At 61.1% G+C, this 57,134-nt stretch carries 47 protein-coding genes and 1 riboswitch (2 of these 48 cut by a window edge); of the genes, 26 read left to right on the forward strand and 21 right to left on the reverse strand.

Going from position 1 to position 57,134, the window contains the following annotated elements:
• The 3 genes in view from AB7M23_RS08265 to trhA are tightly spaced (at most 54 nt apart) and all read left to right on the forward strand, a layout consistent with a single transcriptional unit that may run on beyond the window.
• Window positions 1-1,885 carry the final stretch of an Hpt domain-containing protein gene (locus AB7M23_RS08265; RefSeq protein WP_454240580.1) on the forward strand. 3,428 nt of this gene lie to the left of the window's left edge, so 1,885 of the gene's 5,313 nt are visible here — the last part of the coding sequence; the start codon falls outside the window, past its left edge; its stop codon occupies window positions 1,883-1,885.
• Complete coding sequence (locus AB7M23_RS08270) at window positions 1,878-2,345, forward strand: chemotaxis protein CheW (protein ID WP_065761326.1); 468 nt, start codon at window positions 1,878-1,880, stop codon at window positions 2,343-2,345. Before AB7M23_RS08265 ends, AB7M23_RS08270 begins: the two co-directional genes overlap by 8 nt.
• A 54-nt stretch (window positions 2,346-2,399) precedes the next feature.
• The gene (trhA, locus tag AB7M23_RS08275; protein WP_065761334.1) at window positions 2,400-3,017 is read left to right on the forward strand and encodes a PAQR family membrane homeostasis protein TrhA; all 618 of its coding nucleotides are present in this window, start codon (window positions 2,400-2,402) and stop codon (window positions 3,015-3,017) included.
• Here trhA and AB7M23_RS08280 read toward each other — a convergent pair.
• Both AB7M23_RS08280 and AB7M23_RS08285 read right to left on the reverse strand, forming a co-directional pair.
• Complete coding sequence (locus AB7M23_RS08280) at window positions 3,014-3,733, reverse strand: 16S rRNA (uracil(1498)-N(3))-methyltransferase (protein WP_454240581.1); 720 nt, start codon at window positions 3,731-3,733, stop codon at window positions 3,014-3,016. The genes trhA and AB7M23_RS08280 overlap by 4 nt on opposite strands.
• Before the next feature lie 79 nt (window positions 3,734-3,812).
• A complete protein-coding gene (locus AB7M23_RS08285; RefSeq protein ID WP_065761324.1) occupies window positions 3,813-5,219 on the reverse strand; it encodes an adenosylmethionine--8-amino-7-oxononanoate transaminase in 1,407 nt (468 codons plus the stop codon).
• Between the two features lie 191 nt (window positions 5,220-5,410).
• Between AB7M23_RS08285 and AB7M23_RS08290 the strand changes: the two genes are divergently transcribed.
• The 3 genes from AB7M23_RS08290 to AB7M23_RS08300 all read left to right on the forward strand — a co-directional run bounded on the left by AB7M23_RS08290 (window position 5,411) and on the right by AB7M23_RS08300 (window position 8,588).
• A complete protein-coding gene (locus AB7M23_RS08290; protein ID WP_454240582.1) occupies window positions 5,411-7,177 on the forward strand; it encodes an FAD-dependent oxidoreductase in 1,767 nt (588 codons plus the stop codon).
• A gap of 246 nt (window positions 7,178-7,423) precedes the next feature.
• The gene (locus AB7M23_RS08295; protein WP_102052698.1) at window positions 7,424-7,975 is read left to right on the forward strand and encodes a cytochrome b; all 552 of its coding nucleotides are present in this window, start codon (window positions 7,424-7,426) and stop codon (window positions 7,973-7,975) included.
• Window positions 7,976-8,009: 34 nt separating this feature from the next.
• On the forward strand, window positions 8,010-8,588 hold the full coding sequence (locus tag AB7M23_RS08300; protein ID WP_454240583.1) for a YceI family protein: 579 nt from the start codon (window positions 8,010-8,012) through the stop codon (window positions 8,586-8,588).
• A gap of 61 nt (window positions 8,589-8,649) precedes the next feature.
• Here the strand turns inward: AB7M23_RS08300 and AB7M23_RS08305 are convergent, their stop codons facing one another.
• The 5 genes from AB7M23_RS08305 to ahcY all read right to left on the reverse strand — a co-directional run bounded on the left by AB7M23_RS08305 (window position 8,650) and on the right by ahcY (window position 15,171).
• On the reverse strand, window positions 8,650-10,551 hold the full coding sequence (locus AB7M23_RS08305) for a DEAD/DEAH box helicase (RefSeq protein ID WP_454240584.1): 1,902 nt from the start codon (window positions 10,549-10,551) through the stop codon (window positions 8,650-8,652).
• 222 nt (window positions 10,552-10,773) lie between these two features.
• The gene (locus AB7M23_RS08310; protein WP_454240585.1) at window positions 10,774-11,559 is read right to left on the reverse strand and encodes a substrate-binding periplasmic protein; all 786 of its coding nucleotides are present in this window, start codon (window positions 11,557-11,559) and stop codon (window positions 10,774-10,776) included.
• Between the two features lie 54 nt (window positions 11,560-11,613).
• Window positions 11,614-12,690, reverse strand: a complete 1,077-nt coding sequence (locus tag AB7M23_RS08315) for a hypothetical protein (protein WP_454240586.1) — start codon at window positions 12,688-12,690, stop codon at window positions 11,614-11,616.
• A gap of 130 nt (window positions 12,691-12,820) precedes the next feature.
• Window positions 12,821-13,666 carry a methylenetetrahydrofolate reductase [NAD(P)H] gene (gene metF, locus AB7M23_RS08320; RefSeq protein ID WP_099773379.1) on the reverse strand — a complete coding sequence of 282 codons (846 nt, stop codon included), beginning with the start codon at window positions 13,664-13,666 and terminating at the stop codon, window positions 12,821-12,823.
• 95 nt (window positions 13,667-13,761) lie between these two features.
• Window positions 13,762-15,171 (reverse strand): adenosylhomocysteinase, encoded by a 1,410-nt coding sequence (gene ahcY, locus AB7M23_RS08325; RefSeq protein ID WP_102052702.1) that lies wholly within the window; start codon window positions 15,169-15,171, stop codon window positions 13,762-13,764.
• Window positions 15,172-15,192: 21 nt separating this feature from the next.
• Window positions 15,193-15,298, reverse strand: a riboswitch (S-adenosyl-L-homocysteine riboswitch).
• 183 nt (window positions 15,299-15,481) lie between these two features.
• Here ahcY and AB7M23_RS08330 point away from each other — a divergent pair.
• Window positions 15,482-15,880, forward strand: coding sequence for an acyl-CoA thioesterase (locus AB7M23_RS08330; RefSeq protein WP_065761755.1), 399 nt, complete (start codon window positions 15,482-15,484; stop codon window positions 15,878-15,880).
• Window positions 15,881-15,912: 32 nt separating this feature from the next.
• On the opposite strand, the gene AB7M23_RS08335 is transcribed toward AB7M23_RS08330, so the two are convergent.
• Window positions 15,913-16,221 (reverse strand): DUF3077 domain-containing protein, encoded by a 309-nt coding sequence (locus tag AB7M23_RS08335; protein ID WP_454240587.1) that lies wholly within the window; start codon window positions 16,219-16,221, stop codon window positions 15,913-15,915.
• A 1,588-nt stretch (window positions 16,222-17,809) separates the two neighbouring features.
• Here AB7M23_RS08335 and AB7M23_RS08340 point away from each other — a divergent pair.
• Together AB7M23_RS08340 and AB7M23_RS08345 are read left to right on the forward strand one after the other, a co-directional pair.
• Window positions 17,810-18,643: an EamA family transporter gene (locus AB7M23_RS08340; RefSeq protein WP_065760273.1), complete on the forward strand. Its 834-nt coding sequence runs from the start codon at window positions 17,810-17,812 to the stop codon at window positions 18,641-18,643.
• Between the two features lie 26 nt (window positions 18,644-18,669).
• On the forward strand, window positions 18,670-19,056 hold the full coding sequence (locus tag AB7M23_RS08345; protein ID WP_065760274.1) for an MAPEG family protein: 387 nt from the start codon (window positions 18,670-18,672) through the stop codon (window positions 19,054-19,056).
• Between the two features lie 7 nt (window positions 19,057-19,063).
• On the opposite strand, the gene mltA is transcribed toward AB7M23_RS08345, so the two are convergent.
• Window positions 19,064-20,212, reverse strand: a complete 1,149-nt coding sequence (gene mltA / locus AB7M23_RS08350) for a murein transglycosylase A (RefSeq protein ID WP_102052703.1) — start codon at window positions 20,210-20,212, stop codon at window positions 19,064-19,066.
• Window positions 20,213-20,337: 125 nt separating this feature from the next.
• On the opposite strand from mltA, the gene AB7M23_RS08355 reads away from it, so the two are divergent.
• On the forward strand, window positions 20,338-20,787 hold the full coding sequence (locus AB7M23_RS08355; RefSeq protein WP_102052704.1) for a c-type cytochrome: 450 nt from the start codon (window positions 20,338-20,340) through the stop codon (window positions 20,785-20,787).
• Window positions 20,788-20,854: 67 nt separating this feature from the next.
• On the opposite strand, the gene AB7M23_RS08360 is transcribed toward AB7M23_RS08355, so the two are convergent.
• The 4 genes from AB7M23_RS08360 to AB7M23_RS08375 form a co-directional block, all read right to left on the reverse strand.
• On the reverse strand, window positions 20,855-21,250 hold the full coding sequence (locus AB7M23_RS08360) for a DUF1090 domain-containing protein (RefSeq protein WP_099773382.1): 396 nt from the start codon (window positions 21,248-21,250) through the stop codon (window positions 20,855-20,857).
• A gap of 58 nt (window positions 21,251-21,308) precedes the next feature.
• Entirely contained in the window at window positions 21,309-22,994 is a 1,686-nt protein-coding gene (ligB, locus tag AB7M23_RS08365; RefSeq protein ID WP_454240588.1) for an NAD-dependent DNA ligase LigB, read from the reverse strand.
• A gap of 141 nt (window positions 22,995-23,135) precedes the next feature.
• The gene (gene metK / locus AB7M23_RS08370) at window positions 23,136-24,326 is read right to left on the reverse strand and encodes a methionine adenosyltransferase (RefSeq protein WP_065760279.1); all 1,191 of its coding nucleotides are present in this window, start codon (window positions 24,324-24,326) and stop codon (window positions 23,136-23,138) included.
• A 20-nt stretch (window positions 24,327-24,346) separates the two neighbouring features.
• Window positions 24,347-25,342, reverse strand: coding sequence for an ArsR/SmtB family transcription factor (locus AB7M23_RS08375; protein ID WP_454240589.1), 996 nt, complete (start codon window positions 25,340-25,342; stop codon window positions 24,347-24,349).
• Between the two features lie 259 nt (window positions 25,343-25,601).
• Here AB7M23_RS08375 and tkt point away from each other — a divergent pair, with 259 nt between their 5' ends.
• The 9 genes from tkt (at window position 25,602) to AB7M23_RS08420 (ending at window position 34,978) form a co-directional block, all read left to right on the forward strand.
• Window positions 25,602-27,599, forward strand: a complete 1,998-nt coding sequence (gene tkt, locus AB7M23_RS08380; RefSeq protein WP_099773384.1) for a transketolase — start codon at window positions 25,602-25,604, stop codon at window positions 27,597-27,599.
• Between the two features lie 154 nt (window positions 27,600-27,753).
• Complete coding sequence (gene epd, locus AB7M23_RS08385) at window positions 27,754-28,821, forward strand: erythrose-4-phosphate dehydrogenase (protein ID WP_454240590.1); 1,068 nt, start codon at window positions 27,754-27,756, stop codon at window positions 28,819-28,821.
• Between the two features lie 12 nt (window positions 28,822-28,833).
• The gene (locus AB7M23_RS08390; protein WP_065760283.1) at window positions 28,834-29,997 is read left to right on the forward strand and encodes a phosphoglycerate kinase; all 1,164 of its coding nucleotides are present in this window, start codon (window positions 28,834-28,836) and stop codon (window positions 29,995-29,997) included.
• A gap of 32 nt (window positions 29,998-30,029) precedes the next feature.
• Entirely contained in the window at window positions 30,030-30,248 is a 219-nt protein-coding gene (locus AB7M23_RS08395; RefSeq protein ID WP_065760284.1) for a hypothetical protein, read from the forward strand.
• Between the two features lie 57 nt (window positions 30,249-30,305).
• Window positions 30,306-30,626 (forward strand): MliC family protein, encoded by a 321-nt coding sequence (locus AB7M23_RS08400; RefSeq protein ID WP_065760285.1) that lies wholly within the window; start codon window positions 30,306-30,308, stop codon window positions 30,624-30,626.
• Window positions 30,627-30,726: 100 nt separating this feature from the next.
• Window positions 30,727-31,791, forward strand: a complete 1,065-nt coding sequence (gene fba / locus AB7M23_RS08405) for a class II fructose-bisphosphate aldolase (RefSeq protein ID WP_065760286.1) — start codon at window positions 30,727-30,729, stop codon at window positions 31,789-31,791.
• A gap of 214 nt (window positions 31,792-32,005) precedes the next feature.
• On the forward strand, window positions 32,006-34,126 hold the full coding sequence (locus AB7M23_RS08410) for a putative bifunctional diguanylate cyclase/phosphodiesterase (protein WP_454240591.1): 2,121 nt from the start codon (window positions 32,006-32,008) through the stop codon (window positions 34,124-34,126).
• 37 nt (window positions 34,127-34,163) lie between these two features.
• Window positions 34,164-34,664 (forward strand): YgjP-like metallopeptidase domain-containing protein, encoded by a 501-nt coding sequence (locus AB7M23_RS08415; protein ID WP_330522274.1) that lies wholly within the window; start codon window positions 34,164-34,166, stop codon window positions 34,662-34,664.
• Window positions 34,665-34,681: 17 nt separating this feature from the next.
• Complete coding sequence (locus AB7M23_RS08420) at window positions 34,682-34,978, forward strand: winged helix-turn-helix domain-containing protein (RefSeq protein ID WP_065760289.1); 297 nt, start codon at window positions 34,682-34,684, stop codon at window positions 34,976-34,978.
• A gap of 45 nt (window positions 34,979-35,023) precedes the next feature.
• Here AB7M23_RS08420 and AB7M23_RS08425 read toward each other — a convergent pair whose 3' ends face one another.
• Window positions 35,024-35,473, reverse strand: a complete 450-nt coding sequence (locus tag AB7M23_RS08425; protein WP_330522276.1) for a GNAT family N-acetyltransferase — start codon at window positions 35,471-35,473, stop codon at window positions 35,024-35,026.
• A 247-nt stretch (window positions 35,474-35,720) separates the two neighbouring features.
• On the opposite strand from AB7M23_RS08425, the gene AB7M23_RS08430 reads away from it, so the two are divergent.
• Window positions 35,721-36,461, forward strand: a complete 741-nt coding sequence (locus AB7M23_RS08430) for a substrate-binding periplasmic protein (protein WP_454240592.1) — start codon at window positions 35,721-35,723, stop codon at window positions 36,459-36,461.
• Here the strand turns inward: AB7M23_RS08430 and yccS are convergent, their stop codons facing one another.
• The 6 genes from yccS to AB7M23_RS08460 all read right to left on the reverse strand — a co-directional run bounded on the left by yccS (window position 36,462) and on the right by AB7M23_RS08460 (window position 45,731).
• Entirely contained in the window at window positions 36,462-38,642 is a 2,181-nt protein-coding gene (gene yccS / locus AB7M23_RS08435; RefSeq protein ID WP_454240593.1) for a YccS family putative transporter, read from the reverse strand.
• Between the two features lie 118 nt (window positions 38,643-38,760).
• Window positions 38,761-39,939, reverse strand: coding sequence for an NAD(P)/FAD-dependent oxidoreductase (locus AB7M23_RS08440; RefSeq protein ID WP_454240594.1), 1,179 nt, complete (start codon window positions 39,937-39,939; stop codon window positions 38,761-38,763).
• A gap of 97 nt (window positions 39,940-40,036) precedes the next feature.
• Window positions 40,037-41,374 carry an ATP-dependent RNA helicase DbpA gene (gene dbpA / locus AB7M23_RS08445; protein WP_256587614.1) on the reverse strand — a complete coding sequence of 446 codons (1,338 nt, stop codon included), beginning with the start codon at window positions 41,372-41,374 and terminating at the stop codon, window positions 40,037-40,039.
• 105 nt (window positions 41,375-41,479) lie between these two features.
• Window positions 41,480-42,907, reverse strand: a complete 1,428-nt coding sequence (gene mdtD, locus AB7M23_RS08450; protein ID WP_454240595.1) for a multidrug transporter subunit MdtD — start codon at window positions 42,905-42,907, stop codon at window positions 41,480-41,482.
• A gap of 56 nt (window positions 42,908-42,963) precedes the next feature.
• Complete coding sequence (locus tag AB7M23_RS08455; protein ID WP_442963002.1) at window positions 42,964-44,289, reverse strand: metallopeptidase TldD-related protein; 1,326 nt, start codon at window positions 44,287-44,289, stop codon at window positions 42,964-42,966.
• Window positions 44,289-45,731: a TldD/PmbA family protein gene (locus AB7M23_RS08460; protein WP_102052346.1), complete on the reverse strand. Its 1,443-nt coding sequence runs from the start codon at window positions 45,729-45,731 to the stop codon at window positions 44,289-44,291. Before AB7M23_RS08460 ends, AB7M23_RS08455 begins: the two co-directional genes overlap by 1 nt.
• A 312-nt stretch (window positions 45,732-46,043) precedes the next feature.
• Here AB7M23_RS08460 and AB7M23_RS08465 point away from each other — a divergent pair, with 312 nt between their 5' ends.
• Window positions 46,044-46,487, forward strand: a complete 444-nt coding sequence (locus tag AB7M23_RS08465; protein ID WP_065760297.1) for a hypothetical protein — start codon at window positions 46,044-46,046, stop codon at window positions 46,485-46,487.
• A 149-nt stretch (window positions 46,488-46,636) separates the two neighbouring features.
• Here the strand turns inward: AB7M23_RS08465 and putA are convergent, their stop codons facing one another.
• A complete protein-coding gene (gene putA, locus AB7M23_RS08470; RefSeq protein WP_454240596.1) occupies window positions 46,637-50,590 on the reverse strand; it encodes a trifunctional transcriptional regulator/proline dehydrogenase/L-glutamate gamma-semialdehyde dehydrogenase in 3,954 nt (1,317 codons plus the stop codon).
• A 479-nt stretch (window positions 50,591-51,069) separates the two neighbouring features.
• Here putA and putP point away from each other — a divergent pair, with 479 nt between their 5' ends.
• The 5 genes from putP to AB7M23_RS08495 all read left to right on the forward strand — a co-directional run.
• On the forward strand, window positions 51,070-52,554 hold the full coding sequence (gene putP, locus AB7M23_RS08475) for a sodium/proline symporter PutP (protein WP_454240597.1): 1,485 nt from the start codon (window positions 51,070-51,072) through the stop codon (window positions 52,552-52,554).
• 115 nt (window positions 52,555-52,669) lie between these two features.
• On the forward strand, window positions 52,670-53,506 hold the full coding sequence (locus AB7M23_RS08480; RefSeq protein ID WP_065758711.1) for a 23S rRNA (adenine(2030)-N(6))-methyltransferase RlmJ: 837 nt from the start codon (window positions 52,670-52,672) through the stop codon (window positions 53,504-53,506).
• A gap of 111 nt (window positions 53,507-53,617) precedes the next feature.
• The gene (locus AB7M23_RS08485) at window positions 53,618-55,375 is read left to right on the forward strand and encodes a carbamoyltransferase family protein (protein ID WP_065758712.1); all 1,758 of its coding nucleotides are present in this window, start codon (window positions 53,618-53,620) and stop codon (window positions 55,373-55,375) included.
• Window positions 55,359-56,489: a glycosyltransferase gene (locus AB7M23_RS08490; RefSeq protein WP_454240598.1), complete on the forward strand. Its 1,131-nt coding sequence runs from the start codon at window positions 55,359-55,361 to the stop codon at window positions 56,487-56,489. The genes AB7M23_RS08485 and AB7M23_RS08490 overlap by 17 nt, the downstream gene beginning before the upstream one ends.
• Window positions 56,489-57,134, forward strand: partial view of an antimicrobial resistance protein Mig-14 gene (locus tag AB7M23_RS08495; RefSeq protein WP_454240599.1) — the 5' portion only. 251 nt of this gene lie beyond the right edge of the window; only the first 646 of its 897 coding nucleotides appear in the window; the start codon lies at window positions 56,489-56,491; its stop codon lies beyond the right edge, outside the window. The genes AB7M23_RS08490 and AB7M23_RS08495 overlap by 1 nt, the downstream gene beginning before the upstream one ends.

Consider the following 57,134-nt stretch of genomic DNA (forward strand, 5'->3'; position numbering starts at 1 on the left):
CGTGGTAGCCGAGGCGCCTGCCCCGACGCCTGAACGACCGGCGGCCGACCAGGTGAAAGTGGCTGCTGAGTTGCTCGACGACCTGGGCAACCTCGCCGGTGAGAATTCCATCATTCGCGGGCGTATCGAGCAGCAGGTGAATGACGCGCAAACGGCCCTGGGTGAAATGGAAACCACGCTGGAGCGGATGCGTGACCTGTTGCGTCGGCTCGACAGCGAAACCCAGGGCCGCATGCTCGGTGCGCAGCCGAGCGAAGGCGAACCGCTGGGTTACGAAGAGTTCGACCCGCTGGAAATGGACCGCCACTCGCAATTGCAGCAGTTGTCCCGTGCGTTGTTTGAGTCGGCTTCGGACCTGCTCGACCTGAAAGAGACCTTGAGCGTACGCGCCCACGAGGCGCAGGCCCTGTTGCAGCAGCAGGCACGGGTGAATACCGACCTGCAGGAAGGCCTGATGAGTACGCGCATGGTGCCGTTCGAGCGCATGGTACCGCGCCTGCAGCGGGTGGTTCGCCAGGTCGCCAGCGAGTTGGGCAAACAGGTCGAGCTAGTGGTTGGCAATGCCGAAGGCGAGTTGGATCGCAGCGTGCTTGAGCGCATGGTCGCACCGTTGGAACACATGTTGCGCAACGCAGTCGACCATGGCCTGGAGCCCCGGGAGGTGCGCCTTGCCGCAGGCAAGCCGGAGCAGGGGCTGATTGCCTTGAACCTGCTGCATGAAGGCGCCGATATCGTCATCGAGATGTCGGACGACGGTGCCGGTGTGTCGTTGGAGGCCGTGCGCCGCAAGGCCATCAAGCGCGGGCTGCTGGACCCGGGCGCCGAGATCAGTGATCACGAGGTCATGCAGTTCATTTTGCAGCCAGGGTTCTCCACCGCTGAAAAAATCACCCAGATCTCCGGGCGAGGGCTGGGGATGGACGTGGTGCATGAGGAGGTCAAGCAACTGGGCGGGTCGATGATCATCGACTCGATCCCGGGCAAAGGTGCGCGCTTTCTGATTCGCTTGCCGTTTACCGTGTCGGTCAACCGGGCGTTGATGGTGCACAGTAGCGATGAGCAGTATGCGATCCCGCTGAACACCATCGAGGGTATCGTCCGGGTGCCTCCGGCCGAGCTCGAAGCCTGTTATCAGCTGGATCCTCCGCGTTATGAGTACGCCGGGCACCGTTATGAACTGCACTACCTGGGGGGGCTTCTGGAGGATCTGCCGCCACCTCGCTTGCTCGGCCAGACCCTGCCCCTGCCTGTGCTGTTGGTGCATTCTCAAGAACAGCAGTTTGCGGTTCAGGTCGATGCCCTGTCCGCCAGCCGCGAGATCGTGGTCAAGAGCCTGGGGCCGCAGTTCGCTTCGGTTCAAGGGCTGTCCGGGGCGACCATCCTGGGGGATGGGCGAGTGGTGCTGATTCTCGACTTGCTCGCCCAATTGCGCGCGCAGCAGTTGCGACCCGCCCAACTGCCAAGTGCCGAGCGTGGCTCACTGCATACGTTGGCCGAGCGTACCGTCATGCGCCCACCGCTGGTGTTGGTCGTGGATGACTCGGTGACCGTGCGCAAGGTCACTGGGCGCCTGCTTGAGCGCCACGGCATGAACGTCCTGACCGCCAAGGACGGCGTCGATGCCATGGCATTGTTGCAGGAGCACCGTCCGGACGTGGTCCTGCTCGACATTGAGATGCCGCGCATGGATGGCTTCGAGGTCGCGACCCGGGTTCGCCAGGACCCGCGGCTCAAGGACCTGCCGATCATCATGATCACGTCGCGTACCGGGCAGAAGCACCGTGACCGCGCGATGGCCATTGGCGTGAATGAATACATGGGCAAGCCGTATCAAGAGTCGGTGCTGCTGCAGAGTATTGCCCAGTGGAGTGCGCACAATGCTTGAACAACCCGTCCGCAACGGGGGGCGTAGTAGCCTGACCGGTCTGCTATTGCCGCTGAGTGATCGCAGCCTGGTGTTGCCGAACGTCGCGGTGGCCGAGCTGATTGGCTATCGTCCTGGCATGCAGGTGTTGGAGGGTTTCGACTGGCACCTGGGGTGGATCGACTGGCGCAATCAGCGCTTGCCTCTGATCAGTTTCGAGGCCGCGTGTGGCGGCTCTACACAGGTGGGCGAGCGGGCACGGATCGTCGTGCTCAACTCGCTGGGCGACAGCCGCCTGCGCTTCATGGCGTTGCTGGTGCAGGGTATCCCGCGCTCCTGCAAGCTGGACAGCCAGCTCAACTACGTTGATGTGCCGTTGGCCCCGCTGGAGTTGGCGGCCGTGCAGGTCGGTGAGTTGGTGGCGCGGGTGCCGGATCTGGTCGCCTTGGAGCGTCTACTACTAGAGGCGGGGGTGGTTTGAGGCGAATGCCTGTGTAGCATGAGCCTACAAGAGGACCTTGGAGGACAGCGCCACATGTACCATGGTGAACGCTTCAATGCATGGACCCACCTCGTCGGCGCGCTACTGGCCGCTGTCGGCGCGACATGGCTGATAGGGATTGCCGTACTGCAAGGCGACCCCTGGAAAATTGTCAGCCTGACGATCTACGGCTTCACCTTGCTGTTGCTATACAGCATCTCCACGCTTTATCACAGCGTACGCGGCAAGGCCAAAACGGTCATGCGCAAGCTTGATCATCTGTCGATCTACCTGCTGATTGCGGGCAGTTACACGCCATTCTGCCTGGTCAGTTTGCGTGGCCCCTGGGGCTGGAGCCTGTTTGGCACCGTCTGGGGGCTGGCAGTGATCGGTATGCTGCAGGAAATCAAACCGCGCTCCGAGGCGCGGGTGATGTCGATCGTCATCTACGCGGTGATGGGATGGATCGTGCTGGTCGCGGTCAAGCCGCTACTGGCCAGCCTGGGCACTGCGGGGTTTGCCTGGCTGGCCGGTGGTGGGGCGTTCTACACCATCGGGATCATCTTTTTTGCCTATGACAGCCGCTTTCGCCATTGGCACGGCATTTGGCATCTGTTCGTCATCGCCGGCAGCCTGATGCATTTTGTCGCGGTGTTTTTCTACGTGCTTTAGAAATCACCCCACAGTTGCTGGGCAACGGCCAGTGCTACCACGGGTGCGGTTTCCGTGCGCAGGACCCGTGGGCCCAGGCGGGCGGCGTGGAACCCGGTGCTCTTGGCCTGTTCGACTTCCGCCTCCGAGAGGCCGCCTTCGGGGCCGATCAAGAAGGCCAGGTGCTCGGGCTTGGCGTGGCTGATCATTGGCTCGGCGACCGGATGCAGGACCAGCTTCAGCGCTTCGTCGCGTTGTTTTAGCCAGTCGGCCAGCAGCATAGGGGCATGAATGACCGGCAGGCGTGAGCGACCGCACTGTTCGCAGGCGCTGATCGCTACCTGGCGCCAATGGGCCAGGCGCTTGTCGGCGCGCTCGTCCTTGAGGCGGACTTCACAGCGCTCGCTGATAATCGGGGTGATTTCGTTGGCACCCAACTCGGTGGCCTTCTGGATTGCCCAGTCCATTCGCTCGCCGCGTGACAGGCCTTGGCCCAGATGGACGTGCAGCATCGACTCGGCTTGGCCCGGCAGGGTTTCGCTGAGCACCACGCGCACGTTTTTCTTGCCGACTTCCAGCAACTCGCCGAGGTATTCCTGGCCGCTGCCGTCAAACAGCTGTACAGCGTCGCCAGTGGCCATGCGCAGTACGCGGCCGATGTAATGGGCCTGGGCTTCAGGCAGGTCATGCTCGCCAAGGCTCAGCGGGGCATCAATGAAAAAACGGGACAGTCTCATGTCGGTCTCTGAATCAAAACGGGCGATTGGCGCATTGCTCACCCCCGAAGGCCGGTAGGGCCGGCCCCCAGGGTGTGCGCTAGCCCGGATCGCGGAAGTCAGGGTGGAAGTTACTGGGCACGGCAACGCTCAGGCTGTCACGCGTGGCGAGGTCGATGCCTTCACTGGCGACTTCGGCAAGGAAATCGATTTGTTCCGGGGTGATGACATACGGCGGCAGGAAGTACACCACGCTGCCCAGTGGGCGCAGCAGTGCGCCGCGGCTCAGCGCGTGCTCGAAGACTTTCAGGCCGCGCCGTTCCTGCCACGGGTAAGGCGTCTTGCTGGCCTTGTCCTGGACCATTTCGATGGCCAGGGTCATGCCCGTCTGGCGTACTTCGGCCACATGCGGGTGATCGGCCAGGTGTGCCGTGGCGCTGGCCATGCGCTGGGCCAGGGCCTTGTTGTTCTCGATGACGTTGTCTTGCTCGAAGATATCCAGGGTCGCCAGGGCCGCCGCGCAGGCCAGCGGGTTGCCGGTATAGCTGTGCGAATGAAGGAATGCGCGCAGGGTCGGGTAATCGTCGTAGAACGCGTTGTACACCTGGTCGGTTGTCAGACAGGCGGCCAGCGGCAGATAGCCGCCGGTCAGGGCCTTGGACAAGCAGAGGAAATCTGGCCGGATGCCAGCCTGCTCGCACGCGAACATCGTTCCGGTGCGGCCGAAGCCTACGGCGATCTCGTCGTGGATCAGGTGAACCCCGTAGCGGTCACAGGCTTCGCGCAACAGCTTGAGGTACACCGGATGGTACATGCGCATGCCACCGGCACCCTGAATCAAGGGCTCGACAATGACTGCCGCGATGGTCGCATGGTGTTCGGCCAGGGTCTGTTCCATGGCCGCGAACATCGTGCGCGAATGCGCCTCCCAACTGACCCCTTCTGGGCGCAAATAGCAGTCTGGGCTTGGTACTTTGATCGTGTCGAGCAACAGCGCCTTGTAGGTTTCGGTGAACAGCGGGACGTCACCGACCGACATGGCCGCGATGGTTTCGCCGTGGTAGCTGTTGCTCAGGGTGACGAAGCGCTTTTTCTCCGGCTGGCCTTGGTTCAGCCAGTAGTGAAAGCTCATTTTCAGTGCGACTTCGATGCAGGAAGACCCATTATCGGCGTAAAAACACCGATTGAGTCCGTCAGGCGTGAGCTTGACCAGGCGCTCGGAAAGTTCGATGACCGGTTGGTGACTGAAACCGGCCAGAATCACATGCTCAAGTTGATCGACCTGATCCTTGATGCGCTGGTTGATGCGTGGGTTGGCATGGCCAAACACATTCACCCACCAGGAACTGACCGCATCCAGGTAGCGTTTGCCTTCAAAATCCTCGAGCCAGACGCCTTCGCCGCGCTTGATCGGGATCAGCGGCAGTTGCTCGTGGTCTTTCATCTGGGTGCAGGGGTGCCACAGGACCTTGAGGTCACGTTGCATCCACTGTTGATTCAGGCCCATCGGCTCTCTCCTGGCGATGCGTATTCGGGTATGCGCGCAAGCCTATGCAAAGCGTTGGAGGAGAACAACCCATAGTGCGTGATCCTGCCCTGGCTCGCTGGCGAGGCCGACAATGCTGGCGTATCCTTCACGCAGCTTTCTTGGGGTGTTCACCCCCCACTTCTATCTGCCTTTGATCCGGAGTTCGCCAAATGTCTGCTGGTTGGCTGCGCGCGTGCGCGTTAGTAATGATTGGGCTGTTCAGTACGGGGGCATTGGCGGCCGCCAAGCAGCCGACGGCGATTGTCGTCGGCGGTGGCCTGGCGGGTCTGACCGCTGCCTATGAATTGCAAATCAAGGGCTGGCAGGTGACCTTGCTGGAAGCCAAACCCAGCATGGGTGGGCGTTCAGGCCTGGCCACCAGCGAGTGGATTGGCAACAGCAAGGCACAGCCGATCCTCAACAAGTACCTGGACACCTTCAAGCTCAGCACCCTGCCGGCGCCTGAGTTCGTTCGTACACCGGGCTACCTGATCGACGGCGAGTACTTCAGCGCCGCTGACCTGGCCACCAAGCAGCCGGCCACCGCCGAGGCCATCAAGCGTTATGAGAAAACCCTCGACGACCTGGCCCGTTCGATCAACGACCCGGAAAACCCGGCGGGCAATAGCACCCTGTTCGCCCTGGATCAGATGAACGTCGCCACCTGGCTGGACAAACTGCAACTGCCGACTACCGCGCGGCAGTTGATCAACCAGCAGATCCGTACCCGTTATGACGAACCATCGCGCCTGTCGCTGTTGTATTTCGCCCAGCAGAATCGAGTCTACCGTGGCGTCAACGACCGTGACCTGCGTGCCGCCCGCCTGCCTGGCGGCAGCCCGGTATTGGCCCAGGCGTTCGTCAAACAGCTGAAAACCATCAAGACCAGTTCGCCGGTCACGGCGATCAGCCAAGACAAAGACGGTGTTACCGTCAAGGTTGGCAGCGTCGGTTACCAGGCGGATTACGTGGTCCTGGCCGTGCCATTGCGGGCGTTGGCCAAGATCCAAATGACGCCGGGCCTGGACAACCTGCACCTGGCGGCGATCAAGGGCACCAACTACGGCTGGCGCGATCAGCTGATGCTGAAGTTCAAGACGCCAGTCTGGGAAAGCCGTGCGCGGATGTCCGGTGAAATCTACAGCAACACCGGCCTTGGCATGCTCTGGATCGAACCTGCGCTGAAGGGCGGTGCCAACGTAGTGATCAACCTGTCGGGTGACAACGCTCGCCTGCTTCAGGCGTTCGGCGACAAACAGATGGTCGATCAGGTGTTGATCCGCCTGCACGCGTTTTATCCACAGGCGCGAGGGGCGTTTACCGGCTATGAGGTGCGTCGTTACAGCACCGACGCGGGTACTGGCGGCTCCTACCTGGCGTTTGGTCCGGGGCAGATCAGCAAGTACTGGCGCCTGTGGGAGCGTCCTATGCAGCGCATCGCCTTCGCGGGCGAACACACCGATGCGCTGTACCCCGGCACGCTCGAAGGTGCCCTGCGCAGCGGTCAGCGCGCGGCCAACCAGGTACAGGACCTGGCTGCGGGTAAAACCGTCGACCCGCTTAAAGCCGCAGCCGTTGGCGCTGCAGCTGCAACGGCAGGCGCCGTTGCGGCCAAGGAGAGCAAGCCAGGCTTCTTCTCGCGTCTGTTCGGTGGCGCTGACAAACCGGCAGCACCACCTGCGGTGAAGGCTGTGCAGGCTGCTCCAGCGCCGGCTCCAGTGGCTGCACCTGTCCCAGTGGCGCCGCCTGTGGCTCCTGTAGCGAAAGAGGAACCGGCCAAGGTTGCGCCCGCCAAGGCTGCCCCTGCCAAGGCTACGCCGTCGAAGAAGCCGGTAGCCAAGAAGACAGCAGCCAAGCCGGCACCGGTGAAAAAAACCGCTGCCAAGGCTGAGCCCGTGAAGAAAAAGACCACCAACACTCAGGCCAGCGCTCAGTAGCCTGTTACCGATGTAGCGGCCGGCTCGTTCAAGAGCCGGCCTTGCCGGCAATCCCCATGCCGGCCTCGTTCTGATGCCTCTCCACGCCCGTTGCCATTAGCGCTAGTGCCTAGCGTTAATCTTTCCTTAATGCCAGCGTTCCACGCTAACAATCGTTTTTCTCGATATTTCAAAGCGAAATTTTCCGCTTTAATTCGATAGATAACTCGTTAGTCTTGGCAACAGTTCTTACAGGGAAATTCGGCAATGCAGTTGCGAAACTCATCTTCTCGCTATGGCTTGGTCAGTGTTGTCATGCACTGGGGCGTGGCATTGGCAGTGTTCGGCCTGTTCGGCCTGGGCCTATGGATGGTCGGCCTTGATTACTACAGCGCCTGGCGTCACACCGCGCCCGATCTGCACAAGAGTATCGGCTTGACTGTGTTGGCGATCATGTTGCTAAGGGTCATTTGGCGCTTTGTCAGCCCGCCACCGCCGACGTTGGCCAGTTACAGCACATTTACCCGGGTTTCTGCCAAGGCTGGCCACAGTCTCCTCTATCTGGGCCTGTTCGCTGTTCTGATCAGTGGCTACCTGATCTCCACCGCCGATGGCGTGGGCATTCCGGTATTCGGCCTGTTTGAGGTCCCTGCATTGCTCAGCAATCTGCCTGATCAGGCGGACCTTGCCGGCGAAATCCACTTCTACGTGGCGTGGGGCGTGGTGATCTTTGCCGGTCTGCATGCCCTGGCTGCGTTTAAACACCACTTTATAGACCGTGACGCGACCCTTGTCCGCATGCTGGGCCGCAAAGCTTGATGTTCAACCTAACCTGCAAAAAGGATACAGACGCATGTTGAAAAAGACTTTTGCCGCACTGGCGCTTGGTACTGCACTGCTGTCGGCTGGTCAGGCCATGGCTGCTGATTACAAAATCGACAAAGAAGGCCAGCACGCTTTCGTCGACTGGAAAATCAGCCACCTCGGCTACAGTTTCATCCATGGCACCTTCAAGGACTTTGACGGTACCTTCAGCTGGGACAGCGCCAAGCCAGAAGCCAGCAAAATTGCCGTTGACCTGAAAACCGCCAGCCTCGACAGCAACCATGCCGAGCGTGACAAGCACATCCGCAGCAAGGACTTCCTCGACGTCAGCAAATTCCCTGATGCCAAGTTCGTCTCTACCAGCGTCAAGTCGACCGGTGAGAAAACCGCTGATGTGACGGGCGACCTGACCCTGCACGGCGTGACCAAGCCGGTAGTGTTCAAGGCAACCTTCAACGGTGAAGGCAAAGACCCATGGGGCGGCGAGCGTGCTGGCTTCAATGCCACCACTACGCTGAACCTGAACGATTTCGGCATCAAGGGCCCGGGCCCAGCGTCGCAGACCCTGGACCTGGACATCTCGCTGGAAGGCGTGAAGCAGAAGTAATCGGGTTACTGCACCAACAAAAACGCCGCCCCATGGGGCGGCGTTTTTGTTGGCGTCTGAATCAGCGGTTACGCGTCAGCAGCGCCGGTTTTTCGCCACGTGGACGGCTTGGCAGTTGTTCCAGCTGCTCGGCGGTCGGGAAGCGATCCACTTTGGATTCCTTGTGGATGATCTTCGGTTGCGGCTGACCTTCACGAGGGTTGCGTACGGCCGGTTCCTGGCGCGAAGACTCCTCGCGCGCAGGGCGACGGTTGCGGTTGGCACCGTCGCGGCGTGGCTGGCCGTCACGGCTACCCGAGCCTGAGCCCGAACCGTTGCGTGCACCACCACGCTTCTCACCGCTGGCGCCTGCATTGGCTGCACCACCGCTACGAGGGTTGTTGCTACGGCCCTGACCACCGCGTGGCTGGGCAGCCCCGCCGTTGCTGCTGGCCGGAGCGCCTGGGCGACGGTTACGGCCCTGGCCACCCTTGTTCTGGTAAGGGCTGACGTAGTCGGCACGGTTGCCAAAATTATCGACTTCGTCGTCCAGGAATTCTTCCGGATCGCGGTTGGCGGGCACTGGAGGAATAGCCGATTGGCCAGCGGCTTGAGCCGGGCGCGGTTTCTTGTCGCGTGGCTTGCGTTCCTGGCGTCCACCAGCGGCCTTTTCAGCGGACTTCTCGCCGGCCTTGTCCTTTTCCTTGCCTTTATCCTTACCCTTGTCCTTGCGGCCACCGCTGCCGGTGTTGGTTCCATCGGCACGCTGGCCACGGCCAGTGCGTGCGGTGTTTTGTGGACGCTCGCGGGTTTCGGGTTTCTCGGCCTCAATGGCCGAAGCATCAAAGCCCATCAGGTCGCCGTCGGCGATTTTCTGGCGGGTAACGCGTTCGATGCTCTTGAGCAGTTTCTCTTCGTCGGGTGCGACCAGCGAGATGGCCTCGCCCGAGCGACCGGCACGACCGGTACGGCCGATGCGGTGTACGTAGTCCTCTTCAACGTTCGGCAGCTCGAAGTTGACTACGTGAGGCAGTTGATCGATGTCCAGGCCGCGCGCGGCGATGTCGGTGGCAACCATGACCCGTACAGTGCCGGCCTTGAAGTCGGCCAAGGCTTTGGTTCGGGCATTCTGGCTCTTGTTGCCATGGATGGCGGCGGCGGTCAGGCCGTGCTTCTCCAGGTACTCGGCCAGGCGGTTGGCGCCATGCTTGGTACGGGTGAAGACCAGTACCTGTTCCCAGGCGCCGACGGTGATCAAGTGGGCCAGCAGCGCACGCTTGTGGCCGGCAGGCAGGCGATAGACCCGCTGCTCGATCCGCTCGACGGTGGTGTTCGGCGGGGTGACCTCGATACGCTCCGGGTTGTGCAGGAGCTTGTCGGCGAGGTCGGTGATGTCTTTGGAGAAGGTGGCCGAGAACAGCAGGTTCTGGCGCTTGGCCGGCAAGCGGGCCAGGACCTTCTTCACATCGTGGATGAAGCCCATGTCGAGCATGCGGTCGGCTTCGTCCAGCACCAGGGTTTCGACGTGCGACAGGTCGACGCTGCCTTGACCGGCGAGGTCCAGCAGGCGGCCAGGGCAGGCCACCAGTACATCGACACCGCGGGCCATGGCTTGCACCTGCGGGTTCATGCCAACACCGCCGAAGATGCACGCGCTGATGAAATTCAGGTCACGGGCATAGGTTTTGAAGCTGTCGTGTACCTGTGCGGCCAGTTCACGGGTTGGCGTCAGCACCAGAACACGTGGTTGGCGCGGGCCGTGACGCTGGGATTTGTCGGGGTGGCCGCCGGGAAACAGGCGTTCAAGGATTGGCAGCGCGAAACCGCCGGTTTTGCCAGTACCTGTCTGCGCCGCCACCATCAGGTCGCGACCTTGCAACACGGCGGGAATCGCCCGCTGTTGCACCGGAGTGGGCTGGGTATAGCCCGCAGCCTCGATAGCGCGGACTAGAGCCTCGGAGAGACCGAGGGAAGCAAAGGACATGAGAAATCCTGTTCTAGTGGGGGCTGAGCCCATTGGGATGATCTTGCCTGGCGCGACGGGCATCTGCAGATGCTATCGCGTCCGGTCCTGCTTGGCCTTCAATGTGCATCCGGGAGCGGCGAGCGGGTGTCTAAACGCGCGGTTCTACCGGTCAGGATGGCTGTTTCAAGGTCGAGCGTCCGGGCGTAAGCCTGGCGGGAATGCCCGAGTATAACAGAGCATTCAGTGAGTGCTGCGTTCCTGCTGCTCAACGGCGGGCTGATTTTTTATTGCGGCACTGTCATAACGGGCTGACAGCGCGGCATAGGCAGGCTCCTTCTTGAAGCGCCGCAGCTCAGCCGCGAAGCGTTGAGCCAGCAGGTCCATGCCGACATTTCGACGTACGGCGAGGTACTGATGCTGTTGGCTGACGACCAAGGGCAGCTCACCGACCTCCTGCTCCAGGCCCAGGGTGGCAATCAGGTAGCGGCCGACCCGACGATCAGTGATCAGCAGGTCAATACGGCCACGTTGCAGTTTGCCGAAGTTGGCCTCGTGGCTGGGGGCGGGCTCGCGGTTGAACGCGGTTGACTCCGTGAAGGTCGGGTCGTAGGTGTAGCCGGGCGAAGTGCCGACAGTAAGCCCCTTGAGGTCGTCCAGGCTGTTCACCACGTGCGGGCGGGCCTTGGCATAGAACAGCGCGAACTCGACGGTCGACAGCGGTTCGCTGGGGTAAAACAGCAGGCTGTCACGCTGACGGGTCTGGAAAATATCCAGCACGCCGTCTGCCTGCCCCTGTTCCAGCATGTTCAGGCAGCGCTTCCAGGGCAGGAACTGCCACTCCACTTCGACACCCAGGCGCCTGAAGACTTCGGCCGTCACCTCGTAGTCGATCCCCTTGATCTGCTCTCCTTCCTGGTATGCATAGGGTGGCCAAGGGTCGGTAACAATACGCAGCCTTTCGCCCAGGGCGAAAGTGCTCAGGCAAGCTAGAAACAGCGCTGTCAGTAGACGGGCGAAATCGAACATGTCGGCAGAGTACGACGACCGGTTCAGGATGACCAGTGGTGACTGCGTCTGGATTCAGTCCTGCAGCTTCAGCAGCAGGTGCTGTTGAACGCTTGGGTGCTGTTTGCCCAGTGCCAGACGCAGCGCCGGTTGCTGCAGCCAGCTCATCAACTGTTCGCGGGTCAATGCTCGGCCAAGGCGCGCCTGGACGTTCTCAAGGGCCTTGTCCCACCAGGCTGAACCGCAGGCGCGGTCGAACTCGTTGGGGTAGGCATAGCAGCCATACAGCAGTTCACGGAGGAACTGGCGTTGCTGTTCGGGCAGTGCGAGGCTCACCGTCTTGTACAGCATGCGTTGCAGTGCGGGCGGGCGTGGCAGCTTCGCGTTGACATGCGGTATGTCGGCCATGGCTTCAGGGCTGAGTGGTGCGTCGCCGTGCTTGCGCAGCCATGCCTGGATCTTGGCCCTGAACAGTTGCTTGCGGCTCCAATAGTGATGGATCAGGTCAGGGCATTCGTTGACCTTCATTGAGCGGTAGGCCGCCACTGCCAGGCAGAACTCTTCCAGCGTATAGGCGCCTTTGGCCTGCAGGTAGAACTCATCCATGTAGGCAATCGAGCGATCAAGCAGTGCTGCGTCGCTGCAGTGCAAGCCCATCACCCCTGAGTTCAGCAGCGGCATCTGGTCGTCTGCCAGATCGCGGCTGCGCAGTACCGTGGCGAGTGCCTCATACAATGGCGCTTTAGGGTCATCGCCGTAGTGGCCGCCTATGGCATTACACAGCAAGGTACCCGGTGCTATGCGTCGAAACAGTTCAATCGGAGAACGATGGAAGAACGTATCGGTGTCGATCAGCAGCGCCAGTTCATGCTGCTCCAGCACCTGACGCAGCACGACATGTTTGCTGCGGAAATGATAACCATGGGGCTGGTTCCACTGCTTGCGGGTTTCTGCATCCAGTGTGTGGACCGTAACGGGCAGGTGACGGTATGGCTCAGGGTCATCACTGAAAACCTGTATATCAATAGCTTCGCCAGGTGTCTTGCGCAGATTGGTCAAGGCGCTGGCAATACTGAACTGGGCTTCCTGATGGTATGTGGGGGCACCGAACACCAGGTAAACCAGTTGCGGTCGTTGAGAAGCTAGAGGCATAGGCAGGGTGACAGTCCAATAGTCCAATAGAGAAAAGCACAAAGGTGCCCTAGCCTAGGCTAGAGCACCTTCAAGTTCAAATAATCGCGAGCGTGCAGTGCACTGGAAAGCGGCGCGAACGCCGCTTCGGTCAGCGTGGCAGCTTGAGGTTGTTCCAGATTGCCAGGCTTGGTTCGGCCTGGTTCAGGGTGTAGAAGTGCAGGCCCGGTGCGCCGCCTTGCAGCAGTTGCTCGCACATGCGGGTAATCACTTCTTCGCCGAAGGCCTGGATGCTCTTCGCGTCGTCGCCATAGGCTTCCAGCTGCTTGCGGATCCAGCGTGGAATCTCGGCGCCGCAGGCGTCGGAGAAGCGTGCCAGCTTGCTGTAGTTGGTGATTGGCATGATGCCCGGCACTACAGGGATATCGACGCCCAGTTGCTGCACGCGCTCGACGAAGTAGAAGTAGCTGTCGGCGTTGAAGAAGTACTGGGTGATGGCGCTGTCCGCACCCGCCTGGACCTTGCGTGCAAAGTTGGCGAGGTCGTCCTCGAAGTTGCGCGCTTGCGGGTGCATTTCAGGGTAAGCAGCGACTTCGATGTGGAAGTGATCGCCACTTTCCTTGCGAATGAACTCAACCAGGTCATTGGCGTGACGCAACTCGCCGCTGGCCATGCCCATGCCGGACGGCAGGTCGCCGCGCAGGGCAACGATGCGCTTGATGCCCGCAGCCTTGTACTGGGCGAGCAGGGTGCGCAGGTCGTTGGTGCTGTCGCCAACGCATGACAAGTGCGGGGCGGCAGGGACTTTTACTTCGCTCTCCAGCTGCAGCACGGTGTTGAGCGTGCGGTCGCGGGTCGAGCCACCGGCACCGTAGGTGCAGGAGAAAAAGTCGGGGTTGTAGGTAGCCAACTGACGGGCAGTGGCGAGCAGTTTTTCATGTCCAGCATCGGTCTTGGTCGGGAAGAACTCGAAGCTGTAGCGACGTTCCTGAGACATGGCGAAATCCTGGTAAACCGATCAAGCAAGCCGCCCAAACGGTGCGGCTCAAGAAAAAGCCGGTGACGCTTGAGAGCGGCACCGGCTTTGGCCCATCAGTAGCGATAGGCGTGTGGCTTGAACGGACCTTCGACGGACACGCCGATGTACTCGGCCTGCTGCTGGGTCAGTTGAGTGACCACACCGCCGAAGCCGCGGACCATTTCCAGGGCGACTTCTTCGTCGAGCTTCTTCGGCAGCACTTCAACGGTCAGGCGCTCGGCTTTCTCGGCTGGCGACAGGTTGGCGAACTGCTGTTGGAACAGGAAGATCTGCGCCAGGACCTGGTTGGCGAACGAACCGTCCATGATGCGGCTTGGGTGACCGGTGGCGTTGCCCAGGTTTACCAGGCGGCCTTCGGCCAGCAGGATCAGGTAGTCGTCGTTCTGTGGGTCGAAGTCGCCGTGGCCGGTGCGGTGTACCTTGTGCACCTGCGGCTTGACCTCTTCCCATGCCCAGTTCTTGCGCATGAACGCGGTATCGATTTCGTTATCGAAGTGGCCGATGTTGCACACCACGGCGCGCTTCTTCAGGGCCTTGAGCATGTTGGCGTCGCAGACGTTGACGTTACCGGTGGTGGTAACGATCAGGTCGATCTTGCCCAGCAGGTCGCTGTCGATGCAGGCTTCGGTACCGGTGTTGATGCCGCCCTTGAATGGCGAAACCAGTTCGAAACCGTCCATGCAGGCTTGCATGGCGCAGATCGGGTCGACTTCGGTGACCTTGACGATCATGCCTTCCTGACGCAGGGACTGGGCCGAACCCTTGCCCACGTCACCGTAGCCGATGACCAGGGCTTGCTTGCCCGACAGCAGGTGGTCGGTGCCGCGCTTGATCGCATCGTTCAGGCTGTGACGGCAGCCATACTTGTTGTCGTTCTTGCTCTTGGTGACCGAGTCGTTGACGTTGATGGCCGGGACTTTCAGTTCGCCCTTGGCCAGCATGTCGAGCAGGCGGTGTACGCCGGTGGTGGTTTCTTCGGTCACACCGTGGATTTTTTCCAGCATGGCCGGGTATTTCTTGTGCAGGATTTCGGTCAGGTCACCACCGTCGTCCAGCACCATGTTGGCGTCCCATGGCTGACCGTCCTTGAGGATGGTCTGCTCGATGCACCACTCGTACTCTTCTTCAGTCTCGCCTTTCCAGGCGAATACAGGGATGCCGGCAGCAGCGATGGCAGCGGCAGCCTGGTCCTGAGTGGAGAAAATGTTGCAGGACGACCAGCGTACCTCGGCACCCAGGGCAACCAGGGTTTCGATCAGCACGGCAGTCTGAATGGTCATGTGGATGCAGCCGAGAATCTTGGCACCTTTGAGCGGTTGCTCTTCCAGGTACTTGCGGCGCAGGCCCATCAGTGCAGGCATTTCCGATTCGGCGATGATTACCTCGCGGCGGCCCCAGGCGGCCAGGGAGATGTCAGCAACTTTAAAATCGGTAAAACCTGCAGGCGTGTTTACAGCGCTCATTGAGAGCCTCCATTCGTAAGGTGCGAATGGGCGCCGTTGTGCGTTTTAGTGTCTGCAGGCAAGCCTTGCAGGACAACGCCCCATCCGAGCCTGACAGGATGAACCTGCTGCAGCGCCCCTCGGATGGGTGGCGGGAACGGTATCAAGTGCAGATGACCGTTATGAAACGATGGCGATTATAGCCATGCTGAGGCTCCTACCCAAGGCTTTCTGTCGATTAATCGAGACCATAGTCGAGGTTAAATGGAGCCGTTGCGCTGGCTCTGCCATGATTAGCGGCATCGATTGGTAAGCAAGGTCAGGAGTACAGATGAATTTCCACACTCGCAAATGGGTAAAGCCTGAAGATCTCAACCCTAACGGCACCCTGTTCGGCGGCAGCCTGCTGCGCTGGATCGACGAGGAAGCGGCGATCTACGCTATCGTCCAGTTGGGCAACCAGCGTGTGGTGACCAAGTACATGTCGGAGATCAACTTCGTCAGTGCTTCGCGCCAGGGCGACATCATCGAGCTGGGTATCACCGCGACCGAGTTTGGCCGCACCTCCATTACCCTCAAGTGTGAAGTGCGCAACAAGATTACCCGCAAGAGCATCCTCACCGTCGACAAAATGGTCTTCGTCAACCTTGGTGAGGACGGCTTGCCGGCACCGCACGGGCGCACCGAAATCAAGTACATGAAGGATCAGTTCGACACCGAGGTCAAATAAGCACTCATGCTGGCGGCCCGACCGTAAAGGCTTCAGGACGGCTGCGTGTAGCGGCTTTCCAGGCTGTCGAGCAGCGAATCGATGATGCCTTTGGCCATTTCCACTGAATGCAGGGTCGATTGGGCAAAACCACGGCCAGGCTCCTGGCAGTACTCAACCATGAGCGGGCCGGTCTGGCTGGCGCACTTCAGGTACAGCGAAGCATGCACCAGTGCGTCTTCGACACTGATGCCCGAGCGCACCGCAAAGAGCTGAGGGTGCCCGGCATCGCACAGGCCGAATGGTTTCTCGGTGGTTGTGAGTTCGTGGAATTCGGGTGGATCGGGAACGATTTTTTTCATTACGTAGCTCCGTGATGAATGAAGCCGCCACGTAATGGTCGCCAAACGCATAGGGTGGCAGCTGTACGCAGGTTGGCGAACCGGAACACGGAGCAACCCGGCAGGGCCTGAGCCCTCCCGCGCACAGCTGCCATAAAGATGAGGCAGAGTTGCTCCACGATGCCGGGTCGCCAAACCCGATCGCTGATGTGTCAGCGACCTACCGAGCCTAGTGGCGAGTTTCCCGGGGAGCAATCATCCCTGAAACGACAGAATTCGTAGGATATGTCCTAGGACCCCTCGGCAGCCAGAGTGCCCTGTCATGGTGGCGCATTTTCGGTGCTTTCCTACAACAAAATGAACTGCAATCCTGTAGGAGCTGGCTTGCCTGCGATGCAAACACCGCGAACTTGCTGGCACCGCGCCGACGTCATCGCGGGCAAGCCCGGCTCCTACAAAATGAGCTACAGCCCTGTTGGAGCTGGCTTGCCTGCGATAGAAACACCGCGAACTTGCTGGCACCGCGCCGACGTCATCGCGGGCAAGCCCGGCTCCTACACGATGAGCGGCAGCCCTGTTGGCGCTGGCTTGCCTGCAATACAAACACCGCGAACTTGCTGGTACCGCACCGACGCCATCGCGGGTAAGCCCGGCTCCTACACGATGAGCGGCAGCCCTGTTGGAGCTGGCTTGCCTGCGATGCAAGCACCGCGAAATTGCTGGTACCGCACCGACGCCATCGCGGGCAAGCCCGGCTCCTACACGATGAGCGGCAGCCCTGTTGGAGCTGGCTTGCCTGCGATACAAACACCGCGGACTCACTGGCACCACACCGACGTCATCGCGGGCAAGCCCGGCTCCCACAAGATGAGCGGCGGCCCTGTTGGAGCTGGCTTGCCTGCGATAGAAACACCGCGAACTTGCTGGTACCGCGCCGACGTCATCGCGGGCAAGCCCGGCTCCTACAAGATGAGCGGCAGCCCTGTTGGAGCTGGCTTGCCTGCGATACAAACACCGCGAACTTGCTGGTACCGCACCGACGTCATCGCGGGCAAGCCCACTCCTACAAGATGAACTGCAGGCATGCGATACAAACACCGCAAACTCACTGACACCGCGCCGACGTCATCGCGGGCAAGCCCGGCTCCTACACGATGAGCTACAGCCCTGTTGGAGCTGGCTTGCCTGCGATACAAACACCGCGAAGTTGCTGGCACCACGCCGACGCCATCGCGGGCAAGCCCGGCTCCCACAAGATGAGCGGCGGCCCTGTTGGAGCAGGCTTGCCTGCGATACAAACACCGCGAAGTTGCTGGCACCACGCTGATGCCATCGCGGGCAAGCCCGGCTCCCACACGATGAGCGGCAGCCCTGTTGGAGCTGGCTTGCCTGCGATAGAAACACCGCGAAGTTGCTGGCACCACGCCGATGCCATCGCGGGCAAGCCCGGCTCCTACACGCTGAGCGGCAGCCCTGTTGGCGCTGGCTTGCCTGCGAAGTTATTGGAACGTGTCGTGGCTTGCACATCAGTGCCTCACCAAGAAGCGGTTAGTATGGTGGGGCAATTGGCCAGTGATGGCTTTTCCAAGACCTGCCAAGGAACTGATACGTGCTGGCAACGACTTTGGTACTGCTTGCGGCGGTGCTCCATGCAACCTGGAATACCCTGATCAAGTTCAGTGGCGAGCGCCTGTTGGTGATCGCCAGTATGGATGCGGTGGCATTGCTGTTTGCGCTGGTCATGGTGGCCTTCGTGCAGGTGCCGCCGGTTGAGGTCTGGCCCTGGATGTTGGCCTCGGCACTGTTCGAGTTGCTTTACCGTTTTCTGTTGATTCAAGCCTACCGGGTGGGCGACCTCGGGCTGGTCTATCCGCTGATGCGTGGTTTGTCACCCTTGGTGGTGCTGGCGCTCACCCTGACCTTTGCTGGCGAGTCGCTGAGCACTCAGCAGATCATTGGTATTCTGCTGATCCCGTGCGGCATGGCCTGCCTGCTCTGGCAGGGTGGCGGCGGTGACCGTCTGCCGTGGTCGATGCTGCCGGTGGTTGCCTTGATCGGCCTGTGCATCGGTTGCTACACCTGGCTGGACGGTACGGCGATCAAGTTGTGGTCGCAGCCGCTGGACTATCTGGTCTGGCTGACCCTGATCAGTGCCTGGCCTTTCCCGGTGTTGGCCGCCGTGGCCCGTCGTGCACCCTACGTCTTGTTCTGGCGAGAGCAATGGCGGCTCGGCCTGGCCGTTGGGTTCTGTGTGTTGTTCAGCTATGCCCTGGTGCTTTGGGCCATGCAATTGGGTTCGGTGGCAGAGGCGGCGGCTTTGCGAGAGGTCAGTGTGATTCTGGTGGTGCTGTTTGGCATGCGCTACCTGAAAGAACCTTTTGGCGGGCCTAGGCTCTTAGCTTGTGCGCTGGTGTTGATCGGCATGCTGATCATGAAACTCTGACCCGAGAAACCAAAAAGGACCCTGCCATGACCGTAGCTTTCTGGTGTGTACTGATCGCGCTGTTCCTGCCTTATCTGTGTACCGGTGTGGCGAAGTTCGGCGGTGGTCGTTTCGGCTTGCGCGAGAATCACGACCCGCGCGCGTTTCTCGATACGCTCGAAGGGTTCGCCCGGCGCGCCCATGCCGCGCAGTTGAACAGCTTTGAGGTGACACCGGCGTTCGCCGCGGCAGTGATCATTGCCGATGTCGTCGGTAACGCAGAGCAGGTGACGCAGGACGTGCTGGCGGTGATGTTCATCACCAGCCGTCTGCTCTACATCATCTGCTACCTGGCGGACTGGGCCTTGTTGCGCTCGCTGGTCTGGGCGCTAGGCATGGGTGTGATTGCCGCGTTTTTCGTCGTATCGGCCTGATCGACCCTCAGGCCTGAGGCACGTCTGGCAATGCCGCACCCTTTGGCCAGAGCAACCAGATCTGGCCTTGTTGCTTCATGTCACCGGCCAGTTTGCCGGCTTCGCTGCCGGTACCCCAGAACAGGTCTGCACGGACCTCACCGGTGATCGCGCCGCCGGTATCCTGCGCCGCGACCGGGCGCACTACCGGCGCGCCGTCCGGGCGCGTGGTCGACAGCCACAACAGGCTGCCCAGCGGGATTACCTTGCGGTCGATGGCCACGCTATAGCCGGCAGTCAGGGGTACGTTGAGTGAGCCGCGCGGGCCTTCGTTGCTGTCCGGGCGGGCGCTGAAGAACACATAGCTTGGGTTGCTTGCGAGCAGTTCCGGTACCCGCGTCGGGTTAGCCTCGGCCCAGCTATGAATAGTGCCCATGGTCACCTCTTCTTTTTTCAACTGGCCCTGTTCGACCAGCCAGCGACCCACAGGGCGATAGGGGTGGCCGTTCTGGTCGGCGTAGCCGATGCGCAACTGGCGACCATCGTCCAGCTGAATACGGCCTGAACCCTGAATTTGCAGGAATTGCAGATCCATCGGATCGGTCAGCCATGCCAACACGGGGGCGTTCACGCCTTGGCGACGGATGGTGTCGGCGGTGTCGTAGGGTTTCAGGGTGCGACCTTCCAGGCGCCCGCGCAGGCGTTTGCCCTTGAGTTCCGGGTAGACGCTGTCGAGCGCGACGACCACCAGGTCATCGGGTACGCCGTAGACCGGGACGCCGGCGTGGTCGGTGCGTGTCAGGCTGCCGGGGTAGACCGGCTCGTAATAGCCGGTGATCAGGCCGTTGGCGCTGTTTTCGGCCGAGCGCAGGCTGAACACGTCCAGACGGGTCTGGAGAAAGGTACGAACCGCACCGGGTTCTGCCGCGATGTTTGCGGCAGCGTTGCAGGTGCCAGCCCAGGTGGCATCGCTCTTGAGCCGTTCGCAGGCGCTGCGCCAGGCGTTGAAGCCCGCCAGCAGGTCGCTGTCGCTTACCTGGGGCAGGTCTTTCCAGGTGGCACTGGTGTAGGTGGCTATTGCGTGCGTTTTGGGTTTTTCCGGGTTGCCGCCATTGCAACCGGCCAGCAGGGCCAGTACGGGTAGCAGCCAGTTCAGGCGGCTGAAAGTCATCTTCATGGGTGTCGATTTCCTGAGGTTGCCGCGTGCTGGGCAGCACGTGCAGCCCCTAGTGTTGATAAGGGTATTGGTCTTTGGGGGCCGTGCGAGGATACTGGCAGCCTTTTTTGTGAGCCGAAGCGATCATGATGTTCAAACGACTCTGTGTAGTACTGCTGGCCTGCATGACCCTGACCGCCTGTGGCGGTGTCGATCCGAATTCGCCGCTGGGCCAGCGCAAGGCGATCTTCAAGCAGATGCTCAAGACCAGCGAAGACCTGGGCGGCATGTTGCGTGGGCGGCTGGCGTTCGACAGCCAGAAATTTGCCGACGGCGCGCTGAAGCTTGATGGCCTGACGCACGAACCGTGGAAGCATTTTCCACAGGTGCGCGAGGAAAAGGACTCCAGTGCACGTGAAGACGTCTGGCAGAAGCAGGCGCGCTTCCAGGAACTTGCCCGGCAGATGGAGGCCGCTACCGGTGAACTGGTCGCGGTTACCCGTCATCAGCCGCTGACGCCTGCAGAGCTGGCGGCGCCCATGCAAAAGGTTGAGCAGGCCTGCAAGGCATGCCATACCGAGTTTCGCAATCACTGATCAGTTGAGCGCAAGCACTGCATCGCTGACCGGTCGGCGATGCAGGTGACGCCGGCATGCACCGCAGTCACTTTTCCAGTTCATCCAGCGCGTGCTGCAACTCCTTGCGCGACTCTGCCAGTTTGTCCTTGCGCTTGTTGATGCGCTCCGCGTCGCCTTTTTTCATGGCTTTTTCAAGGTCATTCTGGCGCTGGGCGACCTCGTGTCGAGCCTCCAGGACCTTTTTCTCCCGTTCCTTGCGCAGGCTGGTATCGGTGCAGTTGGCTGTCACTTCGCTCAGGGCCTTTTCCAGACCGGCCTGTTGTTCGCTGTTGCCGTGGGCGCGAGCCTGCTCGATCTGTTCGCTGATCGCCTGGCGTTTGGCTGCGCAGCCTGTAAGGCCGGGTTGCTCTTCAGCGGCCAGCAGCGGTGCAGCCATGAGGCTACAGGCCGCGAACAGGGCAAGAGGTGAAAGCAGTTTCATAGGGGCTCCATAGGGGGCGGGACAGCAGAAGCGTTGATGCTGCCCTGAACCGAGAAATTTAGAAACCCTCGATTGCATGCTGGCGCAGTTGTTCGGCCAGCATTTGCAGTTCAGGTGCCTGGAAGAATGCGCTCAGTTGGGCTGCTCGTCTCGGGCCGATACCCGCTTCCTGTTGCCAGCGCGCAGTGTCGCGTTGTGCCAGCTCCAGCCAGTTGTCACCCAGGTCGAGGTGGCTGGGTGCGGGTATGCCCAGAGCGCGGATCCAGCGGGAAAACGGCTGCTGGCGAGCCTGTGCGAAGTTTTGTTGCAAGTGTTTGCTGCTGCGTTCGCCCAGCCCCGGTATGTGTTGCAGTTGGCTGTCGGGCAGGGCCAGCCAATCAACCAGGTGGGTGACATGGCCGCTGTCGGTCAGCCGCTCCCAGGTGCCTTGGCCAACGCCGGTCAGGTTCAGCCCTTGCTTGCCGCTTAGCCAGTTCAGTCGGGACAGGAACTGCGCCCGGCAGCCCGGTGTCGGTTGCCAGCAACTGAGCGGATGGTAGGCCGCAGGGTCGGGTACTTGAAGTGGCTGGCGTTGTGGGTTGCGGTGAACCACCGCATCAAGCCTCGGTATGGTCAGGCCGGCCAGGCTGATGGCAACCTGGTCACCGGGCCGGATGTCCAGTTGCTGCCAGCGCTGCAGGGAGCCAACGCTCACCTGACGTATCGTTCGGTCGTCCAGTTGCACCGGAGCGACCTGAATGATCGGGTTGATGCGTCCGGTACGACCGATGCCGAACTGCACGTCGCGCACCTCCGCCAGCGCCTGTGCAAGCGGGTACTTCCATGCGGCTGTCCAGTGCGGAGGGTGGGCTTGCCAGCGTTCGGGCGACGGGTGGCTGCCCTGGCGTAGCACCACACCATCGCTGGCGAAGGGCAGCGGGGTGCGATACCAGTGCTCGCGCCAGTGCGCGGCTTGGCTGGCGCTGCTGATTGGCTGGCTGTACTCGCCGATAAGGGGGAAGCCCAGTTCGGTCAGGCGCGCCAGGCGTTTGGCTGGATCCTGTGGGCCTGCTGGCCAGCCCCAGGCGAACAGACCGATGCGCGCACCGTCCGCGTCACTGAGTTGCTTACGGGCCAGGCGCCCGGCGACATCGGCTCGGGCATTCAGGCTGCCGCTATGGGCTTGCACATGGTTGTCCAGCTGCCAGTAAAGCTCACCCTGGAGCACCAGGTCGACGGGCTCCGACAGTGTTTGGTTCACAGCGCTGAGTGCTGGAATGTGCCGGCTCCAGTCGTGCCCGTGGGTGCCGTCGCCGCGACTGATGAGATGTGCCAGTCGGCCTTGGCGGTAGATAAGTGTGGCCGCGACGCCATCGACTTTGGGCTGAACCCATACATCGTCTTTTGCCATAAGCCAGGTACGCACGGCGGATTCATCAGGCAACTTGTGCAGGCCTGTGTGTGGGACCGGATGCGCGATGGGGCCGCTTGCGCTGCTCAGCGGGTTGGCGGCCGGTGTGTCGAGGGCAAAGCAGCGCTGCCACTGCTGCAGTCGTGCACGGCTCTGGTCATACAGTTCGTCATCGACCTCTGACCGGCCTTGGCCATGGTACTGCTCGTCCCAGGTGGTGAGGCGGCGTTGCAGGTGTTCTATGGCTTGGCGAGCATCGGGTTGCGACCACTCGGGGCAGGTGCTGGCCTCAAGGGTGCCGCTACTGAGCACCAGCAGCAGAAAGGAAAACAGTAGTGCAGGCATGGCGAGCATCCTTGCTCGGCGGGAGGAACACAAAGCCTAGGAAAGTTGCAGCGGCCAATGCGTTTGAAGTTGTCAGTACATGTGTATCTGTGGCGCACAAAAAAGCCCCTGCCGGTTACCCGGCAGGGGCTTTGGGGTGACGCAGGGTACTTACAGACCGGCAGCTGCGCGCAGGGCGTCGGCGCGGTCAGTGCGCTCCCAGGTGAAGGTGGTGAAGGTGTCGTCACCGACTGTCTTCAGCTGCGGAGTACGGCCGAAGTGACCGTAGGCTGCAGTTTCCTGGTACATCGGGTGCAGCAGGTCGAGCATGGTGGTGATTGCGTAAGGACGCAGGTCGAAATGCTCGCGAACCAGTTGGATGATCTTGTCATCGCTGATTTTGCCGGTGCCGAAGGTGTTCAGCGAGATCGACGTCGGCTGAGCGACGCCAATCGCGTAGGAAACCTGAATCTCGCAGCGATCGGCCAGGCCTGCGGCGACGATGTTCTTGGCCACGTAGCGGCCGGCGTAGGCGGCGGAACGGTCAACCTTGGATGGGTCTTTACCGGAGAATGCGCCACCACCGTGACGGGCCATGCCGCCGTAGGTGTCGACGATGATCTTGCGACCGGTCAGGCCGCAGTCGCCTACCGGGCCGCCGATGATGAAGCTACCGGTCGGGTTGATGTGGTACTGGGTGCCTTTGTGCAGCAGTTCGGCAGGCAGGGAGTGCTTGACGATCAGCTCCATCACAGCTTCCTGCAGGTCCTTGTGGGAGACTTCAGGGTTGTGCTGGGTGGACAGGACGACGGCGTCGATACCGACGACCTTGCCGTCTTCGTAACGGCAGGTGACCTGCGACTTGGCATCCGGACGCAGCCATGGCAGCAGGCCGGATTTGCGGGCTTCGGCCTGGCGCTGGACCAGACGGTGAGAGAAGCAGATCGGTGCTGGCATCAGCACGTCGGTTTCGTTGCTGGCGTAGCCGAACATCAGGCCCTGGTCGCCCGCGCCCTGGTCTTCCGGCTTGCTGCGGTCAACGCCCTGGGCGATGTCCACGGACTGTTTGCCGATGATGTTCATCACGGCGCAGGTGGCGCCGTCGAAGCCGACGTCGGAGCTGTTGTAGCCGATGTCGATGATGACTTTACGAACGATTTCTTCGAGGTCGACCCAGGCCGATGTGGTGACTTCGCCAGCAATGATCGCTACGCCGGTTTTCACCATGGTTTCGCAAGCGACACGGGCGTATTTGTCCTGGGCGATGATTGCGTCCAGTACGGCGTCCGAAATCTGGTCGGCGATTTTGTCCGGATGCCCTTCAGACACAGACTCGGACGTGAAAAGGGAGTATTCGCTCATCTCGACGGGTTCCTAAATATTTACCGATGGTGAGTGTCGCCAGTCGGTCGCTGAAAATGGCGGACCTGAATCTGGAAACCATTACGTAAGCCCACATAGAGGCTGTCCCCGGGAGCCAGTCCCGCAGCATTGGCCCAGCGGGCCAGGTCGTCCTGCTCAAAGCCCAGCCAGAGATCACCGCAGGCCTCTCTGGCCCAACTCTGGTCGTGGCTGCACAACTCTGTAACCAACAGGCTGCCGCCTGGTTTGACACGGGTGGCCAGTTGCCGCAGGGCATCGGCCGGAGCACTGAAGTGGTGCAAGACCATGTTCAGCACCACGCAGTCGGCGTCGACATCCGTTGCACTGAGTGCATCGGCCAACTGCAGGTTTACGTTAGCCAGACGCTCGCGCTTGCACACCTGACGCGCCAGTTCGAGCATGGTCGGGCTGTTGTCCAGGGCGGTTACCTGCTCGAAACGCTTGGCCAGTTCGGGTAGGAACTCGCCATCGCCCGGGCCGACTTCAAGCGCGCTGGCGCCGGGGGCGAAGCTTAGCTTGTCGAGCAGGCTCAGCAGGCTCTCGCGGTACTGTGCGAGGCCAGCGATCAGGTCCTGCTGGGCACGAAACTTTTCTTCTACACGCTGGAAAAAATCCTGGCTGGTGGCCGCGCGGCGTTGTTGCACGAGGGCCATCCGTGCCTGCACCTCGGCCGGCAACGACAGGCTGTCCACTTCTTCCAGCAGCGCTGCGTGCAGCTTGCCACCCAGGCGAAGGCTGTCGGGCAGGGCGCGGCGGTAGAAGATGGCATTGCCTTCACGGCGTGTGGCGACCAGTGTGGCTTGAGCCAGTACCTTCAAGTGGTGGCTCATGCCGGACTGGCCGATCGCGAAGATCTGCGCCAGTTCCAGTACGCCAAACGAATCGTTGGCCAGTGCACGCAACACATTCAGGCGCAGCGGATCGCCGCCGGCCTTGCACAGGGCCGCCAGCTCGTCGCTTTGCTCATGGCGGACTGACGGCACGCGTAGGTTCATGGGGCGGCAGTCTAGTCAGCGACCTCCGCTGTCGCAAGCGCAATATCAAAAAGTTTTGATATTGCGCGATGAGTGGGCTGTGCAAAGGCATGTCCGGCGACAAATTCGGCTGTTTGACCGGGCGATTCGCCAAAACCAACCTCAATCACAGGAAAATCACCCGACAGCGACCATCCGTCATTGCCCCCGAGCCTGTGACTGGGCGAAAATGGCCGCCTTTTTCTGTCCCGTTACTTATTCAAGCCCCAGGAGATAAGCGATGCCCAGCCGTCGTGAGCGTGCCAACGCCATTCGTGCCCTCAGCATGGATGCCGTGCAAAAGGCCAACAGCGGCCACCCAGGTGCCCCTATGGGCATGGCGGATATCGCCGAAGTTCTTTGGCGTGACTACCTGAAGCACAACCCGAGCAATCCGGCTTTTGCCGACCGCGACCGCTTCGTGCTGTCGAACGGCCATGGTTCGATGCTGATTTATTCGCTGCTGCACCTGACCGGCTACGACCTGTCGATCGACGACCTGAAGAACTTCCGTCAGTTGCACAGCCGTACCCCGGGCCACCCGGAGTATGGATACACCCCAGGTGTCGAGACCACCACCGGCCCGCTCGGTCAGGGCCTGGCCAACGCCGTGGGCTTCGCCATTGCCGAGAAGGTGCTGGGCGCCCAGTTCAACCGTGAAGGCCACAACGTCGTCGACCACCACACCTACGTTTTCCTGGGTGATGGCTGCATGATGGAAGGTATTTCCCATGAAGTCGCTTCCCTGGCCGGCACCCTGGGCCTGGGCAAGCTGATTGCCTTCTACGATGACAACGGCATCTCCATCGATGGTGAAGTCGAAGGCTGGTTCACGGATGACACGCCGAAGCGTTTCGAAGCCTACAACTGGCAGGTGATCCGCAACGTCAACGGTCACGATGCCGACGAGATCAAGACCGCCATCGAGACCGCTCGCAAGAGCGATAAGCCAACCCTGATCTGCTGCAAGACCATCATTGGTTTCGGTTCGCCGAACAAGCAGGGCAAGGAAGACTGCCACGGTGCTCCACTGGGTAACGACGAAATCGCCCTGGCGCGCAAAGAGCTGAACTGGAACCACGGTCCATTCGAAATCCCGGCCGACATCTACGCCGAATGGGACGCCAAGGAAGCCGGCAAGGCTGTTGAGGCCGAGTGGAATGCTCGTTTTGACGCCTATGCCGCAGCCTTCCCTGAACTGGCCAGCGAACTGAAACGTCGCCTGAGCGGTGAACTGCCGGCCGATTTCTCGGAAAAAGCCGCTGCCTACATCGCCGACGTTGCGGCCAAGGGCGAAACCATCGCCAGCCGCAAGGCCAGCCAGAACGCACTGAATGCCTTCGGCCCGCTGCTGCCTGAATTCCTTGGCGGTTCGGCTGACCTGGCCGGCTCCAACCTGACCCTGTGGAAAGGCTGCAAGGGTGTCAGCGCTGAAGACGCCAGCGGCAACTACATGTTCTACGGCGTACGTGAGTTCGGCATGAGCGCCATCATGAACGGCGTGGCCCTGCACGGTGGTTTCGTGCCGTACGGCGCGACCTTCCTGATCTTCATGGAATACGCCCGCAACGCTGTGCGCATGTCGGCGCTGATGAAGAAACGTGTGCTGTATGTGTTCACCCACGACTCCATCGGCCTGGGCGAAGACGGCCCGACCCACCAGCCAATCGAGCAACTGGCCAGCCTGCGCTGCACGCCGAACCTGGACACCTGGCGCCCGGCCGATGCGGTCGAGTCGGCGGTGGCCTGGAAGTTCGCCGTTGAGCGTAACGACGGCCCTTCGGCACTGATCTTCTCGCGTCAGAACCTGCCACACCAGCCACGCGATGCGGCTCAAGTGGCGGATATCGCGCGTGGCGGTTATGTGCTCAAGGACAGCGTTGGCGAGCCAGAGCTGATCCTGATCGCCACCGGTTCGGAAGTGGGCCTGGCCGTTCAGGCCTACGACAAACTGACCGAGCAGGGCCGCAAGGTCCGTGTGGTATCGATGCCTTGCACCACCGTGTTCGACGCCCAGGACGCTGGCTACAAGCAAGCCGTTCTGCCAGTCGAAGTTGGCGCACGTATCGCCATTGAAGCTGCTCACGCGGACTTCTGGTACAAGTACGTGGGCCTGGAAGGTCGCATCATCGGTATGACCACCTTCGGCGAGTCGGCCCCTGCGCCAGCCCTGTTCGAAGAATTCGGCTTCACCCTGGAGAACATCCTGGGCACCGCCGAAGAGCTGCTGGAAGACTGATCGCGTTGCCCTGTGGGGGCTGGTGTCGGCGTTTCGCCGGCAAACCAGCGCCCACAGGGGCATCGAGATTCCTGTGGGCGCTGGCGTGCCAGCGATTGAACGCACCGCGTTTTCCACAGGCTGCAGAATAACGCTTCTGTTCCGTGAGCATTCTATGTCCCAACCGCGCCCTTATAGAGTTGCACTCAACGGCTATGGCCGTATTGGTCGTTGTGTCTTGCGTGCTTTGTTCGAGCGCGGGTCGAAGGCCGGTTTCGAGATCGTCGCCTTGAACGATCTGGCTGATCAGGCCAGCCTCGAGTACCTAACGCGCTTCGACTCCACCCATGGACGTTTCCCCGGTGAGGTGAAGGTCGACGGCGATTGCCTGCACATCAACGGCGACTGCGTGAAAGTACTGCGCAGTGCAACCCCGGAAGGTATCGACTGGGCTGCACTGGATATCGATCTGGTGCTGGAGTGCTCCGGTGCCTATAACACCCGCGCCGATGGCCAACGGTTTCTGGATGCCGGTGCGCCACGTGTGCTGTTTTCCCAGCCGATGGCGAGCGAGGCAGATGTCGACGCCACCATCGTCTATGGCATCAACCAGGGCTGCCTGACCGGGCATGAGCGTCTGGTCTCGAACGCATCCTGTACCACCAACTGCGGTGTGCCGCTGTTACGGGTGCTGGATGACGCCTTTGGCCTTGAGTATGTGTCGATCACGACCATTCACTCGGCGATGAACGATCAGCCCGTCATTGATGCCTATCATCACGAAGACCTGCGCCGCACGCGTTCGGCCTTCCAGTCCGTGATTCCGGTTTCCACGGGCCTGGCGCGAGGTATCGAGCGCCTGTTGCCGGAACTTGCCGGTCGAATCCAGGCCAAAGCGGTACGGGTGCCGACGGTGAACGTTTCGTGCCTGGATATCACCCTGCAGACCTCGCGCGACACTGATGCCGCGCAGGTCAATCAGGTACTCCGTGAAGCAGCCTTGAGTGGCCCGCTGCACGGCCTGCTGGCCTACACTGAATTGCCGCATGCCAGCTGCGACTTTAACCATGACCCGCATTCGGCCATTGTCGATGCCAGCCAGACCCGTGTTTCCGGCCCCCGGCTGGTGAACCTGTTGGCCTGGTTCGACAACGAATGGGGTTTCGCCAACCGTATGCTCGACGTCGCCGGTCATTACCTGCGTGTCGCCGACCCCACTTGCACCACTCGCAAACAGCCCTGAAGGACTGCATTCATGACCGTTTTGAAGATGACCGACCTCGATCTGCACGGTAAGCGCGTACTGATCCGCGAAGACCTCAACGTTCCTGTCAAGGACGGTGTGGTTGCCAGCGATGCGCGTATCCTTGCTTCGCTGCCGACCATCAAGCTGGCCTTGGAAAAGGGTGCGGCCGTGATGGTTTGCTCTCACCTGGGGCGTCCGAGCGAAGGCGAATTTTCCGCCGAAAACAGCCTTAAGCCGGTTGCCGACTACCTCAGCAAGGCGCTGGGTCGCGATGTACCGCTGATCGCCGATTACCTCGATGGCGTTGAGGTCAAGGCCGGTGACGTTGTGCTGTTCGAGAACGTGCGCTTCAACAAAGGTGAGAAAAAGAACGCCGATGAACTGGCCCAGAAGTACGCCGCCCTGTGCGACGTCTTCGTCATGGATGCGTTCGGTACTGCTCACCGCGCCGAGGGTTCGACCCACGGCGTTGCCAAGTTCGCCAAGGTCGCGGCGGCGGGCCCTCTGCTGGCCGCTGAGCTGGACGCGCTGGGCAAGGCGCTGGGCGCCCCGGCCAAGCCAATGGCGGCCATCGTTGCCGGCTCCAAGGTTTCCACCAAGCTGGACGTACTGAACAGCCTGAGCCAGATCTGCGATCAACTGATCGTCGGTGGTGGCATCGCCAACACCTTCCTGGCGGCAGCGGGCTACAAGGTCGGCAAGTCGCTGTACGAACCTGATCTGGTTGAAACCGCCAAAGCCATTGCGGCCAAGGTCAGCGTGCCGCTGCCGGTGGATGTGGTGGTTGCCAAGGAATTTGCCGAAAGCGCTGCTGCCACCGTCAAGGCCGTTGCTGACGTTGCCGATGACGACATGATCCTCGATATCGGGCCGAAAACCGCCGAGCACTTTGCCGAGCTGCTGAAGTCCTCCAAGACCATTCTCTGGAACGGTCCGGTTGGCGTCTTCGAGTTCGACCAGTTCGGTAATGGCACCAAGGTACTGGCGCACGCCATCGCCCAGAGCGAAGCGTTCTCCATTGCCGGTGGTGGCGACACCCTGGCCGCTATCGACAAGTATGGTGTCGGTGCTGATATCTCCTACATTTCTACTGGCGGTGGTGCCTTCCTCGAATTCGTCGAGGGCAAGGTCTTGCCGGCGGTCGACATGCTGGAACAACGGGCCAAGGCCTGAACCGTTCAGTGCCTGGCAAAGGGAGCAGCCTGATGGTCAAACTATTGCCTGTGGTGATCCTGGCGGCAGTGCTGAGTGGCTGCTCCAGTACTGCCGCGCCTGAGGCGAACCAGGCGGGTGTGTCGAAGGGCGGCTGCTACCAGTCTGAATGGCAGGCCGAAACCGCGCCGGTCATCAGTAAAAGGCTTGGCCCGGATGGCCTGGAAAAGTATGACGACGAACATCAGCGTCAGGCGCATGGTTGCCCTTGAGTGTTTCAGTGATTCAATGCAACCCGCTGACCGTGTTGTGGTCTTAGAGGACATGTGATGAAACGCGTTCTGGCCCTGATGGGCTTGGCGACACTGGCAGGCTGCGTGAGCAATCCTCAGCCGGTTGCGGGTAACTGGACACGCTGGGTGTGCGACAGTCAGGCAGAAGTGTTCTGGCGCTTTGCCGATAGCCACCAGCAGTCCATGGATGTTCGACTGGGCGGCGGCGACCGGGTCTATCGGCTCAAGCCTGAGCCGGGGGCTTCCGGAGCGCTGTACAGCGATGGTGTATTGGCCTTCCACACCCAAGGTAACGAAGGCCTGGTGTACTGGGTAGCAACCAACGATTTGATAGGACGGGGCTGCAAGGCACCGTGACTGGCCGGGCCAGCGTGCGCTGGTCCACACTACTTGAATAGCAGCCGCCGCTACGGCAGGCTTGCACGATTAACGACCCTCGTCGGGAGAGACACACAACATGGCACTCATTAGCATGCGCCAGATGCTGGACCACGCCGCTGAATTTGGCTACGGCGTTCCAGCTTTCAACGTCAACAACCTTGAGCAAATGCGCGCCATCATGGAAGCGGCCGACAAGACCGACTCCCCGGTGATCGTCCAGGCCTCGGCCGGTGCCCGTAAATACGCTGGCGCCCCATTCCTGCGTCACCTGATCCTGGCCGCAATCGAAGAGTTCCCGCATATCCCGGTGTGCATGCACCAGGACCACGGCACCAGCCCGGATGTCTGCCAGCGTTCGATTCAGCTGGGTTTCAGCTCGGTCATGATGGACGGCTCGCTGGGTGAAGACGGCAAGACGCCAACCGACTACGAGTACAACGTTCGCGTTACTCAGCAGACCGTGGCCTTGGCTCACGCCTGTGGCGTTTCCGTAGAGGGTGAGCTGGGCTGCCTGGGCTCGCTGGAAACCGGTATGGCCGGCGAAGAAGACGGCATTGGTGCAGAAGGCGTGCTGGATCACAGCCAGATGCTGACCGACCCTGAAGAAGCGGCAGACTTCGTCAAGAAGACTCAGGTCGATGCCCTGGCCATTGCCATCGGCACCAGCCACGGCGCCTACAAGTTCACCAAGCCACCAACCGGTGACATCCTGGCAATCGAGCGTATCAAGGAAATCCACAAGCGCATTCCTAACACCCACCTGGTGATGCACGGTTCTTCTTCGGTTCCGCAAGAGTGGCTGGCGATCATCAACCAGTACGGTGGTGAGATCAAAGAGACCTACGGCGTGCCGGTTGAAGAAATCGTCGAAGGCATCAAGTACGGCGTGCGCAAGGTCAACATCGACACTGACTTGCGTCTGGCCTCTACCGGTGCAATGCGCCGTCACATGGCGATGAACCCAAGCGAGTTCGATCCACGCAAGTTCTTCGCCGAAACCGTCAAGGCCATGCGTGACGTCTGCATCGCCCGCTACGAAGCCTTCGGTACTGCCGGTAATGCCTCGAAGATCAAGCCGATCTCCCTGGAAGGCATGTTCCAGCGTTATGCCAAAGGTGAGCTGGCTGCCAAGGTCAACTAAACCTGGTAACCCGGAAAACCCGCAGCGATGCGGGTTTTTTGTTTTTGCGAGCCAAGCACAGGAGCGTGTTGGCTCGTTCGGACAGACCGTTAGTCGGTGAGTGTCCGTTTCATTACGTGATCACGGGATGCTGGCTTCAGATTTATGGCCGCCACGACTAGAGTTAGGTTTAGATTTCAGCCGAAGTAGAGATCGGTCTCATAAGAGAAGCAGCATGGATTGCGCGCATACTCAGCATCAAAACGGCAGCTCGGTGTTGCTGGTCGTTGATGATTACCCTGAAAACCTGATCAGCATGCGGGCGCTGTTGGCCCGGCGAGACTGGCAGGTACTGACGGCAAGCTCCGGGAGAGAAGCGCTGAGCGCGCTGCTCGAGCATGAAGTGGACCTCGTGCTGCTTGATGTGCAAATGCCGGAGATGGATGGATTCGAAGTGGCCCGCCTGATGCGTGGCAGCCAGCGTACACGCATGACCCCGATTATTTTCCTGACAGCCAATGAGCAGTCCCAGGCGGCTGTGCTCAAGGGCTATGCCAGCGGGGCTGTTGATTACCTGTTCAAGCCTTTTGACCCGCAAATACTCAAGCCCAAGGTGCAGGCACTGCTTGAACAGCAGCGCAATCGCCGTGAGCTGCAACGCCTGAGTCGCGATCTGGAGACGGCGCGCGCTTTCAATGCGTCGGTGCTTGAAAATGCCGCTGAAGGCATTCTGGTTGTGGCCGAGAATGGCCTCATCGAATTTGCGAATCCGGCGATTTCACGCTTGCTTGAAACGCCCGTCGAGCGTTTGCAAGGTGTGGGTCTGCTGACCTTCCTGCAGACGCCAGAGGCTACCCTGTGGCGCGATTCAGCGTTCTACCAGGCTTACCAGAGCCGTGAAATCTACCGCCTGCATGATGCTGTGCTGCGTACCGGAACCGGCCAGTTGCTGCCGGTGGCATTGTCCTGCGCGCCACTGCCTGGCGAGCAGCAGGCGATGGTTGTGACGGTGCTGGACATGTCAGTGGTGCGCAGCCTGCATCAGCAGCTTGAACATCAAGCGGTCACCGATCCGTTGACCGGCTTGCTCAATCGCCGGGGGTTCTGTCAGGCGGCAGAGAGCGTGTTGCTGCGCAGTGAGCATTCCCAAAAGGCGCAGGCCCTGATGTACCTGGACCTGGATGGCTTCAAGCGCGTCAACGATACGCTGGGTCATGAAGCCGGCGACCGGGTGTTGCATTGGGTGGCCGAGCAATTGAAGGATTGCCTGGGGGCGCATGCGATCCTCGGGCGCATGGGCGGTGATGAGTTTACCGCCCTGCTTGATGCGCTGGACTACCCGGAGCAGGCCGCTCGTTTCGCGGAAAGGCTGATCGAACGGATGTCGATCTGCCAACTGATTGATGGCATGGAAGTCACCTTGGGCGTCAGCATTGGCATTGCCACGTGTCCTGATTGCGACACAGGCCTTGCCGGGTTGCTGCGTGCCGCCGATGCGGCCATGTACGCGGCGAAACAAGCAGGTCGTCAGCAGTACCGCTATTACGATCAGGAGCTCAATGGGCGTGCACGTTCGCGCTTGATGCTCGAAGACAGCGTGCGTGATGCTATCGAGAACCACGATTTCAACCTTGTCTATCAGCCGCAGGTTGCATTTGCCGATGGCCGCTTGCGAGGCTTCGAGGCGCTGTTGCGCTGGCAGCACCCAAGTGTTGGCGATGTGCCGCCAGGGTTGTTCATTCCGTTGCTGGAGGAGGCGCGGCTGATTACCCGGCTGGCCAGTTGGATCTATCAGCAGGGCGCCGCGCAGCGCAAGGCCTGGGGGAATGTGCTGGGGGCTGAGGTTGTGTTGAGTATCAGCCTGAGTCGGGCCCAGTTCTCGATGCCGAACCTGGCCGAAGAGCTCGGGCGGGTCATTCAGGGCCATGGCCTGATACCGGCGCAGTTGGAGGTCGAGGTTGCTGAAACCTCGTTGAATTTCAGTAACGATATCGCGCTCAAGCAATTGCAGCGCCTGCGGCAATTGGGGGTGCGGGTGGCGCTGGACGACTTTGGCGCTGGCGACTGTTCATTGCGCATGCTGCGCGATTTGCCGATAGACACCCTTAAACTCGACCGTCATCTGGTCGCCAGGTTGCCCGAGTCGACGATGGATGCAGTACTGGTTCGCGCCGTCATTGAGTTGTGCCGGCAGTACGGCATCAGCGTGATTGCCGAGGGGGTCGAGTCACGTGCTCAGGCCGACTGGCTTCAGGCCAATGGGTGTGAGTACGTCCAGGGCTTTTTGGTGGCGCACCCATTGACGACCGAGGATGCGGGGGCTTTTCCGGCGTTTTTTGACTGGCAGCACCGGTAGTTGGTTACACTGCGTCTTTATCTATTCAGCTGTAGCCATGACCGTCCTCAAGTACCTGCAAGCCTACCCCGCCAACCTGCAAGATCAGGTGCGGCAGATGATCGCCAGCAACCGCCTGGGTGATTATCTGGCGCAGCGCTATAGCGAGCGGCATCAGGTGCAGAGCGACAAGGCGTTGTACGCCTATGCCCAGGCCATCAGGCAGGAGTACCTGCGCAATGCGCCGAACCTGGACAAGGTCCTGTTCGACAACCGGCTCGACCTGACCCACCGGGCACTGGGTTTGCACACGGCGGTGTCGCGGGTGCAGGGTGGCAAACTCAAGGCGAAGAAAGAGATACGTATTGCCTCGTTGTTCAAGGAGGCGGCCCCGCAGTTTCTGCGCATGATCGTGGTGCATGAGCTGGCGCACTTCAAGGAGGCCGAGCACAACAAGGCCTTCTATCAGCTCTGTGAGTACATGCAGCCGGGCTACCATCAACTGGAGTTTGACCTGCGTGTTTACCTGACCTGGCGGGAGTTGCCTGCCCAGGCCTGACTGACAAGGATTTGCCGATGGATGTGAGCAAGACCAAGACCAGCTTCTACCGCCGCCTTTACGTTGCCTGGTTGATCGACAGCCAGACCGCCAGCAGCGTTCCCGCCCTGATGGAGGCCACTGGCATGCCACGGCGTACCGCTCAGGACACGATTGCTGCGTTGAGTGACCTGGACATCCTCTGCGAGTTCGAACAGCAGGCTGGGGCGCGCAATCATGCCGGGCATTACCGTATTCGTGACTGGGGAGCGATTGATCCTCAGTGGGTCCTCCAGCACCTGGGGCAGATCCGCGAGGTGCTGGGTTATCCCTGATACCGCTGCGCAGGCGACTGCGCCATGCGCCGTGGAGGTCAGTTGCTAGCGGCGCATGCCGACATGCGCAATACCGTCCTCCAGGTAGGCCTCACCTGCGACCTTGAAGCCATGACGGGCGTAGTAGTCCTGCAGATGTGCTTGTGCTGACAGGTACACCGGCACGTCGGGCCAGAGCTGCTCGGCATGCTTCAAACCTTGCTCCATCAGTTCATGCCCCAGGCCTTTTGCGCGTGCGTGCGGTGCGATCAGCACCCGACCGATCACCACGTCACCGCCCTGCGACGTGGGGTCGAGCAGGCGCAGATAAGCCACCAGCGTGTCGTCCTGCCATGCCATCAAGTGGCAGGTGTCACTGGCCAGGTCTTCCCCGTCGATGTCCAGATAGGGGCATTTCTGTTCAACGACGAATACTTCCGAGCGCAGTTTGAGGATGGCGTAGAGCTGTTCCTTGCCAAGGTCCGAGTGGTGTTTGCAGAGCCATTCGATGGGCATGATAGGCCTCGTCCTGATGTCAATGACTCATCATGGCAGAGCACTGTGCCCACGACGAGACTGAAGTTGCGGCGGATTGTGTCTGTTGTGCGCCCGATCAACGGTGCAGGCAAATAGCTATTATTTCCGCTGCCCGAGTCCTTCATCTTTGTGTAATCTGAATTCGCCTTCTAGAGTTCTGGCACTAGGTGCATTTTCAGGCCGTTGGACATTGGCGCGGGCAGGGTGCTCGCTAAGGGATTTGAGCATGGCTGTATTGCTTCGAGTCTTGGTTTTGCTTGGATTGCTTTGCGCAACGGCCCCCCTGATCGCAGCGGACAAGCTCAGGCTTGTGGCGGATGCCTGGCCTCCGTTCACCGATGCCAGCCTGCAAGGGGGCGGGCTGGCTACGGCGATTGTTACCACAGCGCTCAAGCGTGCCGGCTATGAAAGCGAATTTGAGCAGGCCCCTTGGGCGCGGGCATTGATGGGCGTGGGCGAAGGCCGTTACGACATCCTGGTCAATGCCTGGTACAACGACTCACGTACACGGATCGGGGAATTTTCGGCCGGGTACCTGACCAACCGCATACGCTTGCTCAAGCGCAAGGATAAAGCGATTACCTTCCAGACCCTGGCGGATTTGTATCCCTATCCGATCGCAGTCGTTCGTGACTATGCATACTCCCTCAGCTTCGATGCCGATAGCCGCTTGCAGAAGGTCCCTGTGCGCAGCTTTTCGGTGGCGGTGCGAATGCTGGCAGCAAGCCGGGTAAGCTTGACCCTTGAGGACGAGTACGTCGCTCGCCATTTTCTCAAGCAGGAACCTGCGCCTGTTCGCGACAGCGTTGAGTTTTTCGGCAAGCCGCTCAGTGAAAACAGCCTGCACATTCTGGTCAGCCTGAAAAACCCTCGTCATCAGCAAATCGTTGCCGCGTTCGATCAGGCTATCGTGGCGATGCAGGCCGATGGCAGCTATGCCCGTCTGCTCAAACAGTACGGTTTGTGATCAGGCCGCAGACTCTTTGATCAGATGCGCCGCCAAGGTGCGCAGCGGGCCAAGTTGGCGGCAGATCAAGGCCAGCTGGGTTTGGACCAGACGTTGGGTTTCGTCGATTTCCTCGGGTACCTGTTCCAGCCTGTTGGCGAGGGCTTCCTCGTCATCGCTGTGAATCGCGACGGGTAGTTTGGTCGACAGGCCGACGGCGATTTCATCGAGGCTGTCTGCCAAGCGTGCCCCGGCCCCTTCGACCAGCTCGGTACGTGCCTCGGCCGCCAGGACGCTATCGCGATGGGCGCCGAGGCCTGAAAGGTAGCTGAGCAGGGTGTGCGACAACACCAGGAATCGAAAACCGACATCCGCCTCCTTTCGGAAATGCCCGGGCTCCATCAGCATGTTGGCCAAGGTGGTCGACAGCGCCGCATCGGCGTTGTGGGCGTTGCGGCGCGCCAGGCGGTAGGCCAGGTCGTCGCGCTTGCCGTTGGCATACTGTTGGAGGATCTGGCGCAGGTAGATGCTGTTGCAACTCAGGGTATTGGCCAGCACCTTGTTCAACCGCCGCCCCTGCCAGTCTGGCAGGAACAGGAAGACTGCGAGGATGGCGATCAGGCTGCCAATCAACGTATCGAACAGGCGTGGCAGGAACAGCCCGTAGCCGTCACCGATCTGGTTGAAACAGAACAGCACCATCAGGGTGATCGCTGCCGTGGCCAGGGTGTAGCGGGTGGTTCGATAGACGAAAAACACCACGCCGGCGACAACCGCGAACATCGACTGGATCAGTGGGTTGGGGAACAGGTCGAACAATGCCCAGCCAACGGTAAGGCCAATCCCCGTTCCAATGATCCGCTGCACCAGCTTGCGTCGCGTGGCGCCATAGTTGGGCTGGCAGACGAACAACGTGGTGAGGATGATCCAGTAGCCTTGGGTGGGGTGGATCAGGTGCACCATGCCATAACCGATCGACAGTGCCAGCGGCAGGCGCAACGCGTGACGAAACAGCAATGACGTCGGCGTCAGCTGTTGGCGTAGCCGATTCCAGACATCCGCCAGGCTGTGGGGCGAGCGGTCGAGCAGGCTGGAGTCACTATTGTCAGCCAGTTTGTCGGGGTTGCTCGCGTCGCTGAGCAGACGGTCCAGTGTGGCCAGGTTGGCCGCCAGGGCGCGAAGCGAACGGAGCAGGCCGCGCCAGGCTGGGTTGTTTTGACTGCGCAGGTGCTCGAGTGAGGCGTGCAGGTCTTCCTGGGCCTGGGCAAAGCCTGTGTCGTAGGTGAATGGCTGACGCAGCTGGATCGATTCTGAAAGCTGTTGGCAGGCCACGCCCTGTTGGCGCAACAGGCGTTGGCAGCGAAACAGGACATCGCTGTGGAAGAACGCCTCGGCCAATGCGTTGTACGGGTAGTGCGACGAGCTGGCGCGCTCGTGGATGTCCTGGGCGAGGAAGTACAGTTTCAGGTAGCGACTGACTTTCGAGCCGGGGCGACCATTGCCGACCCGGTGCAGAATGATTTCCTTGGCGGCATTGAGCGCGGCCACCACCCGACCGTTCTGTTGTGCCAGCTCAAGGCGCCGTGCTTCGACATCCAGCTGACGAATCGGCTCGAACAACGTGGACTTGAGCTTGAGGTAGCGGCTCAGCTCGCGAAACAGCCGGGCCAGGCTTTGCTGCACGGGCTGGTTGGAGAACAGGGCCTGCCAGAGAACCGAGAGCAGGCCGTACCAGGCAGCGCCGGCCACCAGCAGCAAGGGTTCGTGCCAGAAGTCGGTGACTTCGCCGCCGCGCTGGTCGACACCGATCATGGTGTACACCGAGAGAATCAGCGTCGCCGAGGCGATCGCGCCGTAGCGTTCGCCCAGTGCGCCGAGCATGGTCAGGCCGAAGGCCGCCAATGCCATGGCGCAGACAAACACAATGGGGTAAGGGAACAGCATCTCTACCGACAGCGCGGCGACGGTAAAGCAGACCAGGGTAACGGCCAGGGCGTTGAGTCGGCCTTGCCAGCTGTCATCGGTTTCTGCCAGGGCGCTGGCAATAATACCGAGGAACAGCGGGATCAGCAGGCCCATTTCGTCCCGGTACCAACACAGCGCCATGCTTCCGGTCAGGGCTATCGATACCCGGATGCTGTAGCTGAATTTATCCAGAGCCCAGAGGCGACGCAGTGAATGGCGCAACGATGTGGATGACATGGCGGGAGTCAGGCCTGCAGGGCAGTGATCGAAATTGAGCGGGTCGCGACGGCAAGCTGCCGTCGCGATAATGTCCCAGCAAAATTTGTTCCGTGATGCGCCGATTCTACCGCGAAGGTTAGACGAATTGTGCGGCGGCGTAGGCCGAAGCCCACGCCCACTGGAAGTTGAAGCCACCGAGGTGGCCGCTGACATCCAGCACTTCGCCAATGAAATACAGGCCAGGGCTCTTGAGTGACTCCATGGTTTTGGAGGACACCTCGCGGGTGTCGACGCCGCCCAGGGTCACTTCGGCAGTGCGGTAGCCTTCAGTGCCGGCGGGAACCAGTTGCCAGGCGCCGAGTTTCTCCGCGACCTGAGCCAGTTCAGCCGGGGTGTACTGTTTCATTGGCTTGGACACGAACCACTGCTCGGCCAGCAGGTTGGCCATTTTCTTGGTGAAGAGTTCACCGAGCAGGGTTTTCAGCTCGCTGTTGGGGCGTTCGGCTTGCTGCTGTTGCAGCCAGGTCAACGCGTCGTGGTCCGGCAGCAGGTTGATTTCCAGCGTATCACCGGCTTCCCAGAACGAGGAAATCTGCAGGATCGCCGGGCCGCTGAGGCCGCGGTGGGTGAACAGCAGGTTTTCGCGGAAGCTGACGTCGTTGCAGCTGGCGATACAGTCGACCGAGGTGCCGGACAGCTCGGTGCAGAGCGCCTTGAGCTGGTCGGTGATGGTGAAGGGCACCAGGCCTGCGCGGGTCGGCAGTACGCTGTGACCGAACTGACGCGCCACCTGATAACCAAAGCCGGTCGCCCCCAGCGTCGGGATCGACAAGCCGCCGGTGGCGATCACCAGCGACTGGCATTGCAGCTTGCCTGCACTGGTTTCCAGCAAATAGCCGCTTTCGAGTTTTTCGATCTGATCGATGCGGGTGTTCATGTTCAGTTCGGCGCCTGCGGCGTCGCACTCGGCCAGGAGCATGTCGAGGATGTCGCTGGATTTATGGTCGCAGAACAGCTGACCGAGTTTCTTCTCGTGGTACGGCACGCCATGCTTGCTGACCATCTCGATAAAATCCCACTGGGTGTAACGTGCCAGCGCGGATTTGCAGAAATGCGGGTTCTGCGAGAGAAAATTGCTCGGCTCGGTGTACATGTTGGTGAAATTGCAGCGCCCACCACCCGACATCAGGATTTTCTTGCCCGGTTTGTTGGCGTGGTCAAGCAATACAACCTGACGGCCACGCTTGGCGGCGGTCAGGGCGCACATCAGGCCGGCGGCGCCTGCGCCGATGATGATGACTTCGGTGGAACGCACTGCAAAATCCTCGGGGTAGAAAGCTGAAACCGTGTCGTCCTGTCGCCAGCCAAGCCCGCTCCTGCAGGGGCGGGAGCCGGCTTTGCGGGTAATGGGATCAGACGATCCGCACGCGCAACGAGCGCCCTTTGATCTTGCCGCTGTTCAGGCGCTGCAAGGCCTGCTTGGCCACCGCACGTTCCACTGCGACAAAGGCCTGGAAGTCGAAGATCGCGATCTTGCCGACCTGAGTGCCGGGCAAACCGGCATCACCGGTCAGGGCACCCAGAATGTCGCCCGGACGCAGTTTGTCCTTGCGGCCGGCAGCGATGCACAGGGTGCTCATGACCGGCAGCAGCGGGGCGCCGCTCTGGGGCTTGAGGCTGTCGAGCTGTTCCCAGCGCAGCGGCGCCTTTTGCAGGGCTTCGATCGCTTGGGCGCGATGACCTTCGGCAGGCGCCACCAGGCTTACGGCCAGGCCTTTCTCGCCTGCGCGTCCGGTACGGCCGACACGGTGTACGTGAATTTCGGCATCACGGGCCAGTTCGACGTTGATGACCATGTCCAGGGCGTCGATGTCCAGGCCGCGGGCGGCGACATCGGTGGCGACCAGGACCGAGCTGCTGCGGTTGGCGAACAGGGTCAGGACCTGATCGCGGTCGCGCTGTTCCAGGTCGCCGTGCAGGGCCGCGGCGACGATGCCTTTGGCCTGCAGGTGCTCCACCACTTCCTGGCACTGCTGTTTGGTAAAGCAGAACGCCACGCAGGACTGTGGGCGGAAATGCCCGAGTACGCGGGTTACGGCTTCCAGGCGCTGTTCCGGATCAATTTCGTAGAAGCGTTGTTCGATCTGGTTGTCGGCGTGCAGGGCTTCAACCTTGACCTGCTGCGGGTCACGCATGAAGGCTGCCGACAGTTGCTTGATGCCGGCTGGGTAGGTTGCCGAGAACAGCAAGGTCTGACGGCGTTTCGGCGTTTGCCCGATGATGTCGGCGATGGCGTCGTAGAACCCCATGTCGAGCATCCGGTCTGCTTCATCGAGTACCAGGGTGTTGAGCCCGTCGAGCACCAGGGTGCCTTTGCTCAGGTGCTGCTGAATCCGCCCCGGGGTACCGACGATGATGTGCGCGCCGTGTTCCAGCGAGGCGATCTGCGGGCCGAGCGAAACCCCGCCGCAGAGGGTCAGGATCTTGATGTTGTCTTCGGCACGGGCCAGCCGCCGCAGTTCCTTGGCGACCTGGTCGGCCAGCTCACGGGTTGGGCACAGCACCAGGGCCTGGCAGCCGAAGTAGCGTGGGTTGATCGGGTTGAGCAGGCCGATGCCGAAAGCGGCGGTCTTGCCGCTGCCGGTCTTGGCCTGGGCGATCAGGTCCATGCCCTTGAGGATCACCGGCAGGCTCTGGGCCTGAATCGGGGTCATCTGGGCGTAGCCGAGGGCGTTCAGGTTGGCCAGCATGGCGCTGGACAGCGGCAGGGTATCGAAGGCGGTGGCAATGGTGGTCACGAGGCGGGCCTGCAAAACAAAATGTCGCGCAGTGTACCAGCCTCGTGGCCATTCGCCCTAAGGCTCGATTTCAGGTTCCAGACGACGGGCACGCCTTCCGTCCGTCTTTGACAGCTGCATGAAGATCGCTGCGGCCAACATGGCCATCAGGCCGATGGTCAGGAAGGTCAGTTGGAACGCACCCAGTGTGCTTTCCACCCCTTCGGCACTGCCCGCTGCGGTGAACCCGCCCAGCAGCGCACCGGCACAGGCGACACCCAGGCTCAGCGACAGTTGTGCCACCACGGAAAGCAGGCTGTTGCCGCTGCTGGCGCTGGCATCGTCAAGGTCGATCAGGGTCACGGTATTCATGGCAGTGAATTGCAGCGAGTTGACGGCCCCAAGCATTGCCAATTGGACCAGCAGTACGGGGTAGGGCGTCTGTTCATCGACCAGTCCCATGCTGGCCAGCAGCACGCCCAGCAGCAGGGTGTTGCCGGTGAGGATCGTACGGTAGCCGAGGCGCTCGATCAGGGGTTGGGCCACTGACTTGGCCAGCATCGCCGCGGCCGCCAGCGGAATCATGCTCATGCCGGCTTCTGAGGGCGAATAGCCCAGCGCGACCTGCAGCAGCAGTGGCACCAGAAAAGGCAGGGCGCCACTGCCCAGGCGGGCGAACAGGTTGCCAAGAATACCCACCGAAAAGGTCCGGGTGCGAAACAACCGGGGCGAGAACAGCGGGTCCTCCGTACTGCCGGCGCGCAGCCAATAGGCTGCCAGGCAGGCCATGCCGGCGAACAGCAGCAACATCACCCGCAGGTGTGGCAGGTGCAGCTCGCCCAAGCCCTCCATGGCAATGGTGATCAGCACCATTGCCGCGCCGAACAGCAGGAAACCCATGCCGTCGAAGCGCGTGCGCTCGGTACCGCGCAGGTCGGGGATGAATTTCCACACGGCATAGCAACCCACCGCCCCGACGGGCAGGTTGAGTAGGAAGATCCAGTGCCAGCTGAGTATTTCCACGAGCCAGCCGCCCAGGGTCGGCCCCAGCAGTGGGCCGAGCAGGCCGGGAATGGTGATGAAGCTCATGATCCGCACCAGCTCGGAGCGTGGGTAGGCGCGCAACACCACCAGGCGTCCGACGGGCAGCATCAGCGCGCCGCCCAGGCCCTGGATCACCCGTGCGGCGACCAGCATCCCGAGGCTGTCGGCCAGGGCGCAGAGCAGCGAGCCGATACTGAACAGCAAAATCGCGCCGAAAAAGATCCGTTTGGTGCCGAAGCGGTCGGCGATCCAGCCCGACGCGGGAATCAGCAAGGCCACAGTGAGCATGTAGGCGATGATGACGGACTGCATGCGCAGGGGGTCTTCGGCCAAGTCGCGGGCCATGGCGGGCAGGGCAGTGTTGAGGATGGTGCCGTCGAGTGACTGCATGAAGAAGGCGATGGCCACCACCCAGGGAATCCAGCGGGCGGTGGTGCTGTCTAGGGGCGCGCGATCAGGCATAGGGCCTCTCTCCGAGGTGGGGCCTTATCGCCGGCATTGCCGGCGATAAGTAGCTATCACAGGGTCAGCGTCAGGCATTTGACCAGCGCGCCCGGCAGGTGCGTAGAGCGGGTCTGGCGTTGGTCATAGGTGCTGGTCGACAGGATCAGCTCGCGGTCGCAGGTCAGTGCTTCCAACTGCGTACCGAGCAGGCTGTAGACGCTGTCGTCAAAGCGCATGGTGCTGACCGGTGCCTGGATTTTCCCGTCCTCAACCCAGAAGGTCGCGAAGCGGGTCAGGCCGGTCATGCGCGCTGCTGGCAGGTCTGAGTAGTTCAGGTACCAGAGGTTGCTGATGTACAGGCCCGTGCCCAGTTGGGCGAGGATTGCATCCGCCGCCAGTTCGCCGGGGGCCATGCTCAGTGCGCAGGGTGACTCATCGCTGTCGGCGCCATTGGCCAGCAACTCGAACTCGGCTGCACTGCGGGCACCGACCAGTCGTTGGTGGGCCTTGCCCTGTGCAATCAGCGAGAGGTCGCTGCGCGGGTAGCCTTCCTCGGAGAACGCCGGGCTGAGCGAGCCGCTGACCTGTTCGGCGATGCCGATCAGCGGGCTCAACTGTGCATCGCTGGCGTAAAGACGTTGTAGCGGGCTGTCCTTGTTGGCGATGGCCTGGGCGGAAAAACCACCCCAGCAGAGCATGCCGATGATTTCGTCCAGCGCTGCGGGCGCCAGGTAGGCACGGTACTGGCCGGGTGCGAGGACCTTGAGTGGGCGGTCCAGGTAGTCCAGTTGCTCGCGGGCCTGATGCAGGCGCAAGGCCAATGTCGCGGCGTCCCAGCATTGGCCGGCATAGTTGGCTTTGACGGCCTGCCCGTTGGCATGGAACAGGCTCCAGTCGAAGTTGAAGCTGTTGGCCTGATGCCAGCCAAAGGCGCCAAATGAGCTGGCGAAGCCTCGGCAGATCGGGCCTGCGGCGTAGATCCCGACCAGGTCCAGCCCCGTGGCACCTGCGGCGATCTGGGCGAGTACCTCGGCTGTGTCTGGCAGAGGCGTGTTCTGCACGTTGTGGCTATGCCAGACGGCCTCGTTCAGTTTCAGGTAGGGGTCGACCGGGATCAGCGGCAAGGTCTGTCGCAGTTGTGCCAGGGCCTGCTGCAGGCGTTGGAGGTCAACGTCGCTGTCCCCGCTGAGGGTGAGTTGAAAGTCGGCCTGACGTCCGCTGTCGATCAGTTTGAGGCTGGTGCTGGCCTGCGCGACGTTGCCGGCCTGGCGGACCTGGGCATGGTTGAAACGAATGAACTGCGACTGCTCGGCGCTGTAGCTCAGGGTGAAGTGTTCGGGGGCGCGTACGGCATCGCGCAGGCTGTTCACCAGGCGTTGGAAATGTTCCAGGTAGGCCATCAGGCATCTCCTCCGAATACGTCGATCTGGCTGAACACGCAGGCCGGTGAGGCATGCCCGACCCGAATCACCTGGTTGGGTTCGCCCTTGCCGCAGTTAGGTGTGCCGAGTACCTGGAAGGTGCTGGCATCGCCCACGGCGCTGAGGTTGCGCCAGAACTGTGCTGAAACGCCCCGATAATTTGGATTTTTGACCACGCCCTTGAGCTCGCCGTTTTCGATCAACTGGCCCCACTCGCAGCCGAACTGGAACTTGTTGCGCGCATCGTCGATGGACCACGAACGGTTGGTTTTCATCAGAATGCCGTGTTCGATGCCGCTGATCAGTTGCGCCAGGCTCTGTTCGCCCGGCTCGATATTGAGGTTGGCCATGCGGTCGATCGGTGCACGGTTCCAGCCACAGGCGCGGCTGTTGGCAACGCCATCGAGGCCGGAGCGGAACTGCGACAACGCACTGCCCAGGGGGCGTAGCAGCAGGCCGTCACGGATCAGGAAGGTCTTGTGTGCCGGCGTACCATCATCGTCATGGGCATAGCTGGCCAGTTGTTCCGGGATATCGGGATCGAAGGTGACATTCAGCAACGTGGAGCCGTACTGTAAATGGCCGAAGTCGCTGGCGTTGACGAAGCTGGTGCCTGCGTAGTTGCGCTCGTCACCGAGGATGCGGTCCATTTCAAGCGGATGGCCGATGGACTCGTGGATCTGCAGCATCATCTGGTCGGGCATCAACAGCAGGTCGCGCACGCCGCTGGGCGTATTGGGTGCCAGCAGCAGTTGCAGTGCCTGGTCGGCGACCAAGGCGCCGGCACCTATCAGCCCGCAACGCTCGATCACATCGAACCCGCCCTGCTGGCCGAAATTTTCCCGGCCCAGGCTGCGGCTTTGGCTGTCCTGGCCGTCAAAGGCGGTGACCCCGAACCCTGGATAAACGAAGCGCTGGGCCTGGCGCAGCTGCGCGCCAGCGTTGTTCAGGTAAATCTGTTCGACCGTGGTGATGCCCAGGCTGGCCTGCCAATTCACCAGGCGCGAGTCCGCCGGTACGCTGGCTGATTCGCTGGCCAGTAGCGCATAGCAGTCGCTAAGGCTGGGAAACGGCTGCGCAAGGTTGGGGGAGCAGTAGTCGGCCTGAGCGCTGGTCACCGGCTGCTGGCTCAGGTTGAGCAGGGCGTGGCCGTTGATGCTTCGGGCCAGTGTTTCGGCCTGCTCCAGCGCGCGTTGCAGGCCCGCCTGGGACAGGTCGGCGGTTGCTGCATAGGCTTCCACGCCGTTGAGGCGTACTGTCAGCATCGCCCCTTCATCGCAACCCAGGCTGGGTGGCTCGGCGACGTTCTTGCGTACCGACAGGTGTTGTCGGGACTCCTGCACATAGCGCAGCGAGAAGAATTCGGCGGTGCTGCGCAAGGCTGCGAAGCGCTGGCGCAGCAATGCGGTGACATCGAACATGGGTGAACCTCCGTGCGCGCGGTGGCTCCCCCTCAGAACCACTCGTGATGCGCGCTCATTATGGCAGCCCGTTACTTTCCGGGTGAGGAAAAAGCGCGCTGTGCATTGAGTGCCTTTTTTGGGGTTTGGGATGCGTCCTACTTGCCGCTGGGATGCGGACTACATCAAAGGGATTGTTCGATCTGGCTTGATGGCAAACCAATACGTCTCTAGGTCGCAGCCGTGCAAATCGAAATACGCGAACTTCAACTTACGTCAGCGTGTCACGTTCGGCCGAAGCGCCAATGTGGGCAGAAGAAAGGTTTGTACTGAATGAGCGCAAAAGACAGTGGCTGCAAGTCGACGGTGTGGTTTGCATGGGGATGGTTTGATGTTCTCTACATCGCGTTGTACGTGACGACAAATCTACGGCACGACAAAGTGCCGTACCTGGCTGCGTGGGAAATGACATTGGCTTATTGGGGTGACCTGGGGCCTGCCCAAGCGCTGAAGCTCGTGCTGAATTGGGTGCTGCAGGTGTCGTTATTTGTGAGCTGTTTTTTATTCTTGGCCCAGCGAGATGCCGCGAGGTGGGTTGGCTACTTGCAGATGCCCTTGAGGATTTTTTTCATTGCGCCTTCAGTGTCGGTTTTAGTGCTGGGTGCTCAATTTTTTCCGGACCGTAGCACGGTGTTAATGGTGGTGTTGGCTATTGCGTCTGAACTAATGAAATTCTGGAGTCTTCGCACGTTTGGTGGGCGCGCTGCAGCTTGCTGATAAAGCCAACCCCCACTGGGGTTGGCGCCAGCCCGCTGTGGCGGTCACTGTCTTTGGCTTGAAAAACAAACCCCCGCTAAAGAGCGGGGGTTTGTCAGCTGTCTGAGGTGCGCGAACGCGCCTCTTTTGCTTGTTTGGGTGCGAATCGCTTAGCCGATGGTCATCAGGCTCGCGTTACCACCCGCTGCAGCGGTGTTGACGCTCAGTGCACGTTCGATCACCAGGCGCTCCAGAGCAATCGTGGTTTCGCCCGAGGACAGGCCCTGGACGCCGACGATGGCACCGGCACGCTTGGCCACCTGCTCGCAAACGCTGCGCAGTTGGTCGGAGTCGCCGTGGTGCAGAACAGCGTCGAATACGACGTCGTCCTTGTTCCACTCGGCCACCAGCTTGATGCGGGCTTGTACGTCTTTTGGCAGGCGAGTGCGCAGGGTTTTGCCCAGTGCATTGTCTGGCCATACCGCCGAACTACCGACCGCCAGTACCGCCGCCAGTTGTGTCAGCAGGTCAGCTTCGCCTTCGGCCAGGCACAGTACATGCTCGCGTGGCAGGATGGTGTAGCTGTTGCGCTCGCCGGTCGGGCCGGTGAGGACGCGTGTGATCCCGCTTTGCGACTGCTCGGCAAACTGCTCGCAGAGTGCGCCCAGCTCGACCATCTGGTTGCTGCCAGCCCAGGCTTTCAGGGCCTGCAGTGGCTTGGTCAGGCTGTCGTGCATCTGGGTGTCTGGCGTGTTTTCGCCGTCGGTACGCTTGAACGATTGTTCGATGGCGTTGGCCGGACGGGTCGACAGCAGGCGGTACAGGTACAGCGGGCCACCTGCTTTCGGGCCGGTGCCCGACAGGCCTTCACCGCCGAACGGTTGTACACCGACCACGGCGCCGACGATGTTGCGGTTGACGTAGACGTTGCCGGCGTTGACGCTGCCGACGACCTTGGCAATGGTCTCGTCGATACGGGTGTGCACGCCCAGGGTCAGGCCGTAACCGGAGCCGTTGATCTGGTCGATCAACTGGTCCATCTCCTTGCGCTTGTAGCGCACGACGTGCAGTACTGGGCCAAAGATCTCGCGCTGCAGCTCATCGAAGCTTTCCAGCTCGATCAGTGTCGGCATGACGAAGGTGCCGCGTTTGCATTCTTCGGCATCGGCGATAGCCACTTGATAGACCGAGCGGCCTTTCTCGCGCATGCCCTGGATGTGCTTCTCGATGCCGGCCTTGGCTTCGGCGTCGATCACCGGGCCAATGTCCACGGACAGACGCTCCGGGTTGCCCATGCGGTATTCCGCCATGGCGCCCTTGAGCATTTCGATCACGCGGTCAGCCGAGTCTTCCTGCAGGCAGAGCACGCGCAGTGCCGAGCAACGTTGACCGGCGCTGTCGAAGGCCGACGTCACCACGTCCATGACCACTTGTTCGGTCAGTGCCGAGGAGTCGACGATCATGGCGTTCTGGCCACCGGTTTCGGCGATCAGCGGAATCGGACGGCCCTGGTTGTCGAGACGACCGGCGATGTTGCGTTGCAGCAGACGCGCGACTTCGGTGGAACCGGTGAACATGACGCCTTTGACGCGCTCGTCACCAACCAGGCGGGCACCGACGCTTTCGCCGCGGCCTGGCAGCAGTTGCAGCACGCCTTCTGGAATGCCGGCTTCGAGCAGCAGGCGTACCGCTTGCGCTGCGACCAGCGGGGTTTGTTCGGCAGGCTTGGCCAGTACCGGGTTGCCTGCGGCGAGTGCAGCTGCCACCTGACCGCTGAAGATTGCCAGCGGGAAGTTCCACGGGCTGATGCAGACCACTGGGCCCAGTGGGCGGTGGGCGTCGTTGCTGAAGTCGTTGCGTGCCTGCACTGCGTAGTAGCGCAGGAAGTCTACGGCTTCACGCACTTCGGCGATGGCGTTGGCAAAGGTCTTGCCAGCTTCGCGAGCCAGCAGGCCCATCAGCGGCTGGATATCGGCTTCCATCAGGTCGGCGGCGCGCTCCAGAATGGCGGCGCGTTCTGCCGGAGGCGTGGCCTGCCAGATCGGTGCGGCATTCAATGCACACTGAATGGCGTTGTCGACGTCTTCGATGTTGGCTTCCTGAACGTGACCGACCTGATCGCGATGATCGGCGGGGTTCAGTACCGGCTGCTGAGTGCCTGCGCTGGCAGCGCAACCGAGCATCGGTGCCGCCAACCAGTTGTTGTGGGCGCTGCTGAGCAGAGCACAGGACAGCGAAGCCAGGCGGTGTTCGTTGGCCATGTCGATGCCGGCGGAGTTCGCCCGCTCGCTGCCATACAGTTCGCGCGGCAATGGAATGCGTGGGTGCGGCAAGCCAGCGCTGCCTTCCTGGGTGGCCATGCGCTCGATGGTTGCAACCGGGTCGGCCACCAGCTCTTGAATGGAGATGGAGTGGTCGGCAATACGGTTGACGAACGAGGTGTTCGCGCCGTTTTCCAACAGGCGGCGAACCAGGTAGGCCAGCAGCGTTTCGTGGGTACCGACAGGTGCATACACGCGGCATGGACGGTTCAGCTTGCCATCGGCAACCTTGCCCACGACTTGTTCGTACAGTGGTTCACCCATGCCGTGCAGGCACTGGAACTCGTACTGACCCGGGTAGTAGTTCTGCCCGGCGATCTGATAGATGGCCGACAGGGTGTGGGCGTTGTGGGTGGCGAACTGCGGGTAGATGGCTTCCGGTACCGACAGCAGCTTGCGGGCGCAGGCGATATAGGAAACGTCGGTGTACACCTTGCGGGTGTAGACCGGGTAGCCTTCCAGGCCTTCGACCTGGGCGCGCTTGATCTCGCTGTCCCAGTACGCGCCTTTCACCAGGCGGATCATCAGGCGGTGACGGCTGCGGCGTGCCAGGTCGATCACGTAGTCGATGACGTGCGGGCAGCGCTTCTGATAAGCCTGGATAACGAAACCGATACCGTTCCAGCCCGCCAGTTGTGGTTCGAAGCACAGGCGCTCGAGCAGGTCCAGCGACAGCTCCAGGCGGTCGGCTTCCTCGGCGTCGATGTTCAGGCCGATGTCGTACTGCTTGGCCAGCAGGGTCAGCGACAGCAGGCGCGGGTACAGCTCGTTCATCACGCGCTCGTACTGGGCACGGCTGTAACGAGGGTGCAGGGCCGAGAGCTTGATCGAGATGCCCGGGCCTTCATAGATGCCACGGCCGTGAGAAGCCTTGCCGATCGAGTGAATCGCCTGCTCGTAAGAGGCCAGGTATTTCTGTGCGTCATGCTCGGTCAGTGCGGCTTCGCCAAGCATGTCGTAGGAGTAGCGGAAGCCTTTGGCTTCAAAGCGAGTGGCGTTGGCCAGCGCTTCGGCAATGGTTTCGCCGGTGACGAACTGCTCGCCCATCAGGCGCATGGCCATGTCGACGCCCTTGCGGATCATCGGCTCGCCGCTCTTGCCGATGATGCGGCTGAGCGAAGCGGTGAGGCCGGATTCGTTGTGGGTCGAGACCAGTTTGCCGGTCAGCAGCAAGCCCCACGTGGCCGCGTTGACGAACAGCGACGGGCTGTTGCCCAGGTGTGGCTGCCAGTTGCCGGTGCTGATCTTGTCGCGGATCAGGGCGTCACGGGTGCCTTTGTCCGGGATGCGCAGCAGCGCTTCGGCCAGGCACATCAGTGCTACGCCTTCCTGGGACGACAGGGAGAATTCCTGCAGCAGGCCCTGAACGACACCGGCGCGACCGCTGGCGCTTTTCTGGTTACGCAGCTTCTCGGCGATACCGGCGGCCAGTTTGTTGGCGGCATCGGCCATGGCTGCCGGCAGGCGAGCCTGCTCCAGCAGCATCGGCACGACTTCCTGCTCAGGGCGGCGATAGGCCGATGTAATGGCCGAGCGCAGAACGGACTGCGGCAGTATGCTTTCGGCGAACTCGAGGAAGCACTGGTGCGCGTGATCAGGTTGCACTTCGCCGGCTTCGTCAGCGTGGTTGTGGGCCTGTCCGTCGAGTTCGGTCAGGGTGGCGCCACCCTCGAGCCTTTCCAGGTAATTGAAAATCGCCTGTTTGATCAACCAGTGCGGCGTGCGGTCAATGGACTGCGCAGCTGCTTTGAGTCGTTCGCGGGTTGGGTCGTCGAGTTTGACCCCTAGGGTGGTCGTCGCCATTTCTTATCCTCATTATCGCCACGTGATGTGGCACTAGCTGGCGCAAAGATTAGCTGTGGCGGGGTCAGGGTGCAACCTGGTGCAACCCAATTTTCGTACAAAAAAAGTGCAGCTCGTCCGACAGTTTGAGGTGCTCAGCCGTTTTGGCTGTTTAGGGTGCATTTACTTCTGTAGATCGTGCTTTTTGCTCCATAAGGGAGCAAAAAGTGGTCTTCATCGGAAATATCCGACGAGGTGCAACTGGATTGCAGAAATTGGTTGCACCTTCTTTGCGTTGTTGCATAGCATTCGCGGCCTCGGTGCAACCTCGCTTGAGGTCAGGTGTACCCGTGCGGGGCTTTATCTGGAAGTCTTCGCATCACTCCATGCGCGGTTGGGCTTCAGTGCTACCCGTGACGAGCGTTCAGGGAATGAACGGCTTTGCCGGCGGCATCAGCCAACTGCGGCTACCATAAAAACAAATTCCAGGGCGCAACATCATGAGTGCAAGCAACCCAACCCTGATCACCTTCGTGATCTACATCTTGGCGATGGTGCTGATCGGCTTCATGGCCTATCGCTCCACCAACAACCTTTCCGACTACATTCTGGGCGGCCGCAGCCTGGGTAGCGTGGTAACCGCGCTCTCGGCGGGTGCCTCGGACATGAGCGGCTGGCTGCTGATGGGCCTGCCAGGCGCGATCTACATGTCGGGTCTGTCGGAGGCCTGGATCGCTATCGGCCTGATCATCGGTGCCTACCTGAACTGGCTGTTCGTTGCCGGGCGCCTGCGTGTTCAAACCGAATACAATGGTGACGCGCTGACCCTGCCGGACTACTTCACCAGCCGTTTTGAAGACAAGAGCGGCCTGCTGCGGATCATCTCCGCGGTGGTGATTCTGGTGTTCTTCACGATCTACTGTGCTTCCGGCATCGTTGCAGGTGCCCGTCTGTTCGAAAGCACCTTCGGCATGTCCTATGAAACTGCCCTGTGGGCAGGTGCAGCCGCCACGATCGCCTACACCTTTGTTGGTGGTTTCCTGGCTGTGAGCTGGACCGATACCGTCCAGGCGACCCTGATGATCTTCGCGCTGATTCTGACGCCGATCATTGTTCTGCTCGCCACCGGTGGCGTCGATACGACCTTCCTGGCCATCGAAGCGCAAGACCCGTCGAACTTCGACATGCTCAAAGGCACTACCTTTGTCGGCATCATTTCGCTGATGGGTTGGGGTCTGGGTTACTTTGGTCAGCCGCACATCCTGGCGCGCTTCATGGCGGCAGACTCGGTCAAGTCGATCGCTAATGCGCGCCGTATCTCCATGACCTGGATGATCCTGTGCCTGGTCGGTACCTGTGCCGTCGGCTTCTTCGGTATTGCCTACTTCTCGGCGCACCCTGATCTGGCCGGCCCTGTGACCGAGAACCATGAGCGTGTGTTCATCGAGCTGGCCAAGATCCTGTTCAACCCATGGATCGCGGGCGTGCTGCTGTCGGCTATTCTGGCTGCCGTAATGAGCACCCTGAGCTGCCAGTTGCTGGTGTGCTCCAGTGCGTTGACTGAAGACTTCTACAAGGCTTTCCTGCGCAAGAGTGCTTCTCAGCTTGAGCTGGTCTGGGTCGGTCGTCTGATGGTGCTGGCCGTAGCGCTGATTGCGATTGGCATCGCCGCCAACCCTGAGAACAAGGTCCTGGGCCTGGTGAGCTATGCCTGGGCGGGCTTCGGCGCTGCCTTCGGTCCTGTGGTACTGATCTCCGTGCTGTGGAAAGGCATGACCCGTAATGGTGCGCTGGCCGGTATCCTGGTCGGTGCGATTACCGTGGTTGTCTGGAAGCATTTCGCCCTGCTGGGTCTGTACGAAATCATCCCGGGCTTCATCCTGGGCGCCCTGGCAATCGTGCTGGTCAGCACCCTGGGTCGTCCGTCGCAAGGTATGGTTGCCCGTTTTGAGAAGGCCGACGAGGCGTTCAAGAAGGGTCATTGATCGGTTAATGCTGGTCTGTGCCTGACAACGGCCCGATCTCTTCCAGAGGTCGGGCCGTTGTCGTTTTGCCTGGCCCCTGCGACAGGGTAAACTTGTCGGCCTTGCAGGAGTTGCCATGAACTATCGTCACGCCTTCCACGCCGGCAACCATGCCGACGTCTTCAAACACCTTGTGTTGACCCGCCTCATTGCGCTGATGTCGCGCAAGGAGCAGCCGTTCGCCTACATCGATACCCACGCCGGCCTTGGCTTGTATGACTTGCAGGGCGATCAGGCGACACGCACCGGCGAGTACCTTGAGGGTATCGGGCGCCTGTGGGGGCGTGACGACCTGCCCGAGTTGGCTGCCGATTACCTGCGCATCCTCAAGCGCATGAACCGGGATGGCGAATTGCGCTATTACCCGGGTTCGCCTGAGCTGGCGCGGCGTCTGGTGCGTGATCAGGATCGCGTGCTGCTCAATGAGAAACACCCGGAAGACGGTCGTCTGCTCAAAGAGAACATGAAAGGTGATCGACGCGTAGCAGTGCACCTTGGCGAAGGCTGGCACGTGCCGCGTGCCTTGCTGCCCGTGCAGGAGAAGCGTGCGGTGATGCTGATCGACCCGCCTTTTGAGCAACTCGACGAGCTCAAGCGATGCAGTCAGGCCATGAAAGAGGCCATCGGCCGTATGCGACAGACCGTCGCGGCGATCTGGTACCCGATCAAGGAAGAGCGTCAACTGACGCGCTTTTATCAGGACCTGACCAGTACAGGGGCGCCGAAACTGCTGCGGGTTGAATTGCTGGTGCATCCCTTGGATACCCCGCAAAGCCTGAACGGTTCCGGCCTGGCCATTGCCAATCCGCCATGGGGGCTGGAAGAGGAGTTGCGCGAGCTGCTGCCATGGCTGGCACAAGTACTCGGTCAGACACAAGGCAGCTGGCGTATGGACTGGTTGATCGCTGAATGAGTCGGCGCGCAGTGCTGGGTTGCGCGCTGCTTTACGTTATAATCCCGCTCTTTGGCTGCCGCTTGCCACACGCGCAGGGGCACATTTTAAAAGTTTGAAGAGGCTAGACCCTTGGCATTGACGATTCTTGGCCTGTCCGGCGCCCTTAGCCATGATCCTTCCGCGGCCCTGTATATCGACGGCAAACTGATTGCTGCCGCTGAAGAAGAGCGCTTCGTGCGCGATAAACATGCAAAGAACCGCATGCCCTACGAATCGGCGAAGTTCTGCCTGGAGCAGGCCGGGATCAAACCGTCCGACGTCGATGTCGTCGCGATTCCTTTTGCCCCGATCAGCCTGTTCGGCAAGGCTCGCTGGCACTACGCCAAGCGTTACTGGTATGCCCCGGATCGTGCCCTTGACGCGATTCTGATGGGCAACCGCCGCTACAAGCGTTACCGCAAGAAAATCGTCTGGTGCCTGGAGCAACTGGGCTTTGATCCGAAGAAGATCAAGATCGAGCCGGTCGAGCACCACCTGGCTCACGCTTCCAGCGCTTACCACTGCTCTGGCTTCAAGGAGAAGACTGCGATCCTCGGGATCGACGGTAAGGGCGAGTACGCCACCACGTTCTTCGGCTACGGCGAAAACGGCAAGATTCACAAGATCAAGGAGTTCTTCGACCCGGACTCCCTCGGCGGCCTTTACGGTGCGATCACCGAGTTCCTCGGTTTCGAAATGCTCGATGGTGAGTTCAAGGTCATGGGCATGGCGCCGTATGGCGATGCCAGCAAGTATGACTTCTCGCGTCTGGCCAGCTTTGAGAATGGCGAGCTGGAAATCAACACCGAATACGCCAATGTCATCGGCCTGCGCCGCCATAAAGAGAAGGGCAAGGGCTTCTACTTCTCGCCAAAACTGATCGAGTGGCTGGGGCCGAAGCGTGAAGGCGATATCGCCGACGAGCCGTACATCCACTATGCGGCCAGCATGCAGGCGCTGTTCGAAAAACTGGCGTTGCAGATGATCGACCATTACCTGGGCGACATCCTCAAGGAAACCGGCAAGCTGGCGTTTGCCGGTGGTTGTGCGCTGAACGTCAAGCTGAACCAGAAGATCATCGCCCGCCCGGACCTGAAAGAGCTGTTCGTTCAACCGGCTTCCGGTGACGCCGGTACCGCTGTCGGTGCGGCGGCCTATGTGTCGCACGCCCGTGGCGTTCCGGTCGAGAAGATGGAGCACGTCTACCTCGGCCCTGCGTACTCCAACGAGGACGTGATCGCCGCCTGTGCCCGTCATCCGAGCCAGCCAAAATGGCGCAAGATCGACGACATGCCGCAGCGCATCGCCAAGATCATGGTCGACGGCAATCCGGTGGCCTGGTTCCAGGGCCGCATGGAGTTTGGGCCACGTGCCCTGGGTGGTCGTTCGATCATTGGCTGTCCGAGCGTGCCGGGCGTGGCTAACCGGATTAACGAGCAGATCAAGTTCCGCGAGCGCTGGAGGCCATTCTGCCCGTCGATGCTCGACACGGTTGGCCCGCAGATGATCAAGGTCGATCACCCGGCGCCATTCATGACCTTCACCTTTGAAGTGGCGGAGGAGTGGAAAACCCGCGTGCCGGAAGTTGTCCATGAAGACGGCACTTCGCGGGCACAAGTACTCAAGCGTGAGTACAACCCGCGTTACTACGACATGATGAAAGCGCTGGAAGACCTGACGGGTAACGGTGTGTCGTTGAACACCTCGCTCAACCGTCGTGGCGAACCGATGATCTGCTCGCCGACCGACGCCTTGAACATGTTCTTCGGCTCCGACCTGCAATACCTGATCATGGAAGACATTCTGGTGGTCAAGGACGGTGCGGACAGTTATGACACCATCGGCTGAGCGGCATGTCCTGCAGTTCTGTCATGGTTATGACGGGCCGTTCCTGGACTGTGCCCGTCAGTATGCCAGCCTGTTTGCGGGCACGGGTTACCGGGTTACCACGGTTTTCCTGACCGGTGCTGCCGATCCACAGGTAGCTGCTGGCTGTGCGTCTGACGAAGTGCTGTTCATGGAATTCAGCTCGAAGGCCATTCGCGGCCTGAAGCTGGGGGCGATTCGCGCATTGCGCCGGATCGCTTCCAGCCGCCGTTTCAGCTTCTGCATTGCCCACCGTTTCAAGCCGATCTATGTGGCCTTGCTGGCGACGAATGTGCCGGTGATCGGTGTGCATCACGCATTCAGCGATTACAAGCGTGGCAGCCGGCAGTTGTTTGCCAACCTGTTCCGTCGACGCCTGAGCCTGCTCGGCGTCTCTGACGCAGTACGCGACGACATGCGCCACTGTTTGCCGAAGTGGCCGCAGCAGCGTATCCAGACCCTTTACAACCGTGTCGACATCGAGGCGCTGCAGGCGAGTTTGTTGCCTGCTGCCGAAGCGCGTCAGGCCCTGGGGTTGGACCCGCAGGCCTGGATCGTCGCCAACGTCGGTCGCCTGCACCCGGACAAGGACCAGGCCACGCTGCTGCGCGGCTTTGCCAAGGCGCTGCCGGGGCTGCCGGCCGGTGCTCGTCTGGCGATCATGGGCAAGGGGCGCCTGGACGAGAGCCTCAAGGCGCTGGCTGCCGAACTGGGAATCGCCGGACAGGTCGATTTCCTGGGCCAGGTAGCAGACGGTCGTCGCTATTTCCGCGCATTCGATGCTTTTGCCCTGAGCTCCGATCACGAACCGTTCGGGATGGTTCTGCTGGAGGCCATGGTTGCCGGTTTGCCGCTGTTGGCGACAGCTTGTGGTGGGGCGAAGGAGGTCGTCGAGGGGGTCGGTATTCTGTTTCCGCTGGGTGATGCCGAGCGCCTTGCTCAAGGGCTGCAGCACCTGGCCGGTCTGGATGAGTCGCAACGTCAGGCCTGCGCCGAGCGCATGCTGCAGCGTCTGCGTGAACGTTTTTCCGATGTTGCCGTACGTGAGTCCTTCTGGCAGCTGCCAGCCGTCAGCGCATTGGCTGCGGAGGCTTGATGCTCAATCGAATCAAAGGCTGGCGCGAACGTGGCTGGCACGAAGTAGATGCTGCTGCCTATGCACAGGCCTGGCAGCGTTTTGGTGGCAGCGTTGCCACTCACCCGTTGGTGGTCGCGCAATTGGCTGACCTGGCCGAGATCCCGGTGCGCTACCTGGCCTGGGAAGCACAGGGTGAGCTGAAGGCGGTGATTCCAACCTGGGGGCGTTACCTGGCGCTGTCTAAGGACGTGCTCAAGCGTGCGGGCAAGAAAGGCTTGTTCGACTTGGGTAACGCCGAGTTGATTCTGCCTGCTGCGGCCGATGCTCAGGTGCCGCTGCGGCATGCCGGGCGTTACCTCTCGGAGTTGAATCAGGGCCGTTTCGCCAACCTCAAACCGCAAGTGGAGTCCTTGGCCATGGCCAGGACCCCGGAAGACCTGTCGAAGAAATTCCGTTACAACCAGCGCCGCGAGTTGCGTCTGCTGGAAGAGGCGGGTGGGCAGGTTCGTCCTGTGACCGACTTCAGCAGTGCGGAGCTGGCGGCCATGTACTGCGACCTGTTCCAGCGCCGCTGGACGTTCCCGGCCACCGGTGCCGAGCGTATGGCCGAAGTGCTTGAGCGCTTGCGTGAGCTGTTGATCGGTTCGGTGTTGTTTCTTGACG

The organism is Pseudomonas sp. HLS-6 TE3448 (genome assembly GCF_053629555.1).

What these genes read in the sequence shown, in the direction of transcription:
- mdtD (WP_454240595.1), bottom strand. Translation starts at nt 42,907, where the DNA reads ATGCCTGATCGCGCGCCCCTAGACAGCACCACCGCCCGCTGGATTCCC.
- tkt (WP_099773384.1), top strand. Translation starts at nt 25,602, where the DNA reads ATGCCCAGCCGTCGTGAGCGTGCCAACGCCATTCGTGCCCTCAGCATG.
- AB7M23_RS08400 (WP_065760285.1), top strand. Translation starts at nt 30,306, where the DNA reads ATGAAACGCGTTCTGGCCCTGATGGGCTTGGCGACACTGGCAGGCTGC.
- AB7M23_RS08375 (WP_454240589.1), bottom strand. Translation starts at nt 25,342, where the DNA reads ATGAACCTACGCGTGCCGTCAGTCCGCCATGAGCAAAGCGACGAGCTG.
- ahcY (WP_102052702.1), bottom strand. Translation starts at nt 15,171, where the DNA reads ATGAGCGCTGTAAACACGCCTGCAGGTTTTACCGATTTTAAAGTTGCT.
- AB7M23_RS08315 (WP_454240586.1), bottom strand. Translation starts at nt 12,690, where the DNA reads ATGCCTCTAGCTTCTCAACGACCGCAACTGGTTTACCTGGTGTTCGGT.
- mltA (WP_102052703.1), bottom strand. Translation starts at nt 20,212, where the DNA reads ATGAAGATGACTTTCAGCCGCCTGAACTGGCTGCTACCCGTACTGGCC.
- AB7M23_RS08330 (WP_065761755.1), top strand. Translation starts at nt 15,482, where the DNA reads ATGAATTTCCACACTCGCAAATGGGTAAAGCCTGAAGATCTCAACCCT.
- metK (WP_065760279.1), bottom strand. Translation starts at nt 24,326, where the DNA reads ATGAGCGAATACTCCCTTTTCACGTCCGAGTCTGTGTCTGAAGGGCAT.
- AB7M23_RS08280 (WP_454240581.1), bottom strand. Translation starts at nt 3,733, where the DNA reads ATGAGACTGTCCCGTTTTTTCATTGATGCCCCGCTGAGCCTTGGCGAG.
- dbpA (WP_256587614.1), bottom strand. Translation starts at nt 41,374, where the DNA reads ATGCTGGCCAACCTGAACGCCCTCGGCTACGCCCAGATGACCCCGATT.
- putP (WP_454240597.1), top strand. Translation starts at nt 51,070, where the DNA reads ATGAGTGCAAGCAACCCAACCCTGATCACCTTCGTGATCTACATCTTG.
- AB7M23_RS08425 (WP_330522276.1), bottom strand. Translation starts at nt 35,473, where the DNA reads ATGCCCATCGAATGGCTCTGCAAACACCACTCGGACCTTGGCAAGGAA.
- AB7M23_RS08285 (WP_065761324.1), bottom strand. Translation starts at nt 5,219, where the DNA reads ATGGGCCTGAATCAACAGTGGATGCAACGTGACCTCAAGGTCCTGTGG.
- AB7M23_RS08355 (WP_102052704.1), top strand. Translation starts at nt 20,338, where the DNA reads ATGATGTTCAAACGACTCTGTGTAGTACTGCTGGCCTGCATGACCCTG.
- AB7M23_RS08420 (WP_065760289.1), top strand. Translation starts at nt 34,682, where the DNA reads ATGGATGTGAGCAAGACCAAGACCAGCTTCTACCGCCGCCTTTACGTT.
- ligB (WP_454240588.1), bottom strand. Translation starts at nt 22,994, where the DNA reads ATGCTCGCCATGCCTGCACTACTGTTTTCCTTTCTGCTGCTGGTGCTC.
- AB7M23_RS08305 (WP_454240584.1), bottom strand. Translation starts at nt 10,551, where the DNA reads ATGTCCTTTGCTTCCCTCGGTCTCTCCGAGGCTCTAGTCCGCGCTATC.
- trhA (WP_065761334.1), top strand. Translation starts at nt 2,400, where the DNA reads ATGTACCATGGTGAACGCTTCAATGCATGGACCCACCTCGTCGGCGCG.
- AB7M23_RS08430 (WP_454240592.1), top strand. Translation starts at nt 35,721, where the DNA reads ATGGCTGTATTGCTTCGAGTCTTGGTTTTGCTTGGATTGCTTTGCGCA.
- AB7M23_RS08360 (WP_099773382.1), bottom strand. Translation starts at nt 21,250, where the DNA reads ATGAAACTGCTTTCACCTCTTGCCCTGTTCGCGGCCTGTAGCCTCATG.
- AB7M23_RS08295 (WP_102052698.1), top strand. Translation starts at nt 7,424, where the DNA reads ATGCAGTTGCGAAACTCATCTTCTCGCTATGGCTTGGTCAGTGTTGTC.
- AB7M23_RS08415 (WP_330522274.1), top strand. Translation starts at nt 34,164, where the DNA reads ATGACCGTCCTCAAGTACCTGCAAGCCTACCCCGCCAACCTGCAAGAT.
- metF (WP_099773379.1), bottom strand. Translation starts at nt 13,666, where the DNA reads ATGTCTCAGGAACGTCGCTACAGCTTCGAGTTCTTCCCGACCAAGACC.
- AB7M23_RS08270 (WP_065761326.1), top strand. Translation starts at nt 1,878, where the DNA reads ATGCTTGAACAACCCGTCCGCAACGGGGGGCGTAGTAGCCTGACCGGT.
- AB7M23_RS08460 (WP_102052346.1), bottom strand. Translation starts at nt 45,731, where the DNA reads ATGTTCGATGTCACCGCATTGCTGCGCCAGCGCTTCGCAGCCTTGCGC.
- AB7M23_RS08310 (WP_454240585.1), bottom strand. Translation starts at nt 11,559, where the DNA reads ATGTTCGATTTCGCCCGTCTACTGACAGCGCTGTTTCTAGCTTGCCTG.
- AB7M23_RS08335 (WP_454240587.1), bottom strand. Translation starts at nt 16,221, where the DNA reads ATGAAAAAAATCGTTCCCGATCCACCCGAATTCCACGAACTCACAACC.
- AB7M23_RS08345 (WP_065760274.1), top strand. Translation starts at nt 18,670, where the DNA reads ATGACCGTAGCTTTCTGGTGTGTACTGATCGCGCTGTTCCTGCCTTAT.
- AB7M23_RS08390 (WP_065760283.1), top strand. Translation starts at nt 28,834, where the DNA reads ATGACCGTTTTGAAGATGACCGACCTCGATCTGCACGGTAAGCGCGTA.
- putA (WP_454240596.1), bottom strand. Translation starts at nt 50,590, where the DNA reads ATGGCGACGACCACCCTAGGGGTCAAACTCGACGACCCAACCCGCGAA.
- AB7M23_RS08300 (WP_454240583.1), top strand. Translation starts at nt 8,010, where the DNA reads ATGTTGAAAAAGACTTTTGCCGCACTGGCGCTTGGTACTGCACTGCTG.
- AB7M23_RS08480 (WP_065758711.1), top strand. Translation starts at nt 52,670, where the DNA reads ATGAACTATCGTCACGCCTTCCACGCCGGCAACCATGCCGACGTCTTC.
- AB7M23_RS08455 (WP_442963002.1), bottom strand. Translation starts at nt 44,289, where the DNA reads ATGGCCTACCTGGAACATTTCCAACGCCTGGTGAACAGCCTGCGCGAT.
- AB7M23_RS08395 (WP_065760284.1), top strand. Translation starts at nt 30,030, where the DNA reads ATGGTCAAACTATTGCCTGTGGTGATCCTGGCGGCAGTGCTGAGTGGC.
- AB7M23_RS08290 (WP_454240582.1), top strand. Translation starts at nt 5,411, where the DNA reads ATGTCTGCTGGTTGGCTGCGCGCGTGCGCGTTAGTAATGATTGGGCTG.
- fba (WP_065760286.1), top strand. Translation starts at nt 30,727, where the DNA reads ATGGCACTCATTAGCATGCGCCAGATGCTGGACCACGCCGCTGAATTT.
- epd (WP_454240590.1), top strand. Translation starts at nt 27,754, where the DNA reads ATGTCCCAACCGCGCCCTTATAGAGTTGCACTCAACGGCTATGGCCGT.
- AB7M23_RS08490 (WP_454240598.1), top strand. Translation starts at nt 55,359, where the DNA reads ATGACACCATCGGCTGAGCGGCATGTCCTGCAGTTCTGTCATGGTTAT.
- AB7M23_RS08410 (WP_454240591.1), top strand. Translation starts at nt 32,006, where the DNA reads ATGGATTGCGCGCATACTCAGCATCAAAACGGCAGCTCGGTGTTGCTG.
- yccS (WP_454240593.1), bottom strand. Translation starts at nt 38,642, where the DNA reads ATGTCATCCACATCGTTGCGCCATTCACTGCGTCGCCTCTGGGCTCTG.
- AB7M23_RS08465 (WP_065760297.1), top strand. Translation starts at nt 46,044, where the DNA reads ATGAGCGCAAAAGACAGTGGCTGCAAGTCGACGGTGTGGTTTGCATGG.